Source organism: Turicibacter sp. H121 (assembly GCF_001543345.1).
Classification (GTDB): Bacteria; Bacillota_I; Bacilli_A; order MOL361; family Turicibacteraceae; genus Turicibacter; species Turicibacter bilis.
The window spans coordinates 1187672-1245342 of record NZ_CP013476.1 but is presented as its reverse complement, the minus strand read 5'-3'; the positions used below and the strand labels follow the sequence as shown (position 1 = coordinate 1245342).

Here is a 57671-nt window from a genome sequence, read left to right as displayed (position 1 = left end):
ACAGCAATGCAAATGAACTTACCGATGGTGACATTAAAAAAACAAGCATCTAAAATTTTAAAAGGTGACGTGTATCAAACAACAGTTCATTCTTTTACAAAAGCAACAGATTATGAACTAACATTATCTAAGAAATACATCTCAGAAGATGATCATATTTTAATTATTGATGATTTCTTAGCCAATGGTGAAGCAGCTTTAGGTGCGATTCGCTTAGTTGAAGAAGCGGGAGCAAAGGTAGCGGGAATTGGAATTGTTATTGAAAAATCATTCCAAGCAGGACGTCAATTATTAATCGATAAAGGATATGACGTGTATTCCTTAGCACGTGTAAGTAAATTAGGTGAAGGAATCATTGAATTTATAGAAGAATAAAAGCAAAAGCGAGACTCTTTGAGTTCTCGCTTTTCTTATTTATAAGATTACTTCTCATATAAGTAATCCCGTGTGAGTGGAAGATGATTATTTACTCCTTTAGTAAATACAATTTGGTGAAGATCAATGACACCATTATTAAATGAGGCAGCACAAGAACATAAGTACATTCGCCACATTCGAATAAAGCGTTCATCGAATTTTTTGCTAATTTCATCAATATGGTCTTCGAAGTTTTTGTACCAATGAAGAAGTGTCATGCGATAGTGAGGACGTAAGTTTTCAACATCTATGACATGGAAGTTATAGTCAGCAGACAAAGAGATGATTTCGCGTAAAGATGGAATGGTTCCACCAGGGAAGATATATTTTCGAATCCATGCATCTCCCTCACCTTCTTTAACCCCACTAATGTAGTGAAGAACGAAAATTCCTTCCGGTTTTAAAACAGCATTGACGTTTTTTAAGAATAGGTCGTAATTTGTACGTCCGACATGCTCAAGCATTCCGACACTAACGATTTTATCAAATTGTAAGTTAGAATGCTCAAGATCACGATAATCCATTAATTTGACTGTCAAGTAATCTTCTAGTTGTTCGTTTTTAATACGTTTAGAGAATTCATTGAATTGCTCTTGGCTCAGTGTAATTCCAACACCTTTAACTTTATATTTTTTGGCTGCTGTAATTAAAAGACATCCCCAACCGCAACCGATATCGAGTAGGGATTCACCTTCTTTTAATTGAAGCTTGGCAAGAAGATGATCGATTTTATTAAGTTGTGCTTGATGTAATGACTCATCTTCATGTTTGAAATAAGCACATGAATAACAAAGTGTATCATCGAGCCAAAGTTTATAAAAATCATTTCCAATATCATAGTGAGAGGAAACCTCTTCTTTTTGCTTAGCTTTTGCTGTACTATTATGAAATAATTTAGGAAGGGCCTTAAAATCTGTCGTGAAGTGATCAATATGCTTTAAGATGGCATCTAGCGCTGTATAAAGGTCACCTTCAATCTCAATTTTTTTATCCATATAGGCTTCACCAAGTGCTAAAGAGGTACTTGTTAATAGATCTTTTTGATTAATTGGTTCACGAATAAAAACTTTAAAGACCGGTGCTCCCTCACCAATTGTAAAAATCTCATCATCCCAAAATTGAACAGTGAAGGGAACGCTATTGAAATTTTTAAGTAAATTTTTAAGAATAATTTTATCGAATGCCATTAACTCCATCCTTTCGTTTATCATAAAATATTCAATTATTTTTATTATTTGCCACAAACTTAATTTTTATAATAAACCTGAATTATTCATGACCATTCAAAAAAAGCTGTGGACAAACTAAATTTTAGTCTAAACCACAGCTTTTTATCGTTTTAATCTTAAATTTGAGTTAATTCATACTCCAAATCTCTAAAAAAGGGTAGACTCCCCCCTTGGTGATGTGTTTCTCTAAAAAATATCTCATTTTCAAAGAACGACTTCAGTCACTTACTCTAACTGAATGGCCTGAATCGTTTTTAAACAGTGATGGAAAACTTCTTTGTAAGGATGGTGACTACAGAGTTTGAACATGATTCTTCGTGATTGTTTCACTCGCTTGGCAGCGATTTTAATGAGTTTGATCCGTAAGGTTTCAATCTGCATCTTAGAAAACTCATGAGGTAATGTTAATCGTCTGAATCCATTGATGAGATTGTAAGCTAACACCATGAGTTGAATTCGGTTAACATTTGTCATCCAGTGCTTATGACTGACTTTATCCATTCTAAATCCATTTTTACACTCTTTGATATAGTTTTCCATCGTCCCACGTTTAGCGTATAGACTGATAACCATCTCCGGTCTTGTTTCCATGTTCGTCACTAAAAATAAATAATCGGGAATAAGTTCGCCTGCTTTTCGTCTCACTTGAACGATGACACGTCTTGGCCGATCCCAACTTTTTGCTTGATACTCAAACTCCCCATAGAATTGTTGAGAATATTGAAGTGAACACTCTTCCAAAAAAACATCCATTACTTCTTTAGCTAAACGATAGAGAGTAGCATTTGCCTTTAAACGGATCACATAGTTTGTGTTTAACGTTTCGCATAACTTATACAGTTCCTTATGAGCAAATCCACTATCTCCGCGAACGATTCGATAGCTCGATGGAAACCTCTTTTGATAGTGTGATAATAAGGGACCGATAAAAGAAACGATATTTCGTGAGGTATAAACATTCCCCGCACGAAGCTCAACTTTTAAACAGTCTCCAGTCATTCCATCAAAAACCATGAGAGGATGAAAGCCTTGTGCTTGATAGTGGGCATTAAAGGCCTTCCCATATTGATGACCATAGGTTTGAAAATGAGTGGAATCCACATCAAAAATAAAATGATTAGGCGTTTCGACTTGATAAAATTGCGATAATAGTTTTTGATTGATGAGTTCAAATTGCTTGCTTGTTTCCTTCGTCAATCGATGAGTAAAACGAGATAAAGTCGGTTGAGAAGCTAACGAGGGCTTATCAAGCAAAGTAGTTAATAAAGGGTCAACTCGTAACTCATCCGCATCATCAGCACAGTGATAACCAGCAATGGTTTGATAAATTTGTTGGAGACAGAGGTCGTGATTCGTATGAGTTCGAATCGCCTGATCAGTCTCTAAATAAAAATACTGTTTTAAGAGTTCTGGAAACTTCATGTGATGCATAAATTCTTGGATTAACAACAGTCCTGCATCCGACGTTAAATCCCCACCCTTGAAATTAAATTTAATCTTTTTATTGAAACGAAGTTGTTCTTGATGTATCATAAAAATGTAATCTCTCCTTAGTTTTGGTTTGGCGATTAAAACGATATCAAAAGAGAGATTATTTTCATAGTAAAATGCTTCACTTAAAAGGTGAAATAAAAAATAAAGAAAAAGCGTTGATTCCACTAAGGACTCAACGCTTTTTACATTTTTATAGTGAATAATTTAGGATAAATATGGAATATTTATAAATAATTAACTTATATGTATGATAAAAAGAGTTAATAAAGGAAATAGACGTAAAGCTCATGTGACAATAGTTGCCTTTGATAAAAATGTAGGAGCTTATTTATAGTCAGATAAAGGAGTTATTCAATAAGTTAATACGCATCAAAATATGTATAACTATCCTAAAAATAAATTCGTGGCCAGCTTCATGGAGAGCCCACAAATGAACTTTCTGACTGAGATTGTGACAAAGGATAAATATCTAATATCTGTTGTTATTAGAAATGAACGAAATCGTTGATGTCGTTGCACTAATGGGAGCAGAAAGTTAGATCCATGTGAAACATGGAGAAGAAATAGTCGTTGTGCAATAGATAAGAAGATGGGAATGAAATCGAGATGTATATCAATCTTAATTAGACGCACCTCTTCGATATGGAAATAGAAGAACGTATTTAATAAGATTGGTTAGGGATGACTAAAATTCAATCTTTTTATCTCACCTAATGCGTCATATAGCCATCAAAAAAGAAGGACTTAATAAAAAGTCCTTTTTTTGATTTTTGACTATTTTTTTGACAAATTTAGATTAATATCTAGAGAATTAGCTACAAAAAACCACTTATCCACAGAACCAAAAAGTTCCATGTGGAACATTTTTAGGAAATGTGGATAAGTGATGCATAATAATTAAGAATTTTGATTATCAGTTGTGACATAAATATGAGGAATAATCCAGGAAATAAGAAGCTAATGGTTACGATGATAAGGTGTTTTTTGTTTATCACTCATCGTGCAATGGATTTCTAAATTATAGCATTAGGTAAGAAATAGTTTCTCATGTTAGACTCAATTTATTGTGCATTTAATCTGACTTGCCAATAAGGGTTGAATTTGTTTACTAATTATCCATTAGTCAAAATAAAGATAAAATGATGATTTAATTTTGACTTACGTTACTAAAATAAACAGGAAATACTTAAAAGTTAAAGAAAATAAAAAGTAACTCAACTAATTTTATTTAATAAGATATTGATACGCTCTAAAGTACGATATCATGGCGAATTTATCGCTAAATCACAGGAGATTAGCGTTTATTTTTCGTTCTTTCTTCATGATGATACCGACATTAATTAATAGGAGCATCACTCGCAGATACACATGGAATCAGAGAGCGAATATCCCCAAGATAGCTAGAATAATAAAGATAAGCATGAGTAAAATGCTGTTGCTAGCAAAGTTGATATACGTGAAACCAACGATTGATAAGAAGTAGTGATTTTATAAACGGTAGAATGATTGAGTGTTTCTATAGTGAGTCTGAGTTACAGATATGTGATTAATCAGTTACTATATATAAGCCCGGATAAGTTCTTCATATCGTAAAAACTTTTAAGACCCTACCAGCGTTAGATACATTTTCTTCAAAATGGTAGGTACGACAAGCCCTAGTAGTTGAGGAAAAGATTTCTTTCGGAAATCACTAGGTAGCCTCGAGACTATAGGATGTCTTCTTAGCAAAGTGTTTTAGAAATTAAGACTGATTCTGAAAATGGAAATACATTTCGCTATACAAATCTCTTCAGAAGAAGTTAATTGAAGTTAAACTGAGTGTAATCATTAGTTTTAATTAATATAGAGTGTTACTAGAATCAGTTGAAAATTTAATAATTAAATTAGTGCTAGTTCGTCATGTTGTAAGCATCGGAAATTAGAAAATAAATTTATAGGTTCGACAGATGTAGAGTTATCTGAAAATGGGTTAAGAGAGACTACAATGGTGACTAAATTTCTACGTGAAAATGGAATTGAGTTTGATGGTGAGCCCTCATATCTTAAATACGTCATTGGAACTCTAGGGATTATTCTTTATGAGATGGTTTTAATATGGATTCCTGTTCGTATGCCATGGAAGGTAAATGAGCGTTCTTATGGTGCGTTACAAGGTTTAAATAAGTAAAAAACAGCTGAGATTTATGTGGAAGAATAAGTTCATAAATGGTGTTATTATGTAGGGGGGCGCCCACGAGGTTTAACAAAAGAGGACCGACGTTATCCAGGATATGAATTTAAAGATTATGATTTAAACCAAGAGGAGTTCCCGTTAACGGATAATGTCTCTAACACTGAAAACATGTTTGAGAAGAATGGATGAATATATTGTGTCAGATTTAGGGAGGTCGAAAGAAAACTCGTGATTATTGTAGCTCATGGGAGTACGTTAAGCGTGTTATAAAGTATGTAGATAATATTTTAAGCGAGGGGATTGCTAAATTAAATACCCCAACACCGTTGGGGTATGAATTAAATAATGAGTTAAAACTAATCTGAAACTATTATTTATCTCTAGATGGAATGATTCCTGAAGGGGGGGATACCTAAGCAGTTAGAATCATCCACAGATTAAGAAAAAGAAGTGATGATTTTTATCCATATGGAAGTCGAGATAGGAGATTTAGGAAAGTGTGGATAAAAAATGAGTCCAATCGGTGCGAAAATTGTTGAAATATGAGTTTTTGTGAAGAAAAAGACGTAAAAAAACACCTCAAATGTTAACTGAGGTGTTTTTTTACTATTCAAATAAGTCATCAAACTCTTCATCTTCAAGATCTTTTAGACGTTTTATTTCATCAGATTTAGCTTTTTGTTGTGCCACTTTTTTTATTACATGATTAGTACCCATACCGATTCCAACAATGGCTCCTGTAATTAAAAGAGCAGTAAGACCACGTTTTTTTATTTTTTTGTTTTGTATCTCCATTTTTAAGCACCCCTATTAATTAAAGTGAAGTAATACTATGCCTACATTATAACCGATTTTGTTGAATTTTGATATTATATAGCACATTTTATTAAATATTTTTACACCTTAATTAAGATGATGCATGATGAAACAATAGGATAAGAAATAGGAGAAATTGTAATCGAATCTTTCAGATTATAATTTCATTTTTAAACTACTCTTTATCCTTCACCACTTAGTTTGTTCGATGTTATAGAAGGAGGAGAAAGGGATCAATTTTTTGACTGATTTTATAAAAATCGTTCTTTTTTATTGTGTCTTGTTTATTCTTATTTTCTATTATCCTCTTTCATCTCCTCTCTTTTTTTGTCCTCTTTTTTTCTCTACTGGGGCTATTTTTTTATCATATTCCCTATTATCCTCTATGATTCTATTAATTCTCCATTTTTAAATACTATTATAAAACTCAAGATTAAGTATTATTAAACTTTTTCAACCCGCTTTTTCCAGTCAATCCACCACATCACCGTAAAGCTATAAAGCTGATTAATAGATATATTCTATAAATTAAAATACACATGTACGTAACTTGTATTGTTGGTTTGGGAAATAATTTGGTTGAATTTTTGTAGTTCAAGCATACCTGATTAGGGGTAAAAAAATTGTTAAATTATAAAAGAGAAGTTCGACATCTTTTGATGAGCATTTATCTTACATAAATAGAAGATGATTATTAAATAATAATTATGAATGCATGAATAAGGCGGTGAAGTGATGAACGTATTTAGAAAATTATTGTTCACATTTATTTCAATCTTTCTTTTAACCTATTCTGTAAAGGCAGCTGATGGGCCAAATCTAAAAGAAAGCGACTACTTGAAGAAAATTGATTTAATCTATCTAGAACTAAAAGATAGCCTTGGTTCCACAGAAAAAACAGGCGATTTAAATACTGATTTTTTAAATCAGGTCTTACAATATCAAAGAGCATTAATTGCTTTATCTAAAAATGAACTTCAATATGGTGAACGAAAAGAATTAAAACAGCCGGTCGATCAATTCATTGATGGGTTAAAATTAAATTTAAAGAAAATTAGTAAAGTTCAAAAGAAGGTTAGTGAGAATCCTGTTTATGATGAAACCAAAGAAGCTACCTATTTATCTAGCTATGAAGAGATTTATCAACAAATTTTAACGAATCTTAAAGTTGAAGGTGAGCAACCTACTGTTTTAATTGGGAATAGTATTGATATGGACTTTTTAACACGATTGTCAAAACAATGTGAGGTGTGGACGATCTTTATGAATAGTATTTTGCAACAAACGGAAGATGATGGGGTCAAGGAGTTAGCAAATGACTTAATTCAGAGTTCAGATAGATTAAAAGGTGAGATACAAGCATTAATTAAACAAATTGAACAATAGAAAAGGAGACTAAGTTAATTTAGTCTCCTTTTTGTTTGAAAGAAATAATCGTTTTTAGTTGTTGATGCACACTAATATTTTTTCCATCACTTCGAATGACGATAGGTCCATCACTCGTCATGAGTGTTTGGACATGATGTTTTGCTAATAATTCAAGCACCTCTGTATCAGCATATTCTTCTTCTGAACAAGTAATAATTCCATAGGTTGGTGAAATAGCTGTTAATAATTCATCGAGTTTTTCACTATATCTACCATGATGAGGTAATTTTAATAATGTATAGTGTAGTGGACTTGTCGCTAAAAATTCGCTAAGGCGGATACTTTCAGCATCTCCTGCAAATAGGAAGCTTTGGTCTCCATATGAAACAGAAGTAATGAGTGAATAGTCATTAGATAGTTCATATTCTTCTTGTAATGGAGGAGAAATGATGAATGTTGCATCATTCAGTTTAAAGGTCATATCATTTGCTAGATAAATGGGATTTAGTTCATGGTCTTTTAGTGCTTCTGTATATTGTTTATATTGTTTTGTATCACGGGTATAGTTAGGCTGAATCACCTTTGAAACAGCTACTTCATCTAAAATAGTTTCGGCTCCACCAATATGATCTTTATCTAGATGAGAAATAATGAGGTAATCAATGACATCAATTTGTTCTTTTTCTAGAAAATCTGCGATTTTTTCACCATTTTGATCAAGACCTGTATCAATCATCACCGTTTTATCCTCAACTTTAATAACGATACAATCCGATTTTCCTGTTTCGAGAATATTGATTTCTAAGGGAGCATCGCTTAAATTAACAGAGGTGCTAAGTCGATTTTCTTTACTTAAATCACCTGAGTGACAAGCGGATAAGAGCGTGATATTAATGAGAAGAAGCAATGTAAAATGTAGTTTTGAGGAAGAGGTTTTTGTCATATATAAAAACTCCATTCTATAACATCATTGTGAACCGATATTATTTGAATTTAGCATAGCACAAAATCATAAAAATCTCGGTAGTATTAGTATATAAAAAAAGTAGAAATTCATTGAAAATGATTTATATTTTATTAGTTTATCAATCGTATTTTGGAAACATAGCCTCACAATTTGAAAAAAATAATAGATATTTCGCATATAAAAATATGCTAATTTTAGTTTATATATAGTATGTTTGTCGTTTATTAACTTTAAACAGTAAAAAAATGGGTTTTATAGTGAGAAAGTGATAAGTTTAATCATTTTATAAAATGGGCTATTTGATAGGAAATCAGTAATTTTACTTTTCATTAAATAAATAAAAAGTTCGGCATTTGCCGAACTTTCAATTTTATAAAGGTAACCATTCGATTACTTTTTCGATGTAGGTATCCCAGAATTTCCAATCATGGATTCCAGGAGACTCAATATAAGTAAAATTAATAGCTTCTTGTTTTAGAAAGTCACGATAATCACGATTTTGTTCAATTAAGAAATCTTCTGTTCCACATGCGAGATAAATTTGTGGAATATCCACAGCTTCATTTTTCAACTTTTGAATTAAGGCTTTGTAATCTTTATCACTTCCGATAAGTTCATCTAAGTTTCCAAAGATACTTTCAAAATAAGAGCGACGTTCAAGAAGTGATTCAGCATCTGGTTTTGAATTTAGAACGCGATCTAAGATAAAGGCTGATGATAAGCCAGCGATATGACTAAATGTTTCGTGATATTTTAATCCATTTCGGACAGCTCCATATCCGCCCATTGAAAGGCCGGCAATAAAGGTATCTTCACGTTTTGGTGAAAGATGGAACATTTGTCGTGTTTGTTCTACAAGCTCACGACCGATAAATTCACCATATAGATGACCACGTCGTTCATCATCGACATAAAAGCTATTTTCTCCTGCCGGCATGATAACTGCTAAACGAGATTGCTCGGCAAGTAGACCGATACGTGAGCCAATCATCCATTGAGTGTGATTATCTGTAAATCCGTGTAAAAGGTAAAGTGTTTTAAATGGTTCACCTTTTGTTAGATGCTCGGTTGGAATGATTGCTTTATAAGTGACCATTCGGTTGAGACATGTTGAATGAAAATTTACTTCTACTATTGCCATAAAAATTCCCCCTAGGATAGAAATGATAATCCTACCATATCATACATCACTTGTTAAATAAAAGCGTTTACTGACGCTAGAAATAAAGATTATGTCGAAAAAATGAGAGTGAAAATAGGGATGATTTGTTTCGATTGAATTGCTGTTGCATAGACTAATACTAGTAAAAGAACTCGTTGTAGGGAGGATGAATCATGAAATTAAAGTGGGGGTTAATAGGGATTTTAATTGGAATTTTATCAGCATGTCAGTCGAGTAATCAACCAATGGATATTACTTATCCACAACCTTCTATAAATATTCCAGCTGAAGGACAAAAGCCGCCTATTGACTCCGAGGTAGAAATTAAAACACCAGTTTTAAAATCAGATCAAATCGAAGAACCTATTAATCAAACAGACGAAAATGAGGAGCGTGTCGATTCTCTTGTGAGTGCGACGGTCAATCAGGCAGTGGAATTACTACAGTTACAGATGAGTGAGAAACAACTCGCTGCTATTATTCATGAACCAACAGAGCAACAATTAGCTATAGTAGACCATTTGGATGTGATTGAATATAATCAAGAACCAAGTGATGAACGACTGTTGGTTATTCCACAACATATTGGCTCAAAGATTACAATTTATCAAGTTAGATATGAAGATGATAAGTTAATTGAAGGTACTCCTTTATTAGAGACACAAATTGTCGAAGATGGTCAAATCTTAGATATAGAATGTTCATTACCGGAAGGCATTCCACATACTAAAATTGTGATTGAGTATAAAGAGAATCGAGTCGATTATTTAATAACTTATGATGGGGTAGGAACACGGCCTCAAGTTGAATTTTTAGAAGATGAAAACTGAAGCATAAAAGATTCGGTCCAGCAGGAAACTGAGGCTGAATCTTTTTTAATTGGAGGATAATGTCAGTGAAAAATACATAATTATTCTACTAAATTATGATATGATTAATTAAAATAATAAAATTCTCGATTTATTTAATGATTTTGCAACAGGATTTAACACGGGAGGGATTAAGATGAAATCGGAGAAAAAAGATGAATTTGATGGAAAAGTCACTTCATGGACACAGAAGCTTGGTGTTTCAATTATCGGGCTTTTAACAGCATTAGGTGCGGGATTAATTGTTTATACAGGTGTTATGGCTGCTACGTATGAGCAACCTAAATCTGAAAATGATTATTTAACTTATGATAAAGTTGAAGTGGAAACATCAGATGATTCAATAGATGTAAATCAAGATACAGCGGTCGATCAAAAGCCAGAAGAAGTGACACCACCAGCAACAGATTCATCAAATGAGCAGTCGTCAGATCAAACACATGAAACTGGGCAGCAACCATCTGAAAAACCAGCACAACAGGAACAAACTCTGGTTCAAACAAATAATAATGAGGCTTATTGTAATGTTGATGGAGTAAATGTTCGTGCGAAAGCGGCAACAGGAACAGATATCATCGGAAATTTAGATGCAGGAGACAAGGTTAAGGTATTAGATCGTTATTATAGTGATGAATGGATTCAAATTTCTTTTGAAGGAGAAATTGGATACGTTTATGCGGAATATTTAACATTTAAATAATGAAAAGGGGTTATCTCATTTTGAGACAGCCCCTTTAATGTTTTTATTCATAATGATAATAACTAGCATATCTTTTCGTTAAACTAATAGAAATCACGACAGTGATGAACTCAGCAAATGGGATGGTTAACCAAATACCGTTCACTCCGAGGAGGATTGGTAAGAGGATAACACCGATGATGACGAGAATTAAACTTCTTAAAACTGAAATTAGTGCTGATACTTTTCCGTTAGAAAAAGCAGTGAACATAGCGGAAGCAAAAATATTAATTCCAATCGGTAAGAAACTAAAGGAGAACAGATAAAAGCCACTTTTTGTGATATGATAGACCTCAGTTTCACCACCGGTAAATATCTTAATAATGGTTGACGCAAGAATTAAGGCAAGTACAAACGTTACAACTGAGGCAACGCTAATGAAGTGATAGCTATATTTGATTAATTGTTTTAATTGTGGATGATTGTTTTCACCATAACTGAAACTAATTAAAGGGGCTGCTCCTGATGAAAATCCTAAGTACACAGACATTAATAAGAATTGAGCATATAAAACAATGGTAATCGAAGCAACCCCATCTTCACCTAAATACTTAATCATCATTAGATTAAAAAGAAGTGTCGTGACAGCTGTGGATAAGTTTGTGACCATTTCTGATAATCCATTTGACATACTTTGAATGAGAACATCCCATTTTAATTTAGGCTTCGTGAAATGAAGATAATTTTTTTGGTTCATGAAATAGATTGAACCAATCATAGAAGGAATTAAAAGTCCAATCCCTGTTGCTAACGCAGCGCCTGAAATCCCTAAATTAAAAACAACGATAAAGACATAATCAAGAATCATATTCGTAAATCCACCAATTAACGTATTTATGAGTCCTAATTTAGGATTGTTTGCGGTCACCATGAAATAATCAAACAATGATTTTAGGATTGCAATTGGCGTAAATAAAGTGATAATAAATCCATACTCATAACAATAAGAATAAAGATTCTCTGTTGCACCAAGAAGCTTTAGTAGATTTGTAAGAAATGTAAGTTCTATAATCATTAAGAACATCCCAATAATCACACTGCATAAAACAATGAATGAGAAATTTTGTTTCCCTTCCAACGAATTGCCTTCCCCAAATTTTTTTGCTACAATGGCACTACCACCGGTTGCAAACATAAATGCAATCCCATACGTTAAGCTAATCAGTGGAAGCGTGATATTAATGGCTGATAATGCATTTTGTCCAACAAATCGTGAGACAAAAATTCCATCAATGATCGTGTAAAGTGATAAAAAAACAATCATAATCATCGTTGGCGTTGTAAAAGCCATAAATGATTTAAAGGTTAACTGTTTACTATCTGTATTCATTAGGTTAATCCCACCTTTCTTAATTATCATAAAGTATATGGTTACCGTATAGTCAAGAGGAGCATGAGGTATGAATCAGTATTTTACGACTGGAGAATTTGCAAAACTTTGGGGGGTTAAAAAGCAGACCCTTTTTCATTACGATGAGATTGGAATTTTTAAACCAGCGATTAAAAAGCCTAATGGTTACCGTTACTATAGTTATCAACAGTTTGAAGTTTTTGGGGTGATTTCGGTATTAAAGGAAATGGGAATGTCACTGCAAGAAATTAAAACTTATTTAGATAGTCGCAGTCCAGAACAACTGATCCACCTTTTTTCTCAGAAGATAGATCAAATTGATCGAGAAATTGAACATTTAAAGACTTTAAAACAAATCATGCATGAAAAAGTCGAAATGACAAAACGAGCGATCTTGTTAATAGGCGATGAAATTGAGTTAAAGCAGATGGAAGCAGAATATTTTATGATTAGTCCTGAATTAGATCAATTTAATCATCGAGAATTTTTTGATCATTTATCTGAGTTTATGAAGCGGGAAGATTTTAATTCATATACGACTTGGGATTCTGTAGGAGTCATGATTGATCCACAGCGGTTAGCTAAGAAAGAGTATCTAGACTATACTCATTTTTATTCTCGAATCGAAGATGTCACTCAAGCTCAGACGGTTTTTTTGAAACCAAAAGGATTATATTTGATTGCTTATCATCGTGGGTCATACGATACAACGTATCAAACCTATGATCGAATGATTGAATTTGCTAAACAAAATAACCTGGAATTCTCAGGTTATTCCTACGAAGAGTTTATTCTAGATGAAATTTCAGTTATTGGATACGATAATTATTTAACGCAAATTCAAATTCAAGTTCAACTAAAATAAAAGGGACTATCTCAAAATAGATAACCCCTTTTTCTTATCAACTTAATGAATCTGTTAATGTAAACGGATGACGCAATATTTACAATAAAATTAAGGAATATCAAAGTTATCCACAAGTGATGCAACGTTTAAAAAATATGATGTAATGAAAAAGACCTTGCTTTGCAAGGTCTTTAATGTTTAAGTTCTAAAATATTTTCTAAGATTGGGATGCAGCGTCCACAGACTGTCCCTGCTTCTGTAAGCTCTTGGATTTTTTCAACTGTATCTGCACCATTTTGAACAGCAATCGCTACTTCTTCAACTGATACCTTTTTGCAGCTACATGCAAGATATAGAACATCCTCAATTTCTTTCATTTTTTCAGGAGTATCAGCTTGAATGGACGTCATTTTTAAGATGTCATCAATCGTACGAGCTCCTTTAGCTTGAGCATGACGAATTTCAATATATTCTTCTCTTGGTAAAGACATCGGCAATGCCTCCTTTCTGTATAGATTATATTTTTAGAATGAGAGATTACCTCCGTTAATATACCTATTTATAATTCTTTAATAGGACTTTTGACGGTTAATAATTTTTTAGTGCCAATCATTTCTCCTACTATTGCGACAAGTAAAGATGGTAGAAGCCAGTTTAAACCTAAATTTGCTAAAGGTAGTTCATTCATAAATGAAACATTAGCGGCAGATAGAGCACTGATTAGTAATGTTGTGTATCCTGCAAAAACGAAGGATAAATTGTTACTAAAGAATTTTTTTAAGACACTTAAAATAACTAGGATAATGGATACTGGGTAAATAATAGTTAAGATAGGAACTGATAGCGCAATAATTTGATCGACTCCAATTGTTGAGGCAATTGTGCTAAAGGTACAAATACAAATAGCGATGTGTTCATATTTTAGTTTTTTGTTTGTCACGTCTTCGAAATATTTACTTGTAATAGAAGTTAGACCAATTGCTGTTGTTAGGCAAGCTAATGCGACAATAATACCTAAAATAATTGTTCCTGATTGTCCCATTAATTGATGAGTAATTGCAACTAATAAAGCAGTTTGAGAAACAGAGGCATCAAATTGATTAGAAACAGTTGCTCCTAAGTAAGTTAACCCACCGTATATTAAGGCTAACCCACAACAAGCAAGTATCGTTGCGTTAATCGTTAACTTAATACGTTCTTCCTGTGAGGTATATCCTTTCCCTATGAAAGAAGCTATCATGAATGCAGTGATTCCTCCAACTCCTAAAGCATCCATTGTTTGATATCCTTGCGTTAATCCAGTAACGAATAATTCATTTGAATTAATCTCATTATTTAATGTTCCAAGTGGAGATATCATTCCTTTTCCAATCAAGAAAGCTAGACAAATTAATAAAACAGGAGTTAGGAACTTCCCGATAATATCCATTACTTTTGTTGGACGAATCGTTAATATAAGGGTTAAGGCAAAGAAGATAATTGAGAAAAAGACTGAGTTTACTCCTGGAATTAATGGCGTAATACTTAACTCAAATGTAGTTGCGGCTGTTCTAGGAATAGCTAAAATTGGCCCTAAACAAAGCATCATAATAATTTCTAGGCTTAGTCCAAAATTTTTACCTGCACGTCCAACAATGGATTGATAATCACCACATTTAGCGATGGCATAAATTGAAAGTAAAATAATTCCGACATCCCCTAAAACAAACCCTAAAAAGCTTGTTAACCATTCACTTCCGGAAGTAACCCCGATAAATGGTGGGAAAATTAAATTACTTGCTCCGAAAAATACTGAAAATAATGCAAATCCTACAATAATGATATCTTTTTTTTGCTTCATCTTTTTTTCTCCTCTTTTCTATCGTATGAATAAAAAAACCACATAGTTTCAATAGACTATGTGGTAATTCGATAAGCTTTTAATAAAAGGGCCACATAGTTTTTTATCTATGTGGCATCTATTTTATATAAGAGATAGCCATCATAGAGACAAACGTCTAAAAGTTTGTACCTATGATGGGAATGACTCCAAGCATAAATACAAACTTAACAATAATAGCTATAATCATACAGATTAGTTAATGTTGAATTCATCTGGCGACATCCTTTCTTAATTATAAAATATGATTGAGCTTATTATACTAAAATTTCCAAATGAAAGCAATTAATAAGGATTAAATAGATTAATAAATCTTTCGACATTTAAAGTGAAATTAATTTAAAAATAGTATTTGTGATTTAAATTTAAGGGGAGTACAATATAATTTTGTAAAGATAACAAACGAGAGTATAGAGGATGAGCAGATGAAAGTATTTTTTAAGCGATTAGGGTATTTGATTTTATTTGGAATTTTAATCATACTTTATTCAACCTTTGTTGAACCAAAGTTGTTACGAGTGATTTCTCATGATGTGCCACTTAGTAAAATTCAAGGCGAAGCGATTAAAGTCGTGCAATTTTCAGATACACATCTAGGTGACTTTTTTACGATTGAAGACTTACAAGAAGTCGTTGATAAAATCAATGAACAGGAGGCAGATCTCGTTTTATTTACGGGTGATTTAATGGATAATGCGGCTAATTATGATGGAGCTATCGATGAAATAGCAATCGTTTTATCTAAAATCAAATCTAAATTTGGAAAATACGCTGTTTTTGGGAATCGAGATTATGGTGGGGGAGCTGAACGTTTTTATGAAGATTTAATGGAATCAGCTGGTTTTAACGTGTTACTCAATAATCATGAAACGTTGAATATTAAAGGAACGACGCTTAGTCTCTTTGGAGCTGATGATGCCTTGATTGGATATTATGATTCGGTTCAGACAATGAAAGGCATACAAGAAAATCACCTTAATCTTTTAATGTTACATGAGCCTGATTTAGCTGATGATTTTATCAATTATCCAGTCGATTTAGTGGTAGCGGGACATAGTCATGGAGGACAGGTATACATCCCGTTTGTTGGACCTTTAATGACAACAGCGTTAGCTGAAAAATATGTACGTGGGTTTTATGAGATTAATCGTGATATGAATTTATATGTTAATACGGGAATTGGAAATACAAAGGCACCTTTTCGATTGTTCAATGTGCCACAGATTACCGTTTTTTATTTAAAAACAAAATAAAAAAACTCCATCACTGATGGAGTTTTATTTTTTGGCAGCGACAACAGCTTCTAATAAATGAATACAACGTCCACAAGCTGTAGCAGTTCCTGTAATTTCTTTGATTTCTTCAACTGTTTTTCCTTCATTCGCTAAAGTAACCACTTGTTGTAATGAAGTTCCTTTACATCCACAGATACTTGCTAAGATAGCTTTAATGTCATTTTCGTATTCCACTGTATCAAGATCTGTCATGACTTTAACATCTTCAATGGTACGAGCCCCTGCAATCATTGCATGACGAACTTTTAAGTAATCTGGTTTTTGAATTTTTTCTAATTTCATTATTTTTCCCTCATTTCTCTATTTTGGTTAAGCTCTTCAATTATCCATTATAGAGAATAACTCACGTTAAGTCCAATCATCGACGTGTTGTTTCAAATTATTTATTTCAAACTAAACTCATGAAAACATTGATATCAAGACGTCCTATAGTCCCATTAAAATTTTTTTACGATATGAAAAAATTAATGGAACTGATATCATTTAATAGTGAGTTCTGAAGCAGTTCCTTTACATGTATCAATGCGACAGCTACCTTCCTGTTATTTCAGTGTATTGAAGTGTTAAATTTTTGAATCTTTTCTTGTTATCTATTACAATATATGTATAATATTTTTTAAAGGAGGAATGGAAATTATGACTAGTTTATCTAAAAAATTAGGATTAGTTAGTATTGTTATTGGATGCCTATTAAATATTTTAGTATTTGCTTATTTAACTTCTTCAATGATTGCTATGATTCTATTAGGAATTATCGGGATAGTCTTATCTATATTATCGCTATTTTTGAAATATGAGAAAAAGTGGATAAGTCTTTTAGGACTAGGATTAAACCTAATTCCTCTATTATATTTTGCATTATTATTTGTAGCTTCAGGTTAAGTTTTTTAGAGATTTATATGCTGAGTCAGTTTAAATACTAAATAGTTTCAGGTTTGGGATTGAAAAACTAAATTTACTTCAGTTTTTACAACAAAAAGCAGTCATTTTTATAATGGCTGCTTTTTTGTTATGATCAATGATTTTGAGACTTTTGTATTGAATTTTTGCATGATAATCACAACCTTATCAGTGAGATATAGAAACAGATAAGGTTTAACATCTTAAAAACTAAGGCCTTACCAGTTAATTATAAATACTTCGCATGGTAGGTGACTCATCCCTACTATAGTTGGCCTTTTTATCAAAAAGACTTGTGTACTAAGCCTGATGGTTAGAATATGAAATACATTTTGCTATGTATATAGATTATTATACTATGCATTTATGGACGTCGATACAATGAGCGCATCCAATCAATGATTTGTTTAAGATGCACCATTTCTTCTTCAATCACTTTTTCTTGGCGAAACTCTTCTTCTTTTAAGATCTCTTTTAGATGCTGGATTTCAACATAAATATCTTCCCAAGAATGCTTACGCTGAAGCGTTTCAATAATATCATAAAGATCGAGCTCACTTAATAATAAATCTCGTCCCCAAGTTAAATGTTCGTCATCTTGATGACAGGACTGATGAATATAGAATTGATATGTTTTTTTATCGAAGAAGAAGGCATAGAGATTCAGGTCAACTCGACAAAGCTGTTCAACGGCAGATTTTAGCTTTTCTTTTTTTAATAGTCGAATCGCCTCACGAAGATGAAGGATATTTTCTTGATGAGCTTCGTGTGGGAAAATATTTGCTCCATACCATGAAAGTCGTACAAAAGATTGCTGAATCATTAAGTAGAGATAGTGAAGCTGTTGATTAATATATTTCGCTTCAGAATCAGTAAAGTGATTACGTTGAGTAAACTCATAAAGATTTTTAGCGCACCATTTCGCATCATGGATGAGGAAATAGAGCTCTTTATAATGATGATAAGATTCAAAGTCGAGACTTTCTTCTAAGGCATGAAACAGTTTCTCAAAATTGAAGGGCTTAATCTTCATTTGATCAAATAAAATGATGATCGTTCCATATAGTTTATGACAATATTCAAAAGCTGATCGACTAAAGTGATTGTGAATTAGGTCATAGTTTGTCTGATAAGTCGTTAAATGGTTCTCGTTAATTGGGCGATAACTAATAATCGTAGGTACCCCACTTTGAGAGTAGGCAAAGTCATCACTTAAGATGGTGGTTGGTGCATCAATGAGACAACCTTGTTTATAAGGACAGCCCGTTACAATTTTTTGAATCGCATTAACCAATTCCTTATATTCATAAGCCGTACGGATATGATGATAATCGTATTCATCATGAGCGACAAAACCTTCTAAATTAATAGCAACGAATGCTTTTTCGGCCCATTCAGGATGATTTTTAGTAATCTGTTGATATCCACCAATGGACCAATTGAAAGAGGAATTTGTTAATCCCCATTCTTTCGCACTATGGGCAATGAAGATAATTGTTTTACTCGGAATATAATGACTATTAATTAAAGCACGGGCTAAGCTTAGTAGTAAACCACACCCACAAGCTCCGCTATGAAAATTGTGAAATAATCCATCATAATGAGACATAACTAAAATAATATCATTGGTATCTCTACCTGGAATCTCACCAATAATATTATATGAGGTACTATCAGGTGAAACTTTACTATAACAATTCAAGATAACCGAAATCTTAGAAGAAGGTGATTGAATTAATAATGTTTTAAGAATATAACCATCTTTTAAACTAATCGAAAAGGCTGGAATATCAGCGGGTGCCGTAAAGTTTTCATAAGTGAGCGCATCAGTTGGAAGTTTTTGATTTTCATTTATAGGAGCAGCAATGATTCCATAAGCTCCTTTTTGTCTGGCCTGTAAGGCGCAAATACCAATTTGACAACCAATATAAGAGTCTAAATCAATGAGTACTAATTTTCCTTTAACGTCGATGTTCTCGTAATCTTTTTTTGTTCCTTTCCCCACATAAACAAGGTCAAAGGTTTTATTCTCACGAATACAGTTGCTTGCATAGGCGCTTAAAGTGATTTTTTTGGGTGTATTCTTTTGATCTAGATAATAGAGCTCTCCATTCTTAAACTCCCATGAATCAACGATTACTTTTTCTTTTCGAACATTTTTTAAACCAATGCTGTTAAATTCTTGGTATAAAAAATGACCGGCTGCAAGTTCTGCTTCTGAACCAGCCATTCGAAATCCAAGAGTTTCATTTGATCCAAATTGAGAAAGAGTATTAGCCACATGGGCTGCATAATCAACATTAATAGAATCATAAAAGGCATCTAAATCTTTTTGGTAGTCCATACTGTCCTCCTCCTTATTTCTATCGCTTCTATATCATAGTAGAAAAGTAGTAAATAGGTTCCTGTCATGATGAGAAATGTATATCTATTATAGAAAATGAATACGATAGAAGTAAAAAGGGGGATAAGAGATGGAGTTTAACGAAAAACTACAATTATTAAGAAGAGCGAAAGGGATTTCCCAGGAAAAACTGGCAGAAGAAATTGGTGTTCCACAACAGTTAGTTGCAAAGTGGGAAGAAGGGGACGAAATACCAGATATGCATAGTTTAATGGCATTATCAGATTGGTTTAATGTAAGTTTAGATGAATTATTAAGAGATCGAATTAACCTCAGAACATTAGAGCGTTTAGGATTTTATGAACAAGAAGTTGAGACGTCTGAAGATGATTTAATAGAGAATAGTATTTTGATCATAGGGATGATTTTAATGATGATGGGATTTATTTTTAATCATCTAATGGTAGGGATAACTTGTGGTGGGATTGGAGTCGGATTTTATTACTTAATAAGATTAAAAAAACGCCGATGAATCGGCGTTTTAATTTTATACAAAAATTAGAGAGGTCCCTAATACCATCAAGAAAGTAACGAAGATTGGAATAACAACGGATGTCACAAAGATATCTTTATAAGCTTGTTTGTGTGTTAGGCCAAAAATCGCTAGTGTTGTAATGACGGCTCCGTTATGAGGAAGTGTATCTAACCCGCCAGATGATAAAGACGCAATACGATGTAGAATTTCTGGTGTAATTCCAAGAGGCTCACTCATTTGTAAAAATGTTGGTGCTAAAGCATTTAAGGTAATTCCAAGACCACCTGAGGCAGAGGCAGTTAGACCGCAAATGATATTAACTGAAAGGGCCTCAGCAATAATTGGATTCGGTGAAAGGTTTAAAATCATGGTTTGAATTCCAAGGAAAATAGGAAGTGTTTTAATGATACTTCCATAACCGACAATAGCACTTGAGTTTAAAAGGGGAATAAATGAATTTTTAACTCCGGTATCTAAAATAGATTGGAGGTTTTTAATTTTTTTGATATTCAATAAAAGGATAAATAAAATCGCAATTACGATTGAGATAATAACGCTCCATGTTCCAGACATACTATCGAGTGTTGTATTGAATGATTCTAGATAAGTCCCATCTACATTCGGATAGTAGACTTTTGAGAAGAAGAGGTTCAAGGTGAAGATGATTACAATCGGGGAGAGAGCTAACCAAATTGATGGTTTTTTAGAAGACGTTTTTGATTTCATTTCTTCATTAAACCCATAGCCCTCATGATTTTTATGGGCAGATTTTGCTCGAAAGTTTAGGTAGATCATTCCTAAAGTAAACATCAAGATGCTAGCAATGAGGCCAATAATTGGAGCAGCAAAAGTATCTGTTTTGAAGTAAGTCATAGGAATGACGTTTTGAATTTCAGGACTTCCTGGTAAAGCTGTCATCGTAAATGTAAAAGCACCAAGAGCAATTGTTCCAGGAATGAGTCGTTTTGGAATATCGGCTTCTTTAAAGAGTAATGTTGCAATGGGATAAAGAACAAAAGCAACGACAAAGAGAGAAACACCTCCATAAGTTAGGAGTGCACCGGAAAGGACAACGGCTAAAATCGCTCGCTTAGGTTGGATCCATTTGGTTATAAAGTGAGCAATTGCATGCGCATAACCAGTTTCCTCCATCAACTTAGCAAAAATTGCTCCTGTTAAAAATAGTGGAAAATAGTTTTTAACAAATCCCGCAAATCCGTCCATATAGACTAGAGTATAGTTAGCCATCAGATGACTATCTAATCCAAAAGTCAGAAATAAAGTTATGAGTGAAATAATGGGGGCGGTGATAATTGTCGAGTATCCTCGGTAAGCTAAAATCATAATCGTGCTAAGTGAAAGTATTAAAATGATGAGATGACTCAAGAATCATTACCTCCTTTCAATTTTTGAAATCAAATTTTATTATTTTTTTACAATTTATATTATTGAATGATATTAGTATAGATATATGTTGGTATTTTGACAAATAATATACAATGTTATGCCTAAAATTGTAGAAAAATAATGTATTTTTAACCATATGGAAAAAAATACAGTGGAAATTAGTCGAATTTTATAGGTATAATTAGATATGTTTAACCATATAAACTACCTCACCCAAATTATGGGAAAGGGATTGAAATCAAGGAGGTATTCTATGAGTGAGAAAGTGAAAAAGAAGAAATTAACTCTTCTAGACCGAGTAGAAAAAGTCGGTAATGCATTACCACACCCAGCAACAATTTTCTTAATTTTAAGTGCAGTAATTGTTGTTTTATCAGCTATTTTATCAGCTGCAGGTGTATCAGTAACTTATGAGGGGATCAATCGTACGACAAATACGGTTGAAGAAATGACAGTAACAGTTCAAAGCCTTTTATCAAGAGAAGGTGTTCAATATTTATTTAAATCAGCAGTAACAAACTTCACAGGGTTTGCCCCACTTGGAACAGTATTAGTTGCTTTACTTGGGGTTGGACTTGCTGAAGGAACAGGTTTAATTGGATCATTATTAAAGAAATTAGTAATGAGTACTCCAAAACGTTTAATTACAGTTGTAGTTGTACTTGCAGGGGTTTTATCAAGTATCGCATCTGATGCAGGATACGTTGTGTTAATCCCGTTAGGAGCTATTATTTTCTTAAGTATGGGACGTCACCCAATTGCAGGTCTTGCAGCTGCATTCGCCGGGGTATCTGGTGGATTCAGTGCTAACGTGATGGTTGGTCCTACTGATTCATTATTAGCAGGATTAACAACAGAAGGTGCTAAATTAGCCGATCCAAATTATGTAGTAGAGATGACAGGTAACTGGTGGTTCTTAATCGCTTCAACAGTATTAATTACAGTTATCGGTACAATTGTAACTGAAAAAATCGTTGAACCACGTTTAGGAAAATATACAGGTGATGCGACAGTTGAAGAAAGTGCAATGACAGTTTCTAAAGAAGAACGACGCGGGTTACGTTTCGCTGGAATCGCAACATTATTATCAGTTGCAGGTTTAGCAGCATTAGTCGTTCCAGCTAACGGATTCTTACGTGGAACTGATGCAGGGATTCAAGGAATCTTAAAATCACCATTCATGGATTCAATGGTTCTTATCATTGCTTTAGTATTTGCCATTGCAGGGATTGCATATGGAGTTGGAGCTAAAGTGGTTAAGAATGATAAAGATGTCATGAACTTAATGGGTAAAAGTATGGCTTCAATGGGATCATACATTGTGTTAGTATTCTTCGCATCTCAATTCGTTGCTTACTTCAATTATTCAAACTTAGGAACAATCATTGCAAACAAAGGTGCAGAGATGTTAAAAGCAATCGGATTACAAGGTATTCCATTAGTCATCTTATTCATCTTAGTTGTAGCGTTCATTAACATCTTCATGGGATCAGCTTCGGCTAAATGGGCAATCTTAGCTCCAGTATTCGTTCCGATGTTAATGGAAGTTGGATTCACACCAGAATTCACACAAATGGCTTACCGTATCGGAGATTCAACAACAAACTTAATCTCTCCATTAATGAGCTACTTCGCATTAATCGTAACATTTGCTGCTCGATACGATAAGAAATCAGGAATCGGAACTTTAATTTCAACAATGGTTCCTTACTCAGTATTCTTATTAATCGGATGGACATTATTATTAATTGTATGGTTCGTATGTAACTTACCATTAGGACCTGGTGCTTCAATCTTCTTACCAGGATTCTAATTTAATCATTAAGACTTAAGCTTTGGCTATCTAATAATCAATAAAAGGTACGAGGATAAACCTCGTACCTTATCTTTTTTGAAAGAGAATATAAAGTCCAATGATAATTAAGCAAATAGCAAGTAGTAGTGATGATGAAATGAAAAGTTGAACATAAAAAAGAAGTGAAATGAAGCAAAGAATCGTAATGGGAATTAAGAGTCCTTTGTCTTTATGATCATATAAATAAAGTTGTAACAATCCAAATGCTACAGCTAGTAAGTAAACAGGCCACGTATAACTAGAATAATGCCATTCTGTTAAAATTTCAAAACAAAATAATAATCCAATTACGGTTAAAATTCCTCCTGGGACTAGTTGCCCAGGATTTTTTTTCGTTTGAAAATAGTTCATCTCAAAGTAAAGACCTGGGATTAACACGCATAAAAACCATAGATGATGAATGAGCTCGTTATTTAAATGAAAGGTATATGTGATAAGTGAAAATCCACCTATTAAAATGAGTAAAAATCCGATTAAAAATTGAAGTGTTCTCATACTAACAATTCCCCCCTTTTGGTCTTAACATAACATGTTTAATTGAAAGAAAAAAGAGGAAAAGTTTAAAAAGCAAAGGCACTAGCCTTTGCTTTTTTACATATAAGGATGAGAGGATTTTGGCATATCGATAACAATAAAGTGTGACGTATGAGTTGCCTCAATATGAATATTATCTTCGATAATTTCAAGCGCATCTTTTTCTTTTAAAGCAATCTCATTGACCGTTGAGAAACCTTCGATTTGCATGAGATAAGCTTGGCGCCCAAAGGCTACATTAATATCGGCAATATTTCCTTCATCTAATAAAATAGTATAAATATTCACATCTTGATTAATAGTGATAGGAGCATCCTCGTGGATGTCAGAAACCATATGAAGCCATTGGTTATGACGTGCTTCCCAGTCAAAGTGATATTCGCCATATGTTGGTTGATGCCCTCTTTTATCCGGTACAATCCAAATTTGAAGTAAGCGTAAAGGAATGTCAGTATTGTTATACTCACTATGAGTAATACCTGTTCCCGCACTCATATATTGCATTTGTCCACGTTTTAAGACGCCGACATTCCCCATGCTATCTTTATGAGTGAGTTCTCCCTCAATGACATAAGTGATGATTTCCATGTCTTTATGGGGATGTGTCTCAAATCCGGTATGAGGAGCGATTATATCGTCATTTAGGACACGAAGAACTCCAAAGTTAATATTTGCTTCATTATAATAATCGGCAAATGAAAAATGATAGGTTGTTTCTAACCAATCATAAACAGCGCCACCCATATATCGATGATCGAGTTTTCTAAGCATGTGATTCACTCCATCTCTTAAAAAAATTCAGGCGTTCGCCTATTCATAGTATTGTTCAGTCGAAATAAACTATACTACATAATAGTCGTATCTTCGACAGGAAAAATGTCATCAAAAAGGATGTTTAAGGTTTTTCTAAGGTTTGTGTATTACAATCTCCTTAAATCAAAAGGGTTAAAAGAGAAAGGAGAACCGTATGAGAAGAAACCGAAAGAGGCGCTTAATGAAGCGTAATTTAATTTCATTATTCTTAATGGTAGCAATCATGGGCGGTCTTGCATTATCAATTTATTATTCAAAAACCTCGCAAACTATGATTGCACAATCTTATTATGAAACTGAACGCACCGTTACCACTACTCAGCCATTGATTATTATTGATGCGGGTCATGGTGGGATTGATCCGGGAAGTGATAGTCGTGGTATTTTAGAAAAAGATATTAATTTAGAAATTGCCTTAAAACTTCAAGAAGTATTACATGAAAATGGATATTCTGTTTTAATGACTCGTGAAGATGATAACTCTCTCTCTCTAAGAGAACGTTCAGATTTCGCCAATGAAAAAGAGGCAGACTTATTTATTAGTCTTCACCAAAATTGCTATGCTCAAGATGCAAGTGTTCATGGAATAGAAGTATATTACAATAGTGACAAAACAACAAACGATCAACAATTAGCGCAAATGATTCAAGAGTCACTAATTAATGAAACAGGGGCAAAAAATCGCGGAATTCACTCAGATAATGGTTTAGTCGTGACACGTGAAACAATAATGCCCGCTGTGTTAGTCGAGACAGCATTTATTTCTAATGATGATGAACTTGATTTGATTATGTCGGATGATTATCAAAATAAAGTAGTGAAAGGAATAGTAGTAGGAATTGAAGAATTCTTAAATGAATTAGACCGAAATCCAGAATGATGATATGAACATTCTGGTTTTTCTTTTATCGTATGTTTTGGAGAGAATTAACTATACTACATAATAGTTTTATATTCGACAAAATAGGTAGCCATTAGACGAAAGGAAGATAAAATTTGATCAATCACTTAAAATCTAAACAGGTTGCTACATTTATCATGGTTTTTCTTATGATAGGCCTTTTATTTAGTCCATTTCAATTAAGTTTAGCTGCCTCGATACAAAAAACACAGTGGTTTGATCGATTCTTTAGTCCCCCTAAAAAAATTATTATTATTGATGCGGGTCATGGTGGAACGGACCCAGGGAGTGTTAAACAAGGAATTCAGGAAAAAGATATTAACCTTCAAATTGCACTCCAATTACAAAAACGATTAGAAGCAAAAGGCTATAAAGTTGTGATGACACGTGATGATGATACAGCAATTAGCTTAAAGAATCGTGCAAAATTAGCTAATCAAGCAAAAGGTGATTTACTGATTAGTATTCATCAAAATAGTTTTAGAGATGCAAGTGTTCATGGAATAGAAGTTTTTTATACCCCTGGTAAAGGAACATATGATGATCGATTAGCGAACTGTATTCAAGAAGCGTTGATTAGTTATACACAAGCTAAAGATCGTCACGTTAGAGAGATAACTAATTTATTAATTATTCGGGAGTCTAATATGTCAGCCTGTTTAATTGAAAGTGCCTATCTCTCAAATGATACTGAACGTGAGCTTATTCAAACTAAGGACTATCAAGATAAAGTGGTGACTGGGATTATAGAAGGAATTGAAAACTTTTTAAACGAACAAGCAAAAAGTAGCTAATTTGTAGCTGCTTTTTGAATAAGGAGTAAATTTTTATTTAAAATATTTCGTTCAGATTGTTTGAGTAGAGCAACTAAAAGGCCAAAGGGAACAAATCGTAGGATATTTAGAGTAACTCGTTTTAATGTATTGATAATAGGAAAGATAGTTGGAGAAGTGTGAAAGTCAGAAAAATTACGTAAGTAAATGTTAAATATCCCTGTTACGCGTAAAAGATTAACGAAGTAACAATAAAAAATAAATTCAATGAGGCAGATGGGAGTTTCCAATCTGTTCTTTTTTTAATAGTTTTAAACTTAAAGTATAAAGCAGATAAATGTGAGTAGCGAAAATTAGCGTAAATAAAAGCAGGTGAATCAAGCGTTATTCCTCCTTATTTAACGTAATATATTTGTCATTGATTTAAATCTTTTGAACTGTGGATAACTCTAATAGACTAGGAAATAGCATTTTTATAACAAATTCTGAGTTATCCACAGGATTACTTGTTACTTGGCTACTTAATTCAGATTCAAGAATGTCACCATTATGAAATACTTCCCTTGTCATTGTAATTCATCTGCTGTTACCAAGGTTTCATTTAATGACCTCGCTTGCATCATCTCACTCTCCTTTCAAATCCTACTCTTAAAACGGATTAATCGTATCTTTTGTGACCATTTTACCTAAAATTGTTTAAAAAATAAAATTTTATTCAATAATAAGGCAATGAAGTGGTGAAGACTTGTGGTATTAAGTCAAGTATATGATTGAAAAAAATAGATAAAGATTTTTAAAAGTTGGACGCACTGAACTAGACCCTCGGCTAATTTTTTAAAAATTTAGCCTAGCGCCAGACAGAAAGGATTCAAAAGCAATCAGTTAGCTTTTGAGTGATACGCTCCTTTCCGGCGTGTAGAGTTGGTGGTTACGTAACAGCGTATCCACCAAACGCACTAATTTTCTAGCGGTTAGGACGAGGGCTCGTTTGTGTTTAAATTTCGGAACTTCATCGTATTTTTTTTGGTAATACAAGCGGTAAGTATCTTCGTGTCGTCTGATAGAGTTGGCAGCTTCAACCATATAATACCGAAGATATTGGTTGCCTGTTCGTGTCAGTGGTGTACGTTCCGATTCAAAGTTTCCAGACTGATTTTTTTTCCAGTAGAGACCGCAATATTTGGCTAATTGGGCTTCATTTTCAAAACGTTCAATTTGACCGATTTCAGCGACAATACCGGCGGCATAAACAATACCGATACCTGGAATACTTTTTAAACATTGGGCTTCTGTTACAATTTCAAAGAGCGCCACAATGCTTTTTTCTAAATCTTTAATCTGTTTTTTCAACGTTTGGATTAATCGTGCATAAGTCGCTAAAACCATGTCTACTGATTCTTGAACGACTTTACCCAATCGATAAGAATCACGAATAGCTTTTTTAATGGTTTTAGCTAATTTCTGTGGATCACTAAAACGACCTCGACCTTTTTCTTGTAGAAGGTTAGCTAAATCTTCTAACTCCATTTCGGCCATTTCATCGAGGGTTAGTGCATCAGAAAGAAGATCGAGCATGGTCGCACCAAAAACAGAGGTATCGAGCTCTTTAGAGAGGGTATTACACTTGTAGTAAAGGTTCTCAAGAAAGTGCTGTTTACATTCGGTGAGTTGATGAACCATTTGATATCTCGAACGAGTCAGACGTTGAAGAGCGACATAGCGTTCCTCTTTTAAAACTGTCTTATTAAATCGTTCAATACGTAAGAAGTCGGCAATACGAAAGGCATCAATTCGATCGTTTTTATCTTCTTCAAAAAGCCCTTTATAACGATGAATGGACTTAGGGTTTTGGATAACGACTTCAACGAGACCTAAGGATTTTAGTTCAAGATCTTCAGATAAAAAAGTTGCAGGATGAAAACTGTAAATCGAAGTAGACTCCATTCCAATCACGATTTTTTCATAGTTAAATGATTGGTGAAACTGGAGAACATCATCTTTGATAGAAGAGGCACCGTTAATGTTATTAGGAAGGGTAACTTCTTTTAACGTCGTGTCTGAACTATCAAGAAAACAAACATCAAGTTTTTCAGAGCTAACATCAATACCGACAAATAATTTCATGGAAGGGACCTCCTTTCTTTTGAATGAATTTGGAATAAACTCGGATACGGCTGGACATCCCTAGGGTCCCAAACGTGGCGACAACCTCGCGTATAAGTATTCTAAAGACCCCAACTATGAGTGCTGCCCTCAACCCTGTTAAGAAGAGGAACATAGAAGGAGTTGATACAGCTTGTGCGTATGCCGAACAGTTTGGGTCTGGGTCACAGTCTTCAAATGTAGTCGAACTACAGGAGGGAAAAGTATATTCCTGATGGATCCAATTCCATTACCTATATGATGGAATGTCCGAGGGTATCTGAGACAAAAAGAGATCAACCAACAGAAGTATTTAGGGAAAGAAAAATCAATGAATGATTCAGTTTTCAAAGAGCAATACCTGCCCTCAATGAAGGGCTTAAACTTATTATACGAGGAGGATGCTAGATGAGTAGAATAAAGATTTTAATGATGGTAGTGAGTGGTTTATTCATGATGATTGGAATCATAACGATGATTTCAGCGGGAGCAGAAGCTGTCTCATTAAATGATGATAGTGTACCTGCCTTTTATCAGGATATTATACAAGTCGAAAATCCTGATAGTTTAAGTGTTTTAGTAAACAAAAATTATAGTTTGCCAGAAGATTATGAACCAGATGATTTAGTCTTTTTAGAAGTTCCTCTCTATAATAATGATAAGAATAACGAAGCGAATTATTTAAGAAAAGAGGCCGCTGATGCTTTAAAAGAATTATTCACAGCTGCCAAAAAAGAAGGTTATGAATTAATCGCTAGAAGTGGTTATCGCTCTTATGCGACACAAGCTTCTTTATATGGACGATATGTGGAACAAGATGGGGTTGAAGCAGCTGATACATATAGTGCACGACCAGGGCATAGTGAACATCAGACAGGGTTAACTATTGATATTACATCAGATGGTGTTCACGGTGGTTTAACTGAATCATTTGGAGAAACAGAAGAAGGGAAGTGGGTTGCTGAAAATGCGTATCGCTTTGGTTTCATTGTAAGATATCCACAAGATCGAACACAGGAAACAGGTTATCAATATGAGCCATGGCATCTTCGTTATGTAGGGGTACAAGCTGCTACCGAGATTTATCAGGATCAATTAATTTTAGAAGATTATGTTTTAAGTGTGATGAATCGAACGAGCTTTTTATGGGATTAAATTAAAAGACTGTCAGGATGAATGACAGTCTTTTCTAAATATAAAAGTTTAAATGAATTTATATAGGATACTAATTTAAAAGGGTAAGATATATTTCTATTTTTATATCGAATGAATCAGATAAGTGGATGACTAATTGACCGTACTTAATTTTAGCCAGTTTCTAAATCCATAAATTCCATTGATTAGATAAGCTGAGAACATAATAATCATTGTGACGCTACCTTCCGGTGTTCCGAGTAATAGCGACCACATCGTAATCGAGAACACATTGATAATCATCCATAAAATCCATTGTTCCATAAAACGACCAATCTGCAGTAAGAAGGCAACAATCGAAAGAACGGTTGTAATTGAGTCAATTAATTGAAGATTTCCTCCAAGTGCAACAAGAACACGCCAGTAAGCTGTAATAGCGATTAATAATCCAATAATTAATAAGATGATTTGTTTAGCTGTTAAACGACGTGCAATAACTGTTCCTTCATCATCTTTTTGTTTACGCCACATATAAAAACCAACGATATTCATTGGTAAATAGTAAAATCCATTTAACATGACTTCACCAAATAGTCGATTTTGATAAGCAATAATCGCATAAAGTCCAACGTTAACACAGGCAAATGCATAGGTTGAAATTTTACCTTTGGCACAAAGAACAACTGAAATAATACCTGTTACTCCACTAATCAGTGCCATAGGTGAATCTCCCCAAACGATACTTAACGTTAACATGGTTAAGGTGGAAATGATTAACCATGAAATTTCGAATAATGTCCAATCGCTAAAATAGTTTTTTGTTTTCATCACTAATGTTGACATAAAAGAAAGTCCCCCTTATTAAAATTTTCTTTTTCTAATTTACTGCTTTCTAAACTCACAACTTTTGCTGCTACTTTATTAGCAACTTCACAACACGTTAAAGTGTCATATCCAAGTGCACGCATTGCTAAGATTGCTCCTAAATGACTATCCCCTGCTCTGATGGTATTTACAACAGTTGCTGGTACCGATGGAATGAAGTTAGCCATTTCATGATAATGAAGAACGCCCTTTTCCCCTAGTGTAATAAAGACTTCATTTTGTGTTCGTTCAACTAAAGATTGAGCTGCTTCTAATAATTCAGTTGTTTGAGTAAATGATAAAGCTTCTGATTGATTAAGATGTAAAATAGGTTTTAAATTTAAAAGTTTATTCATTGTCTCCTCTTCAATAAAGGTAATGCGTGGACCTGGAGCAAAGTAAATGTTTGGAATGGATTGTTCACTTAACCACTGACTAATGATTTCTCCACTTTTTCCTTCCATGTCATAACCTGATAAATAAACCGCATCATAATTAGAGGCATCTAATTGAGATAGCCATTCTAATTTATAGTCTTTCTCAATACCTGGAACGGTGATAAAAGTCCGCTCTCCCCCATCTTCTACTAAACAAAGACAATAACCGTTATCAGCACGGTCATCTTGAATATGAAGCTGATAGCCTTCATGAATAAGTTCTTGTTTAATCATGGTTGCATATGAACCTTCGCCAATCGGAACGACAAGATCATGATTCACATTAAAGTGTTTTAAAATAGTTGCAACATTATATGCACATCCCCCAATATTGACGGCTTGTTTTTCACAGTAAATATCATCTCCTGTTTGAGGTAAATGTTTAATATTGAGTATGACATCAACAATGGCGTTACCCAAAACTAATATTTTCATGTCAAAGTCCCCCTTGCCTCGTTTAAGTGGTTCGCATATCTTATAAAATTAACTGAATTGGATTGATTAATTTCTACAATGAGTTCGGAACGAATGGAAGAATAACCTTCATATGCTCCACGAATGGCACAAGCCATCGCTCCAATTGTATCGGTATCGCCCCCTAAATTAGCACAAAGTAAGCTACAATGTTCGACATCTTTAGCATAATAAGCAATAGACAAGGCGGCAGGAACAGATTCACTCATTAAAACACCACATCCAATGGTTTGATAGATAGACTCTAGAAAGTTTTCATCATCTCCTGCATGTTGTTTAGCTAATTCAATGCCTAAACGGGTACGCGTACTTAATGAAGGGTTAATGGTTTCGAATCCTAATTCTCTTGCAGGTGCCTCTGTTGGATAGACAAATTCTAAGATTTGATCAAAAGTGTCATAAGCCATAGCTCCACTGACAGCAGCGGCAATCATACAAGCACCAGCAAGGGTCACATCGCTACTATGAGTGACTTTAGAAATTTGACTAACGAATTTAATTAATTCAGCTTTTTGTTTAGGGTGAAATAAACACCCAATTGGTGCAATACGCATCGCTGACCCGTTTGTTTGTGCTTGGTTCGTAATTTTTGTGACATCATCGCCTGCTTGAATACCGAGTAAAGCTGCTTTAGAACTTGGACCTAAGATATTTTTTTCAAAAGCTTTTTCCTCTTTAGCCCAATTTAATAACCGTTCAACAAAATCATCAGGCTCGAAGTGGAAGTTTTTTGCGATAAGTGAATCTAGTACGAGAAGAGCTTGGGCCGTATCATCCGTAAACTGCCCTTTTTTTATATTGGTAAGCGACCTCGTTTTCACTAGGTCCATCTAGGAAAGTATGGATATTACCAAAAAAAATTTTAACTTTTTGACGACTCCAGAGTTCAGATGGCATTCCCATGGCATCTCCGATTGCCATTCCATACAGTGTCCCAAGAATTTGATTGATCATATGAATCTCCCCTTAAGTTTACAGGTGACAAGACACCTAATGGTTAAGATTTTAGAACAAATGATGGAAATAGTCAATGCAAAGTGTCCAATTAAAAAAACATTTGGTAAAAACATACAAAACTTAAGAGGATATAGTATAATAGCGGTAATACCTTAATTATCTAAGATGTGGGGAAACAAATTAGAATGAGTTATTTTAGATAGTGCAAATTATAAGGTAAATGGAATCTATGTTAGGAGTGAGATAAATGAAATTTTCTGAGTTTAAATACGAACGACCAAACTTTGATCAATATAAAGCGACCATGACGTCATTAATTGATCAATTTAAGGTGGCATCAAGTGCCTCAGAACAACTCAACATCGTGACTGAAATTAATGAGACACGCAATCATATTGAGACGATGGCTACATTAGCATCAATTCGTCACAGCATTGATACACGTGATGAATTTTATGATGCGGAGCAAAATTATTGGGATGAATATGGACCGCTTTATGAAGAAATTAATTCATTATTTTATGATGCCGTCGTTTCATCACCTTATCGAAATGAATTAGAAGAAAAGTTAAGTAAACAATTCTTTACCATTTTAGATTATCGTTTAAAAGCTTTTTCTCCTGAAATTATTGCAGATTTACAAGAGGAAAATAAATTATCGAGCCAATATACGAAATTATTAGCGTCAGCTAAAATTCCATTTGATGGTGAAGAACGTACCCTACCTGGAATGGGGAAATATTTATTAAGTGAAGATCGTAATGTTCGTGAAGCTGCTTCAAAAGCTAAATATGCCTTCTTCGAGGAGCATGAAGCAGAAATTGATGAGATTTATGATCAATTAGTTAAAGTTCGTACACGTATCGCAAAAAAATTAGGATTCAATAATTTCGTTGAACTAGGATATGTTCGTATGACACGTAGTGATTATAATCCTGAAATGGTTGAAAACTTCCGTAAGCAAGTTTTAGATTATATTGTGCCAGTGGCAACCTCATTATATAATCGCCAAGAGGCACGTTTAGGATATGGAACCCTCCGTTATTTCGATGAAAAATTCGAATTTAAAACAGGAAATGCCACACCTAAAGGAGAACCAGAATGGATTTTAGAAAATGGTGTGAAAATGTATCATGAATTGTCGCCACAAACAAAAGAATTCTTTGATTTTATGGTGGACAGTGAGTTATTAGATTTAGTGAATAAACCAGGGAAAGCAGGTGGTGGATATTGTACTTATATCCCAGAATATAAAGCGCCATTTATTTTCTCAAACTTTAATGGAACAGCAGGAGATATTGACGTTCTAACGCATGAAGCGGGACATGCTTTCCAAGTTTACTCGTCACGTTGGATTGAGACACCTGAATTAAACTTCCCAACTTATGAAAGCTGTGAAATTCACTCAATGAGTATGGAGTTTTTCACTTGGCCTTGGATGAACTTATTCTTTAAAGAAGATACTGAAAAATATAAATTTACTCATTTAGGATCAGCGATTAAATTTATTCCTTATGGAATTGTTGTCGATGCGTTCCAACATTTTGTTTACTATAACCCAGATGCAACGCCAGCCCAACGTAAATCGGCTTGGCGTGAACTTGAAAAACAATACTTACCACACAAAAACTATGAAGGATGTGACTTCTTAGAGCGCGGTGGTTGGTGGTTCCAACAATCGCACATTTTTGGTAGTCCATTCTACTACATTGATTACACATTAGCGCAAATCTGTGCGTTACAGTTCTGGAAACGTATGCATGATAATCGCGAGGAAGCATGGAATGACTACGTACGTTTATGTGAAGTTGGAGGAACAAAATCATTCTTAGGATTAGTTGAGTATGCCAATTTAAAATCTCCATTTGAAGATGGATGCGTTAGCTCTATCATCACAGATATTAAAGCGTGGTTAGACGCTGTGGAAGATCAACAGTTATAATATTTAAATCGTTCCATCTATTTTGTAGGACATCCATATAGCACATCACTACCTTACCGAGCCAAAAAAGCGGGTGCATTTATGCACCCGCTTTTAATGTGATTTCAATTAAATGTGGACGATTAAAGAGCTGTTGGGGAATAATGCTGTTTCCAAGGCCTCGGCTAATAATCATCGTTGTTTGATTTTTTGTATGAGTTCCCTCTGAAAACTCAGGGAAGAGTCCTTGATTTGGGGCAACTAGTCCTCCGATGAAAGGAAGTCTAAATTGTCCACCATGAGCATGTCCAGATAAGACAAGATCAATGTTTGATTTAACGTAAATTTCAAATGCTTCAGGACGATGGGACAATAAAAGTTTAAATTTATCTGACTCACTCTCTTGTAATGCAACACGTAAATTGTTATCCACAGATGAACCAAAATCAGGATCATCAATTCCGATTAATTCAATCGACTGTCCATTAATTTCTAATGTTTCTTGTTTATTCTGTAAGACGTGGACCCCTACTTGAGTCAGAAGATTTTCTAATGCTTCAAAATGGTTTCCCCATGCTTCATGATTTCCCGTCACAAAATAAACGGGATAATCACTTAGCTGTTCGATTAAGCTAAAACTTGCTTCATCATCATAAGATGAATCGAAAAGGTCCCCCGTAATAGCGATTAAATCTGGTTTAAAGGTATTAATTTTTTTAAGTAAATCATTCTGATTTTTTCCAAAGTATTGTCCATGTAAATCAGATAGATGCATGATTTTAAATCCATCAAAATTTTTTGGAAGTCGTGTCGATTGTACGGTGATTTGCTCTAGACTAATCCATTTATTTTGTGAATACAAGAAAATACTTAGTATCATGAAACTAATGAGTGTGATAAGAAATATTTTTAATTTTTTCATTCGTTATTCCCCCCTTTTTTAATGATTATAACGGATATTACGATGAAATTTTATGCAATTTTAGTATTTTCTTAACAAGTAATCCGTAGTATCATAAAGAGGTTATAGAAATCAATGCTTATTGGGGATTGATTAAAGATTAGAATTTAGGAGGGTTAGTTGTGGATTTTATTGAGATTTTAAAGGTAATCTTCTTAGGAATTGTTGAGGGGATTACGGAGTGGCTACCTGTAAGTAGTACAGGACATATGATTTTAGTCGATGAGTTTATTAAATTAAATATGACGCCTGAGTTTATGGAAATGTTCTTCGTTGTCATTCAGCTTGGAGCGATTATGGCGGTTGTTTGTTTATTTTGGGATAAGTTATTCCCATTTGAGTTTAAAGGTGGATTTAAAGTTAAAAACGATACGATGAATTTATGGTTCAAGATTGTTGTCGCTTGTTTACCAGCTGCTGTTATTGGTTTATTATTTGATGATTGGTTAGACGAGCATTTTTATAATTATCAAACAGTTGCGTTAATGTTAATTATTTATGGGGTTCTATTTATTATTATTGAAAATTATAATAAAGGGCGCCGTTCAGTGATTAATGATTTATCGCAAATTACGTATAAGTTTGCTTTAATGGTTGGAGTATTTCAGTTATTAGCGTTAATTCCGGGAACATCTCGTTCAGGAGCGACAATTATTGGAGCTATTTTAATTGGTGCCTCACGTTATGTGGCTTCAGAGTTCACGTTCTTCTTAGCGATTCCCGTGATGTTGGGAGCAAGTTTATTAAAAATATTAAAGTTTGGATTTGTTTTTACATCGGCAGAAGCTATCATATTAGGAACAGGAACGTTAGTGGCATTCTTCGTTTCAATCTTAGCGATTAAGTTCTTAATGGGATACATTAAGAAACATGACTTTAAAGTATTCGGTTGGTATCGCATTGTATTAGGAATTATCGTTCTTGCGTATTTCTGGTTCATGGCTGCTTAATTTCATTATTTAAATCATAGGCTTTATGCCTATGATTTTTTTGTTAAAAACAATAATTTTGAGGTAATCCATTTAAAAAAATAAATTGTGGATAACTTTTTACGAAGATCAAATTGAAATTTTAAGAAAATCTTCATAAGTTCTTACGTTTTCCTTAAAAACTTATTGCTAAACTAGCAGTAAAGTGTAAGAAGGAGGATAGGATAATGGAGATTTTTGATTATTTAGTCACAGGCTCATTGTTAATGATCATGGCAGGAATTTTTTATTTACCTGTTTATTTTATTTTGAGAAAAAAGAAGATTCCTATTTTAAAACAATTAAGTTGGGTGTTGCTCGGGGGTGTTATTTTTGTTATTTTAGTGGCGACGATTTTACTTGATGTGATTGCAGGTGGTCTTACTTTTAATCCACCGATTCATCATTTGAATTTGGTTCCTTTTAGTTGGCTCTTTGAAACATGGGAGATGGGACCACTAAAAATGATATCTCAAGTCATTGGGAATATTTTGATGTTTATTCCATTAGGATGCTTATTACCTATTGTATTTAAACGATTTACGTCATTTAAAAAGACATTCCAATTTATTGTTTTATTCTCATTTTTTATTTATAGTGAAGCTAAATTTATATTATTTCTCCAAATCATTACGTATTGAATAGCGCGTATTAAATTATATATCTATTTATTTACGTCTTAATATTGACGTGATAATCTTTTTATTTTAATATATAGAATGTTAAGAATAATAGAAAGAGTGATATAAATGTTACAAAATGAAATTAAGGTACATGTAATGGAAAGCAGACAAGTTGGGTTTGCTACTCCATCAATTATGGTACCTGCGATTGCTTATTATAGTGGAGGGAGAATATGGTATGCCATGACTATTCCTTTTAGCCAATTAAGAGGAGGATTAATCAAGACCTCTACTATTAAGAAAAAAGGACAAGAAATAATTAAATCAGAAATTAAGAATCGTTTTTTAGATAAAGCGCATAAGGATGATATTAAAAAATATATGGAGGAAGAGAAAAGATATACAATCCCCCCTGTAACCCTAGTATCATTGGAACGTTTACCATTTGAACCTATTTTATTTGGTGGAACAGGAAATGAGATTAATTCAATTGAAGAATTATATGAGACTTTAAAAGTGGTAGGCTCAATGGGAGGCGTTATACAATTACCTCTTGACTATCAATTTGAATGTTTAGATGGAAACCATCGAAGTGTTGCAATTCGTGAGTTAGCAGAAGAAAATCCAGAAATAACACAAGGAAGTAATTTATTATTAAATATTGTTTGTGAGGATGATATTCTTAAAATTAGACAAGATTTTGTTGATGTAAATAAAAATGTTAAGCAAACAACTCCGTCTATTAATACTTTATTTAATACAAGAGATCCATTACCACATTTAGTGTCAGTTACATTAAATCAATTTAAATATCTAGAGACAATCACTGATTTATTAAATACGAGTGTTTCTAAAAATAGTTATGATTTATATACATTAAATAATCTTAAAAATGCATTGATTGAGTTATGTGGTTTTGACTCTCAAGTAGGAAAAAGCGCTGAAGCTAAAGCTAATAAATATTTATCCGATGAAATTAATAAGCATAATGTTAAAGTAAAAGCAGATTTATTTTTTACGTATTTGCAACGAAATTATTTTATTAAACAATGCTTAGAAAATAAATCGTTAGTAATGATGAATCGCTCAAGTTCTATTATTACTACAGGAATTGGATTATCTATTATGTCTTATTTAGCAAATTGTATTTTTGATCTATATCAAGATTCTAACTTACGTGAGGATCAATTAATTAAATTGATGAATTACGATTGGAGTAGGAATAATCCTATATTCTTAAAATCAGGAATTGTTACAAATAGCTATTCTATTGTAAATAGTAGAACCACAATTTCACAAACGAAACAGCTATTAAAAGAGGATCTTGGAATATAGATTATAAGTATAGGAAAGTATTATTAGCCGAATATATTGTTACTTTAATAAGATTAACGTACTTAAACCAGAAAAAATCCCTATGCCCGAAGGTCATAGGGATTTTTTCTGGCTCTTTGTCAACTGGTGTGGGTGAAGAAATATTATACCTGTAATCGTGAGGGATTAAGCTGCTCATTGAGCAGTTTGATTCCTTTTATTTTTTTGTTCAAAGGTGTACTTATGGATAATCAAAATTCTAGCTTTGAAATGATAGAAACTACGGTATCCAAAGGCCATGCGTTTAATCACTTTAATCTTGTTATTAATCCCTTCAAGCACTCCATTGGTATAAGATGTTTCAATCGTATTTTTGATATAATCTTGGTAGTTAGTTAATGTTTTTAAAGCTGTTTTCATTTCAGGTGAAAGTAAGTCAGAGGGGTTTTGAATGGCATGATGAAAAGCATCAAAGTTGCGAAGTTTGATGGCCTGTTTGATGGTTTGATAGAAGTCATAAGTGGCTTTTAATTCCGGATCTAAAGCGAGTAAAAAGTCGATGATTTCTTGTTGAGAAATCTGCTTTTTGAAACAGTTAGAATAGAAGTAGTGGGTAGAATGGATATCCTCTTGGGCTTTTAATAAAAGGCGCCAATAATGTTTGAATTTATTGTAGAATTCTTTGTTTTGGTTCATGAAGCGAATACGAGTTTTATTGAGGGCACGAGATAAAAGTTGAACGACGTGGAACTTATCTAAAACAATTTTAGCGTTGGGAAACACCTCTTTAATGAGTGTCATATACGGAGCATACATATCAATAACAACGTGAGTTACACCTTCACGGGCCTCCTTAGAAAATCGCATGAAATAAGGTTTTAAAGTGCTTAGACGACGGTCTTCAACGATATCAATTAACTTCCCATTAGAAGCATCACAAAAAATGAATGACATAGCCCCTTCCGCTGATTTGACCGACTTAAACTCATCAAAACAAAGCACCTTTGGAAGAGAGTTAAAATGAAGGGATTGTTCCTCGTACGATGTATGAATGATCCGATTGACCGTTGAATGGGATACGTTGAGTTCACGGGCAATATCTGACTCGGATTTTTTATGGCTAGCCTCTAGGAAAATGGCTTGTTTAAGGGGATTAGAAAGGTAACAATTAGATTCCACAAGAGAGGTTTTAAGCGTAAAGGTACGATCACAATGACGGCATTTATAGCGTTGCTTTTTTAAATCGAGATAGGTATCAAAGCCAGAGAGTTTCATCATCTTAATACGAGAGGTTTTGAAGCCGTGTTTAATGATTTGTGAGTCAAAGAGATGACCACAGTTGTAACAATGGGTCGGTTGAAAAGAGAGGATACCAGAAATCACCTTAGAGCGGATCCCGTTAATCTGAACATCTTTCATCCAATTTTCTGAAAAAGTAATATTTTTATCTTTTAAATCGAGTAAAGTTAAGATACAATTATTGTGAGACATAAACCCAATCCTTTCGTGTTTTTTTTGGTCAATTACATGGTATAGAATTTGGGACGTGATGTCTCTTTTTTTATACTTATTTTTTATTCCAAATAAAAGAAGTGTGGGAATCACCCACACCAAATATTATAGAACCTTTTTTCTTTATAGTGAAGCTAATTTGAGGAGAGTCCCATCTGGACTCATCTTATAGTATTTGATAGTTTTGATTTTTTATACTATTTTAATCATTAAAGAGCCCCTTCTAAGATTTTGCGACTAATTTCTAGTGTGATTTCTCCTCTTTCTCCTAATGCCGTCATATGGTGGGATTCAAGTGCTGCGAGAATTGAGTCGATTTGATCCGCGCCAATTCCATAGTCACTCAATCTTGTTTTGATTCCTAAGCTTTCGAAGAATTGACGAGTTGTTTCAATGATTTGGTCAATACGGTTCTCTTCGCTACCAGTCGTAATATTTAGGACACGTTCACCATATTGTAAAAGTTTTTCTCGTTTTGTCTCACGCATGATATTCCATAAAGATGGCATAATGATTGCTAATGTTTTGGCATGATCGATTCCGAAAAGGGCTGTTAATTCATGACCAATTCGATGAGTTGCCCAGTCCTGAGGAACGCCAGCTCCAATTAAACCGTTTAATCCCATTGTTGCACACCAAACAAGATTAGCGCGTAAATCATAATCTGTTGGGTTATCGATTGTAGCACGTCCGATTTCAATTAAAGTTTGTAAAATTCCTTCAGACGTACGATCTTGGAAACGTCCTTCCGCTGGATATGTCATGTATTGTTCCATCACATGAACAAATGTATCGACGACTCCATTTGCGACTTGTGTTTCTGGTAAAGTAAATGTTAAGCTTGGGTCTACTAATGAGAATTTAGGGAAGACTAAATCATTTCCAAATCCTAATTTTCCAATCGGTGAACTAACAACGCCTCCGCGATTCATCTCAGAACCTGTTGCAGCTAATGTTAAGACTGCCGCTAATGGTAAAGCTTGTTTTAAGTTAGCTGTGATGCTTCGATCACGTAATAAATCAAGTCCATCTCCCTCATAGTAACTTGCTAAGGCGATGAATTTTGTTCCATCGATGACTGATCCACCACCGACTGCTAATAAGAAATCAATCTTTTCTGCACGTACCACATCCACAGCCTTCATTAATGTTTCGTAACGAGGGTTAGCTTCAATTCCACCGAATTCTAAAATCTCACGATTAGGTAAAGCTGCTAAAACACGATCAAGTGTTCCAAATTTTTTAACACTTCCACCTCCATATAAGACAAGGATTTTAGCATCCTGTGGCACTAACTGATCTAACTCATTAAATCGATCACGGCCAAAAATAATTTTTGTTGGATTATAAAAATTAAACTGATTCATGTGATATCCCCCCTATTGCTTTTGAGCTTATTATAAGCACTCTAGTATGCTATAAGCAAGCTAAAGGCTTTGATTAGTTGAATTCTTGCTTTAAATTTGTGTCACATGGAATCAGAAACTTAGGATCAGGTGTTAAAATCAATCCCATATGATTAAAAAAGTCGATATTTGAAAGAAAAATGACACATTAAAAAGAAGAATCTATCCAAACTAAGAGTAATTGTAATATTAGGAAGGGTTGATACGATGGCAACACATAATATGTATGTGCAAATTATTTTTGATGAAAAAACGAAGAAATTTAATTGTTATGCTGATTTAGGAGAAGTTTTAACGACCTTAAATGATGGAGATGTTTTTACCATTAGTCAACAAGATACAACGAATGTCTTAGGAACGATTAAATACTCAGAAGATTGTAAGCCTTATGGATATTATTTTGTTTCGAATGATGGTCAGCTAACCATTGAATTAAATGATGGAATGTATGGATTTATTGAACGTCAACGAGAGGATGAAAATGATTGATGAAAAAAGGTCTCACCGATTGGTGAGACCTTTTAAATTTTAAAGAGGTAAATCGCGCTTAGTAAAGAGATAGGCACCAAGTGAATAAAGGAGAGTAGCGATTAGCAGTAGAATCCCAGCTTGGAAAAGACCATTCGTTTCATGGCTAGCAATCTCTTGGGCTGGGAATAAGGTTAATAAAGTGACATATTTAAGTGAGTCGAGTTTATCACTAATGTTTGAGAGTATTTGAATGAGAATAAAAAGAATTGGGATTCCAGCCCCGATTAGATAAGAGTTTTTCATTTCATTACTAATACAAGAACCAAAGAAACAGATACCACTTATCGCTAAATGAAGACAATATAATCCAATATTCATGTAAATCAGACGAGAAACATCTAAATCACCTGGGAACATCAAGTGAGAAACAATGATTTGAGCAAGCGTCATCAAGCAAATTAAAGCAGCTAAAGTTATCCACAGAACCGAAATTTGTGTCATAATAATGGTTTTTCGACTCACGGGTGTGGATAATAAGTAGGCCATTGATCCGCGATCGACGTAGCGGGCAACCAACTTATTCGCAACAATGATTTCAAAAATGAGTGGGAAGACGAGATAAATAAAGCCGTATAAATAAGATGATAAAAATTCAATAAGCGTTGAACCGGGACTCGTCATCCCAAAAGCACTCATCAGTTCAGGCATTGTTTGAGAAAATTGTTCTAGAATCGACCCAAGATTAGGGTCAAATAAACTAGTAACTACACTGGTATACATTAAAAGGACAGCAAAAATAATAATAAACACTTTATAGTTTGATTTGATTTCACGCTTAAATAACGCTAAATTCATGACTCATCCCCTCCGTAAAAATGTAAGAATAATTCTTCAAGTGTTGGTTTGGTTATATCTAAATCGATAATATCATAGCGACTTAAGGTAGCTAATAAATAGTTTAGATTATTTCGGGGTACAACTTTGATGACGTTTGATTCTACTTGTTTACATTCAAAGCCCTCATCCATAAATTGTTCCACTAGTTCTTGTGTGGCAAATGTGATTTGATAAGTTTTATGTTTAGAAGCCTTTAACGTTTGAAGTTCTTCAATTGAAATGAGACGTCCATCTTTAATCATCGCTGTTCGGTCACAGGTGCGTTCAATTTCTTCAAAAATATGAGAGGACATAAAAATCGTTTTTCCACGTTGCTTTTCTTCTAACACTAATTCAATAAAACGATTTTGCATCAGTGGATCTAACCCGCTGCTTGGCTCATCTAAAATTAACAGTTCAGGGTCATGCATAAAGGCACAAATAATCCCGATTTTTTGCTTCATTCCTTTAGACATTTTTTTATTTTCCCCTGTGGATTGAGCTCGAAGCGCTCCATTAATTCATACGCTTTGGTTAAATCAGTCATTCCTTTCATTTTTGCCATAAATTTAATAAATTCAAGGCCTGTCATATCATCCATGAAGGCTATTTCACCTGGAAGATAGCCAAGTGCTTGTTGAATACGGGCATGATCTCTTAAACAATCAAGTCCATTGATTTGGCAACTTCCTTGATCGGCTTGAATAAACCCCATTAAATGTCGAATCGTTGTAGATTTACCTGCTCCATTAGGGCCTAAAAATCCAAACACTTCGCCTTTCTTAACTGATAATGAGACATCAAAAATTCCGCGATTATTACCATAATCTTTCGTTAATTGTCTAATTTCGATGACATTTGTAGTCATAAAATTTCCCCCTGATAAATTCCTTATTTTTCAATATATCAGTATTATAGGAGGATTAGTCCTATCGGTCAACTATCTGCTGATAAAGAATACTAAAGATTAAAAAAGAAGGGATGTCCCTTTTTTTATGAGGTTGCAAATTTGACAATGGCTTTAGAAACTTTATCTTTTTCTTCAAAAAATGCAGCGTGTCCACTTTCAGTGAGCGAGATGAGTTTTGAATTTTGATATTGGATAGGTCATTAAATAATTGTTCATCGCGTAAAGCCATTAAAGATTTAGCAGTAGACCATCCCGCTGCTCTCAGACATAAATTAGTGAATCAGACAACTGTTTCACAGGTTGTGTATTGATAGAAGAAAAGATTACGAACTAATTGAATAAATTTAGGTCGGTTGTTCAAGTGTTGAGCAATGAATTCTTCGTATAGTCATAATTCTACTCGGTAGTTTTAATCCAAGCTAGAATAGCAGCGCCTAAAAGAACAAGTTTTGAAACACTATGAGCATTATATTTTAAAACATAGTACGTCGCAATGGCTCCTCCCATAGAATGCCCCACTATCCCGCTGCCTTGATAGGTAAAACATATCAGTCTTTTTTATTTTCTACTTGAGAGGTAGAATACTTATCTGTTTATAATAGAAATTAAAAAAACAGCTTCTAATTAGAAGCTGTTTTAGAACATTATTTAAAATAAGTGATTAAGCTTGTAGACGTTCATTCACTAATTGTTGAATGATTTGTTTTAATTCATTGCTTGATTCGATATTTTCTAGTTGAGATTGAAGCTCGCCTTCTTCATCATCAAAATGATTCATTTCATTATAAGTTTCAGCAATTTCTCTAACCTTATTAATATCTTCATTATGCTTAGTCGCTAACTCTTTTAATTCTTTATCTAATGACTTGATATCTTCAATACATTTGAATGATAAAACCATATCAATTGGCATAATTCCATTACTTTTAGTTCCATCTGGGTATTTCATAGTGACACTGATTTCTTCTAAATGCCCATCAACCATAAAGCTATATAAGTCTGTAAAGCTTTTGAACTTCTTATGTTTCGTTTTAATTTCCATTTGGTAAACTTCCTTTCAGTAGAGAAAATAATAAATAGCGTAAATACGTACTTTATTGTTATTATCATCCTTCATCTGATGAGATATGAGGAGATTTTTCTATCCTCTTAATTTTAAAATAAAAATACCACGTACTACGTACGTGGTACAGAGAAGACTAGAGTAGGAAAAAGTGCCCCAATCTAGCTTCGAGTTACCTGCAACTTTTTAGAATATCTAATTCGTTAGAATTTAGATATTGTTATCCTTTAGGGCAACCTTTTATTCTTCTTCTGGTAATTCTACGTTGTGGTGTACTTGTTGTACATCGTCTAAGTCTTCTAAAACGTCTAATAATTTTAAGAATTTAGCTAATGCGTCACCTTCTAATTCTACTGTTGATGTTGGTAACATTGTTAACTCAGCAACTTCGAATTCAGTGATTCCCATTTCATTTAATGCTGTTTGTACGGCATGGAATTGATCTTGATCAGCGTATACTGTGATTTCTCCATCTTCTTCTTCAACGTCACGAACGTCTACGTCTGCTTCCATTAATCCTTCTAAAATTTCATCAGCAGAGTTTCCATTGAATCCGAATAATGCAGTTGCTTCGAACATGAAGGCTACGGCACCACTTACACCGATTTTCCCACCATTTTTATTGAAAGCTGAACGAACTTCAGCAACTGTACGGTTTACGTTGTCTGTTAATGTATCAACAATAACGGCAGAACCATTTGGTCCATATCCTTCATAACGGATGAAATCGTAGTTCTCATCTGAACCACCTTTTGCTTTATTGATTGCGCGGTCAATGATTTCACGGTTAACCCCTGCAACTTTAGCACGGTCAATAACAGAAGCTAAGTTACGGTTTAAGGCTGGATCTGGATCACCATTTTTAGCTGCCATGTAAATTTCTTTTCCGAAACGAGCTAAAACTTTTGAACGAGCGGCATCTTTTGCAGCTTTACCGTATTTAATGTTATTCCACTTACGACCCATTGGGTATCACTCCTAATTGTAATTTTTATTAAATGACGATTGTCAGAATACTAACTATACATTTATTTATTATACTCCTCTCACTCCTATCTTTTCAAGTTTTATCCGAATTATGGACTTCTCATCCCTGAAAAATGCAATATTAGACATAAATTAACATCTTAGTGAATTAAAATATGATAATCTGAAGTTAGACTTTATAGATACGTCTATGAAAGAAAACTATTCTTTTATAAAAGTTTTTATCTAGATTAATATAAATTGTTCTGTGTATCTAAAAGAAATAATCATCATATTCAAGTTCTTTTTTTTCATATAATGTATAACTAATATTGATAATGAGTAGATTATTTTTTACTAAATGAGGTGAGGTTATGAAGATTGAAAAGTATGTTTGTCCCAAATGTGAAAATAACAGTTATGAAGTAGATGAATTTTGTGCCACAGGTAGTGGACTTTCTAAATTGTTTGATGTACAAAATCGCAGATTTACGACTATTACTTGTACGAAATGTAAGTATACAGAAATGTATAAAGGAACAACAAGTGATTTAGAAAATATCTTCGATTTCTTAATTGGAGGATAATAGGAAATAAAGATATGAAGTTTATTACTTATAGGTGATATGCTTGAATAGTTTGTATTCCCTGAGCTAGTTAAAGTGAGTAATTATCTAGGCTATTTAACATTTTTTAATATGAGAAAGAGGAGGTCTAAATTTAGACCTCCTCTAATCTTATACGATTAAGCTTTTTCTGCTAATAAAGCATCAATTGTTTCTTGTAGACGTTTAACGCATCCTTTACAAGCCGTTCCTGCTTTTGTTTCTGATTGAATTTCTTGTAATGTTGTTGAACCTGATTCAATTTCTTTTTTAATATCTCCAACTGTTACATTGAAGCAGTAGCAAATTTTTTGATTTAAATCCATTATACTTCCTCCTTTTTTCTTTATGTTTCCATTTTATCTGAAGTCATGGTTTCAAACAAGCTGATTGCTTTTTAAGGTTGGATATAAAAATATAATAGAAGTTTTTTTATCTAATCAGGAGCAATGACTTAATAAGGTGATGGATTTCGTGATTTAGTTATCCACAGGTTCTATTAAAATCAAAGGAAGCTTGATTGAGAATAACTATCCATTTTGAATTCTAGAAGGGATGGATTTTTATTAGACATAAGTAGAATAAATTCGTCATATACTTTAACAGATAGCGGAGGGAGGAATCAAAATGTTGATTGTGACAACAGATTCAATTCCAGGGAAAGAGATTGTTGAAGTTAAGGGACTAGTCAAAGGAAGTACGGTACGTTCTAAGCATATTGGAAAGGACATCAGTGCTTCACTTAAAACAATTGTTGGTGGAGAACTCAACGGCTATAATGAGATGCTCATAGAAGCTCGTCAAATTGCATTTGGACGAATGGCAGATGAGGCACAAAGCATGGGAGCAAATGCGATTGTAGGGGTTCGATTAATGTCATCTGCTGTGATGGCTGGAGCAGCAGAGATGGTGGCCTATGGAACAGCTGTGGTGGTGAAATAAGATGACAGCGATATGGGTAAACATGATTATTGGTGGGATATTACTTTTTTATCTGAGTGGAATTCTAGTTGTAATTGGCTTACTCATCGCAAAGGTTACAGAACGACAACGAGAACGAAAAACTGAAAAAGAAAAATTCAAAGATTATAAGGACTATTAAATGAAAACTAGAGAAGCTCTCTAGTTTTTATTTTGGAGGGAAGGGAGATGAATTTGAAATTGGAATTACAACCTAAAGAAGTATTTAGTCGAATCGGATTTTCATTGGCGATTAGTTTTCTAGTAGTAAATGGGATTCAACTGGCTATAATCGCGATTTTAAAAACCATGGATTCTCCTTGTTTGCAATCACAATGGCTCACTTGGATATTAATAGTGATTAGTTTTTACTTAATTGGATTTCCTTTATTTTGTTGGATGGTTAAAGATTTACCTAGTGTTTCAATGGACGGTGTACAGAAACTAAAACTTTTTAATCTCATTGAATATGGATGTATAGCTTACACATTGGCGTACGTCTTTAATTTATTCACCCTATTATTAATGGCAGCCATTGAATCTTTAAAAGGAAATTTCATTACAAATGTTGGAGAAAATCTCGTTGTTGGGACGTCTTCAATCGGATTATTTATTTGTGGCGTCATTTTATCCCCTATTATTGAAGAAATCCTATTTAGGAAAATTCTAATCGATAAAATCAAATTATATGGTGATAAAGTGGCTATTTTAGTTTCAGCAGTTACCTTTGGAGTGTATCACGGAAATTTATCTCAAGTTTTTTATGCCACAGCTTTAGGAGCTATTTTTGCCTATGTCACATTAAAAACTAATCGAGTTCAGTATGCTATCATTTTACATATCTTTATTAATGGGATGAGCGCCGTTATTATGCCAGCTATATTAGGTGATGGTACAGAAGTGATACGAATTGCGTTAGCCATAGGAGTCGTTTTTACGATTCTTGTTGTAGGAATTGTTGGGTTAATTAAACTGATGAAAAAAATCAATCTGAATTCAGGAACCTATTATATTCATCGCCATCGATTAGTTCAAACCATTTTTGGTAATGGAGGGATGATTGGTTACCTCGTCATTAGCTTTGTCGTAATTATTCTGACTATTATAACAACATAAAAAGGCAAAACGGAATTTCCATTTTGCCTTTTTATAATTTAGTTAATCACGAGTATCGTCTGATTGGGGGTCTGAATTTGATAATGATAAATCATCATTTGAGTGTTCCCAGTCTGCTTCGTCCTCTTCTTTAGAATTATCTGGTTGGTTTATCGCAGGGAGCGGAGGTAAGTTTTCTTCTTCGTCAACCGGAGGTTGTGGATCTTCAGAATCGCCTTTATCATCCTCTACAGGAGGAACTGGTTTATCTTCAGGTTTATCTTCAGGTTTTGATTCAGGTTTTGATTCAGGTTTTGATTCAGGTTTTGATTCAGGTTTTGATTCAGGTTTATCTTCAGGTTTTGATTCAGGTTTTGATTCAGGTTTTGATTCAGGTTTTGATTCAGGTTTTGATTCAGGTTTTGATTCAGGTTTTGATTCAGGTTTTGATTCAGGTTTTGATTCAGGTTTTGATTCAGGTTTTGATTCAGGTTGAATAGGAGTTTGAGTAGGTTCATCACTCGGTTGCTTATCTTCTGTTTGTATAGGAGGGGTTGGTTTTTGTTCGATTTGATTAGGTTTTGATGTATTTAATGGTTTCGGTATTTCTTGCTCATCTTCAGGATTGACTTCTCGGATAAGTTCTTCTTCGTCAGATTCCTCTTCTTCAACAACGGTTTCTTTGACTTGAACGGTAAAGGCATGGTCTGTATAAGTTGCATCCAATACTCGCTCGATATATTGAATAGGAACATAAATTTCATCATCAATGAGCTGAGGTGTTACCCATTTAATCGTCATTAAATTTGTTTCTTTGTCAATTTCTATGAATAAAGCCTCATTTTCGCCATTCACCTCGCTATATCCGTAGTTAAGATTTAGTTTAATTTCTTGACCTTGAATTCTGTATGTATAAGTATCTGTTTCTTCATCTAAAGTCACACTTCCTTCTAAAGTAGCCATGATGTCATCTAATGATGCAAAATCTTCATGAATATCGACAGGAATATTAATTGGCTTTAATGTTTCTTGGTTACTTGTTAAGAAAGCTGGTAAAAGCGAAAATAAAAAAATGATTGGATATTTCATAACTGAGTTCCCCCTTAACCGATTAAACGTGTTTTATAAATTAAATAATTTGGCTGCTCAGATAAATAGTAATAAGTTTCTGTATCACTAATTTCTGATTGAATCGTGGCCGAAGCTTTTTCGGTATTTTTAAAATTGTAACGAATCATTTCATCGGCTAACTCATTTAATAGTGATGTCACTTCTTCTGGTGATAATGTTTTCGGTAAGATGGCACTGAAAGTGAGTTCATTTTTAGATAGCTGTGAATCTTTAATCTCCCATTCAGTTGAGAATAATAAATCGTTAGTTAAATTCGCTGTATGGAGTGGCTCGTATTGATAAATGTAAGAACCATTTGTTTCAATGGTATAGCGATATGCTTGATCGGTGAAATCAACTGAATCTTTTGTCGTTTTTGTTGTTTTTTGTTGATAAACGTTCATGTTTAACTTCACGGCATTTGTTTGATCATATTGTTCAAGTTCTTTTAATAATTTATTGGCTAATAAAATATTATCAGCATACGAGAGCTCAGCTTGAATATCAACCTCATAGGTTTTTTCTTTTTTATGACGACGAACATCTAAGACTTCATAAGATGTGTCGATTAATTGTTCGAGTTTTAGTTCTTTATTTTTAGCTGATGAAATACCATAAATGATGGTAACCACTATTAATAGAGTCAATAAACTACCTAAAATAATAATTGGCTTCTTTGAAATATTACACTGCATAAAACTCCTCCATTTTCATCATTTTAAAAATTCCCCAAAATAAGTGATTCAGTAATCATTTCAGATGAAAAAAAAGGAAAATACAATGAAGATAACAAAATAAGGAAACAACTTCATCGCTGTTTCCCTATTTTATTGAAGTTTATTAATTCATTCAGCCGTGATGAGATGATGTTTTAAATGCTAAGTTAGTCAAATAGTACTTTATAGTAGGATAGGAAGATGAATTTAATGAAGAGACAGATTGTTAAATAAGATTAGAAATGAAGATAATTAGTAATTTAGTACCATCACATGTTCTTGACCAAAAATTTGTCCATTAAATTCGAATCCTACTTGTTTATAGAGATGGATTGCAGATTCACTTTCAATATGAACACCTAAAAAGATTTGGTGACGAGTTTTATCATTTTTGATGAGTTCAATCACTTGGTGGAGAGCTTCAGTACCAAATCCTTGATTTTGATAGTGTTGATCAATCATCAGGCGATAAATCCAATATTCATCATCGTCAGTATCCAGGCAATACATGACGAATCCTACCATCACATCCTCATGATAGATGGCTAGTGGGATACATTCTGGTTGTATTTTAGACTGGGCAATTGAAATAGCATTTGAAGTGACAAAGCTTTGTTGTTCGGGATGGACCGCTAAATCTATGCAGTCCCAGAAATTATCTTTTGAAATAGGTCTTAGTGTAATCATTTTTGCTCCCCCTTATAAACGATTATCCTTGGTATATTCATTATAATCAGGAGCGTAGGCATTTATACGGCATCGCAAAACTAGTGATAAACTTTGAGTATTTGACTCTATCTGTCATCAAAATGATGAAAAAATAAAAAACCACGTACAAAAATGTACGTGGTTAAGTATATAAAAGCTTAGAAATGAGCGTCATGCCCGAATCTAGCTTCGAGGCGCAACTGCTCTATAAAGTCTCCTACCGAACGATAGGCAATATCACCCCATCAGTGGTGGAAACCTAACTTTTAGTTAGAATGGGGGCTCCACTTTTACGCCGAGTTAAGCGCATCTCTCAGCTTTTTATGCTAAAGCTAAATATTCATCGTATGTTGTTTGTTTGTCAACGATTGAACCGTCTTCTTTGATGTCGATAATACGGTTAGCAATTGTTTGGATGAATTGGTGGTCATGTGATGCGAATAAGACGTTGCTTGTGAAGTCTTTTAATCCGTTATTAAGTGCTGTGATTGACTCAAGGTCTAAGTGGTTAGTTGGTTGATCAAGCATTAAAACGTTGGCATTTGCTAACATCATGCGTGATAACATACAACGTACTTTTTCTCCCCCTGATAAAACTGAAGCTTTTTTAAGGGCTTCTTCACCAGAGAATAACATGCGTCCTAAGAATCCACGAACGTAGCTTTCTGTTTGGTCATCAGAATATTGACGTAACCAGTCAACTAGTGATAATTCAGAACCGTTAAAGAATTCTGAGTTATCTTTTGGGAAGTAAGCAGTTTTGATTGTAACACCGAACTTGAATGTTCCACTATCTGCTTCCATTTCTCCATTTAAGATTTTGAATAAGGTTGTAACAGCAATTTCGTCTCCGATGAATGCAATTTTATCGTCTTTACGAACCATGAAGCTAACGTTATCTAACACTTTAACTCCATCCACTGTTTTTGTTAACCCTTCAACCATTAAGATATCATTTCCAACTTCACGTTCAGGTTTGAATCCAACGTATGGATAGCGACGACTTGATGGCTCTAAGTCTTCTAATTTGATTTTATCTAATAATTTTTTACGAGATGTCGCTTGTTTAGATTTAGAGGCATTAGCCGAGAAACGAGCGATGAAATCTTGTAATTCTTTAATTTGTTCTTCTTTTTTCTTGTTAGCTTCTTTAGCCATACGGTTTAATAATTGACTTGATTCGTACCAGAAGTCGTAGTTACCAACGAATAATTTGATTTTTCCAAAGTCAACATCACAGATGTGTGTACACACTTTGTTTAAGAAGTGACGGTCATGGGATACAACGATAACTGTCCCTTCAAAGTTGATTAAGAACTCTTCTAACCAGTTGATTGATTGGATATCTAAGTGGTTGGTAGGCTCATCAAGAACTAAAATATCAGGATTTCCGAATAAAGCTTGAGCTAATAAAACTTTAACCTTTTCGGCCCCTGTTAAATCTTTCATTAATTTATCGTGTAATTCAGTTGGGATTCCTAATCCTTGTAATAAAGCAGCTGCATCAGATTCTGCTTCCCATCCGTTTAATTCAGCGAATTCACCTTCAAGTTCAGCTGCACGAATTCCATCTTCCTCATTGAAGTCAGGCTTCATGTATAATGCATTTTTCTCTTCAGTGATTTGGAATAAACGTTCATTTCCGCGGATAACAGTTTCTAAAACTGGTAATTCATCATATTGATAATGATCCTGTTTTAAAACTGACATACGTAAATCTTTTGGATAACTTACGTGTCCTGTATTAGGTTCAATTTCACCTGCTAAGATTTTTAAAAAAGTAGATTTTCCAGCTCCATTTGCTCCGATAACACCGTAGCAGTTTCCAGGAGTGAATTTTAAGTTAACTTCTTCGAATAACTTTTTATCACCATATCGTAAACCGACATTAGAGACTGTAAGCATGTAACAACACCTCCGTGTAATTTATCTTGAAACATTATATCATATTTTTCATCTTTATTACATGAATGATTAGCCATGCCCATTCATTAACAGCAGTTGAGATGATCACTTGAATCTAAATGGGAAAAAATAACTCATTTTTCTTTTTTATCAATGAAAATTAAGAGATAAATTCGTTCATAATAAAGTTGATAAAAATGTTTAAATTGGGACACAGAAATAACGTAGGGGCTCGAACCAGACAATAAGAATTAATGGTTGGCTAAAAGTTAACAAATCATCCGTTAAGACGAGCAGAACTGGATGCTAATAAAGCTAATTTGGCTTGAATTAGAGCACATCCATCTATAGAATTCACATTGGGTATACATTTGTGTAGACTTAAATAGAATAGGCGTAGCGGAAGCGATAACATCATCTGACTCGTATTGCAAATGAAAAAAAATTATTGTATAATAAGTGGACACTTCGTAAAAACATACACTATCGTAAGTGATCGTTGGTTCATTTACGTTTTTTTGTGTTTAAATAGAAAGGAAGCAAAGAATGACTGAAATTACATTTAAAGATCTTGCTTTATCGCCTGCAATTTTAAAGGCAATTGAAGAAATTGGTTACGTTAAACCATCACCAATCCAAGCAGAGGCAATCCCAGTTGTATTATCTGGAAAAGATATTATCGGACAAGCACAAACAGGAACAGGAAAAACTGCTGCATTCATGTTACCAATCCTTGAGAAAATCGATCCTAAGAATCGCAACGTTCAAGCATTAGTATTATGTCCAACTCGTGAATTAGCTGTCCAAGTTCATGAAGAATCTAAAAAGTTCGCTCGCAATATGCGTGACGTGCACATTTTATCAATCTATGGAGGACAATCATACGATCCTCAAATCCGCGCGCTTAAAAAAGGTGTTCAAATCGTTGTTGGTACGCCAGGGCGTGTTATGGACCACATGCGCCGTGGAACTTTAAAATTAGAAAACTTAAAAATGTTAGTTTTAGATGAAGCTGATGAAATGTTAAACATGGGATTCAAAGATGATATCGAAGAAATCTTAGAAAAAACTCCTGAATCTCGTCAAACAGTTATGTTCTCAGCGACAATGGCACGTGAAATCATGAACATCGCTAAAACTTATCAAAAATCTCCTGAAATCGTTAAAGTTGTTTCAGAAGAATTATCAAACAAAAAAATCGATCAATACTTCGTTGAAGTAAAACGTCAAGACCGCGTTCATGCAATGATCCGTTGCATCGATATGATGGGATTAACTTCATCAATCGTGTTCACAAACACTAAACGTGAAGTTGATGAATTAGTTTCTAAATTACAAGAAGAGGGATACGTAACTGAAGGGTTACACGGAGATTTAAAACAAGCTCAACGTGACCGCGTTATGAATAGCTTCCGTCGTAAAAATGTTAATATCTTAGTAGCAACTGATATCGCGGCTCGTGGAATCGACGTAAGCAACGTTGAAGCAGTATTCAACTACGATATTCCTTTAAATGAAGAAAACTATGTACACCGTATCGGACGTACAGGTCGTGCCGGTATGACTGGATTATCAATTACATTCGTATTCGGAAAAGATATGTTCCGTATCCGTCGTATTGAAGACTATACAAAAACAAAAATGTCTAAAATGCCTATCCCAACAGTTGAGCAAATCCAAGAAAAACGTTCAAGTAACGTTATTGAAGATGTGATTGCTAACTTAGAAGGACAAGACTTTACAAAAGAAAACGAATTAATTGCTGCAATCTTAGAAAAAGGATACAGCTTAGAACAAGTTGCTGCAGGATTATTACGTATGAACATTGGTCAAAGTACGAAAGAGTACGCACATATCGAAGAAGTGACATCAAACAATAAATCTAAAGGTATGCGTAAAAACGAAGTTCGTTTATTCGTAAACGTTGGATCTAAACAAAAAGTTAAAGCAAAAGACTTCGTTGGAATGTTAACGAAAAAATCAGATATCCCAGCTCGTGCAATCGGAGATATCGATGTTTATAAAAAATTCTCATTCATTAATGTAGATAAGGCACATGCAAATGCAATTATCCGTAAATTAAACTCTAAATTAATTAACGGTAAACCAGTTCGTGCTGAAAAAACTGCACCAGGTGCAACAGCTCCAAAAGGTAGATAATTGTAAGAATAATGTGTAAAAAAAGCCTTCATAACGTGTTATGGAGGCTTTTTCCTGTGGTATAATATTAATCGTTGTTTTAAATTGCTAAATATTAGAAAATTTAATGTCTGAAGCAACTAATTCGAAAGGGAGTATGAAAGGTGTCGACAAGGTTAAAGCCTAAGTTACTATCAGTTATGAAAACTTATAATAAGGAGCAATTCGTCAAAGATGTTATTGCTGGATTGATTGTCGCAATTATCGCATTGCCACTATCAATCGCGTTAGCTATTTCTTCAGGTGTTTCCCCTGAACAGGGGCTATATACCGCTATTATTGCAGGTTTCTTTATTTCTTTACTTGGTGGAAGTCGTGTTCAAATTGGTGGACCGAGTGCAACATTCATGGTGGTTGTTTATAGTGTTGTAGCTGCTCATGGAACGGAAGGATTATTAATTACAACGATCCTAGCCGGAATTATTTTAATTCTATTTGGATTATTGAAATTAGGAAGTGTCATCAAGTATATCCCCTATCCAATTACTGTTGGATTTACGAGCGGGATTGCATTAACCATTTTTAGTTCGCAAATTAAAGACTTCTTTGGGATGAATCTTGGTGCGGTTCCAACAGGATTTATCGATAAGTGGAAACTTTATTTTGCATCATTTGATCAAATACAATGGATGCCATTTATGATTGGAGCCATTGCATTAGCCATTTTAATTATTTGGCCAAAAATTAATAAGAAAATTCCCGCTTCATTAATTTCAATCATTGTGACAACAGCTTTAGTTGCCTTTTTAAAATTAGATGTTCAAACGATTGGGACCCAATACACGAATTTATCATCGTCATTCCCAATGCCGTCAATTCCACATATAACATGGAGTAAAATTGAAACTTTGTTGTCACCAGCTTTCACTATCGCTTTCTTATGTTCACTTGAATCATTACTTTCAGCCGTTGTTTCAGACGGAATGATTGGAAGTAAGCATCGTTCAAATATGGAGTTAGTTGCTGAGGGTGTTGCCAATATTGCCTCTGGTTTATTTGGGGGAATGCCTGCAACAGGTGCGATTGCGCGAACAGTGGCGAATATTAAAAATGGGGGGGCGTACTCCAATTGCAGGAGTTGTTCATGCCATTACGTTACTATTTATTTTATTATTCTTAATGCCACTTGTAAAAATGATCCCGCTAGCGACATTAGCTGCTGTCTTAATCATGGTTTCTTATAATATGAGCGAATGGCGTATGTTTAAAAAGTTATTAAGTGCGCCAAAAAGTGATGTCGTTGTCTTATTATCAACGTTCTTCTTAACTGTTTTATTTGATTTAACATTAGCTATCAGTGTTGGAATGGTATTAACAGCTTTCTTATTTATGAAGCGTATGACGGATGTCACAGATATCCAAGGAATTGAAATGAATGATGACGATGAGGATTTAGAATTATTAGATGAAGAATTAAAAGAAGCTTTATCAGATGAAATTTTAATTTATGAAATTAATGGGCCATTCTTCTTTGGAGCTGCGGATAAATTCTTAGATTCTATTCAATCGTTACAAGGACCATCAAAAGTGTTAATTATTCGCCTTCGTAATGTTCCAGTTATTGATGCGACAGCTGTTCATGCTTTAAATTTATTACATGATAACTGTCAGCGTTCAAACACGACATTAATTTTAAGTGAAGTTAATGACAGTCCTTATAAAGTCATTAAGCGTGTTGGATTGGTACGTGAAATTGGACGAGCGCAAGTTTGTCGTCAATTTGATCAAGCGATTGATCGTGCAAAACAATTAATTCAAACTGTTTAAAATAAAAAAAGTCTTTGCAAAATAATCATTGCAAAGACTTTTTTTATGAAATAAAGCTCAAAAGAGAGCTTTTATCAATTATTGTTCATCATTCATAAAAAAGTAACGATCGCTATTAAAATGATTTTGAACGTCCATTAATGTTTCACCGAAACGTTGGAAGTGAACAATTTCACGTTCACGTAAATAAGCTAAAACACGTTTAACATCGTCATCTGTTGCTAAATCAAGTAGATGTTCATAACTTGCACGTGCCTTTTGCTCAGCAGACATATCTGCTGTTAAGTCAGCAACAGGATCTGCTTTTAATGAAACATAAGCCGCAGTCCAAGGGACTCCATTTGGATCTTGAGGGAAAACTCCAAGACCGCGACCGGCATAACTAGTATCTAATCCAGCAGCTTTAATTTCTTCAATGGTTGCTCCATCTGTTAATTGATAAATCATAGAAGCAACAATTTCAAGATGTGCTAACTCTTCTGTTCCAATATCATTTAATGTCGCAATCGATTGACCAGTTGGCATCGTATAACGTTGGTGTAAATATTGCATTGAGGCATTTAATTCACCGTCTGATCCACCTAAAGCATCATAAATATCTTTTGCCATTTTTAAATCTCGTTTTTTAATATCTACAGGGATTTGTAATCTTTTTTCATAAACCCACATTTAACAATCTCCTCCTTACTTATTTTGCCAAGGCCATGGTTTGCTAACCCATTCATTATGATTAGTAATTGATTGATGTCCAAAGCTTACAAGAGGTCCATATTGTTTTTCATATTGATCTTTTAATGTTTGAAATTGTTTTGATACTTTTTCATAATCTTGTAAAGCTTTTGTATCATTTGGATGAGTATCAAGGAAAAGATGTAAATCAATAGCGATTAAACTAACTGCTTGGATTTGGGTTAAAAGTTGTTTTTCATTCATTAGCGT

The 57671-nt window shown here is 33.9% G+C and carries 60 protein-coding genes (2 of these 60 running past the window's edge); 25 read left to right on the top strand and 35 right to left on the bottom strand.

Annotated elements, in window-relative coordinates:
- Nucleotides 1-375 carry the 3' portion of a xanthine phosphoribosyltransferase gene (locus tag AT726_RS06045; protein ID WP_068759240.1) on the top strand. It extends 201 nt beyond the left edge of the window, so the window shows 375 of its 576 coding nt (coding positions 202-576); its start codon lies beyond the left edge, outside the window; its stop codon occupies nucleotides 373-375.
- Nucleotides 376-422: 47 nt separating this feature from the next.
- Here the strand turns inward: AT726_RS06045 and AT726_RS06040 are convergent, their stop codons facing one another.
- Together AT726_RS06040 and AT726_RS06035 are read right to left on the bottom strand one after the other, a co-directional pair.
- The gene (locus AT726_RS06040) at nucleotides 423-1604 is read right to left on the bottom strand and encodes an SAM-dependent methyltransferase (RefSeq protein ID WP_055276602.1); all 1182 of its coding nucleotides are present in this window, start codon (nucleotides 1602-1604) and stop codon (nucleotides 423-425) included.
- 267 nt (nucleotides 1605-1871) lie between these two features.
- Nucleotides 1872-3179 (bottom strand): IS1380 family transposase, encoded by a 1308-nt coding sequence (locus AT726_RS06035; protein WP_055275552.1) that lies wholly within the window; start codon nucleotides 3177-3179, stop codon nucleotides 1872-1874.
- A gap of 1945 nt (nucleotides 3180-5124) precedes the next feature.
- Here AT726_RS06035 and AT726_RS13175 point away from each other — a divergent pair.
- Entirely contained in the window at nucleotides 5125-5307 is a 183-nt protein-coding gene (locus AT726_RS13175) for a hypothetical protein (RefSeq protein WP_335338323.1), read from the top strand.
- Nucleotides 5308-5919: 612 nt separating this feature from the next.
- Here the strand turns inward: AT726_RS13175 and AT726_RS06025 are convergent.
- Nucleotides 5920-6108 carry a hypothetical protein gene (locus AT726_RS06025; RefSeq protein ID WP_055244884.1) on the bottom strand — a complete coding sequence of 63 codons (189 nt, stop codon included), beginning with the start codon at nucleotides 6106-6108 and terminating at the stop codon, nucleotides 5920-5922.
- A 756-nt stretch (nucleotides 6109-6864) separates the two neighbouring features.
- Here AT726_RS06025 and AT726_RS06020 point away from each other — a divergent pair.
- A complete protein-coding gene (locus tag AT726_RS06020) occupies nucleotides 6865-7515 on the top strand; it encodes a hypothetical protein (protein WP_055304551.1) in 651 nt (216 codons plus the stop codon).
- A gap of 19 nt (nucleotides 7516-7534) precedes the next feature.
- Here AT726_RS06020 and AT726_RS06015 read toward each other — a convergent pair whose 3' ends face one another.
- Nucleotides 7535-8440, bottom strand: a complete 906-nt coding sequence (locus AT726_RS06015; protein ID WP_237252586.1) for a ComEC/Rec2 family competence protein — start codon at nucleotides 8438-8440, stop codon at nucleotides 7535-7537.
- A 394-nt stretch (nucleotides 8441-8834) separates the two neighbouring features.
- Nucleotides 8835-9605: an alpha/beta hydrolase gene (locus AT726_RS06010; protein ID WP_068759238.1), complete on the bottom strand. Its 771-nt coding sequence runs from the start codon at nucleotides 9603-9605 to the stop codon at nucleotides 8835-8837.
- A 194-nt stretch (nucleotides 9606-9799) separates the two neighbouring features.
- Between AT726_RS06010 and AT726_RS06005 the strand changes: the two genes are divergently transcribed.
- Together AT726_RS06005 and AT726_RS06000 are read left to right on the top strand one after the other, a co-directional pair.
- Nucleotides 9800-10456, top strand: coding sequence for a hypothetical protein (locus tag AT726_RS06005; protein ID WP_068759237.1), 657 nt, complete (start codon nucleotides 9800-9802; stop codon nucleotides 10454-10456).
- Nucleotides 10457-10631: 175 nt separating this feature from the next.
- Nucleotides 10632-11195, top strand: coding sequence for an SH3 domain-containing protein (locus tag AT726_RS06000; protein ID WP_068759236.1), 564 nt, complete (start codon nucleotides 10632-10634; stop codon nucleotides 11193-11195).
- A gap of 43 nt (nucleotides 11196-11238) precedes the next feature.
- Here the strand turns inward: AT726_RS06000 and AT726_RS05995 are convergent, their stop codons facing one another.
- The gene (locus tag AT726_RS05995; protein ID WP_237252588.1) at nucleotides 11239-12564 is read right to left on the bottom strand and encodes an MATE family efflux transporter; all 1326 of its coding nucleotides are present in this window, start codon (nucleotides 12562-12564) and stop codon (nucleotides 11239-11241) included.
- Nucleotides 12565-12634: 70 nt separating this feature from the next.
- On the opposite strand from AT726_RS05995, the gene AT726_RS05990 reads away from it, so the two are divergent.
- Nucleotides 12635-13450 (top strand): MerR family transcriptional regulator, encoded by an 816-nt coding sequence (locus tag AT726_RS05990; protein WP_055244895.1) that lies wholly within the window; start codon nucleotides 12635-12637, stop codon nucleotides 13448-13450.
- A 173-nt stretch (nucleotides 13451-13623) separates the two neighbouring features.
- Here AT726_RS05990 and AT726_RS05985 read toward each other — a convergent pair whose 3' ends face one another.
- Both AT726_RS05985 and brnQ read right to left on the bottom strand, forming a co-directional pair.
- A complete protein-coding gene (locus AT726_RS05985) occupies nucleotides 13624-13923 on the bottom strand; it encodes a (2Fe-2S)-binding protein (RefSeq protein WP_055244897.1) in 300 nt (99 codons plus the stop codon).
- A gap of 68 nt (nucleotides 13924-13991) precedes the next feature.
- Nucleotides 13992-15272 (bottom strand): branched-chain amino acid transport system II carrier protein, encoded by a 1281-nt coding sequence (gene brnQ, locus AT726_RS05980; protein ID WP_068759235.1) that lies wholly within the window; start codon nucleotides 15270-15272, stop codon nucleotides 13992-13994.
- A gap of 464 nt (nucleotides 15273-15736) precedes the next feature.
- Between brnQ and AT726_RS05975 the strand changes: the two genes are divergently transcribed.
- Nucleotides 15737-16564 carry a metallophosphoesterase gene (locus AT726_RS05975; protein ID WP_055244900.1) on the top strand — a complete coding sequence of 276 codons (828 nt, stop codon included), beginning with the start codon at nucleotides 15737-15739 and terminating at the stop codon, nucleotides 16562-16564.
- A 24-nt stretch (nucleotides 16565-16588) separates the two neighbouring features.
- On the opposite strand, the gene AT726_RS05970 is transcribed toward AT726_RS05975, so the two are convergent.
- Nucleotides 16589-16888, bottom strand: coding sequence for a (2Fe-2S)-binding protein (locus tag AT726_RS05970; RefSeq protein ID WP_055276585.1), 300 nt, complete (start codon nucleotides 16886-16888; stop codon nucleotides 16589-16591).
- Nucleotides 16889-17233: 345 nt separating this feature from the next.
- Between AT726_RS05970 and AT726_RS05965 the strand changes: the two genes are divergently transcribed.
- Nucleotides 17234-17488, top strand: a complete 255-nt coding sequence (locus tag AT726_RS05965) for a hypothetical protein (RefSeq protein WP_237297222.1) — start codon at nucleotides 17234-17236, stop codon at nucleotides 17486-17488.
- A gap of 382 nt (nucleotides 17489-17870) precedes the next feature.
- Here AT726_RS05965 and AT726_RS05960 read toward each other — a convergent pair whose 3' ends face one another.
- Nucleotides 17871-19850 (bottom strand): M28 family peptidase, encoded by a 1980-nt coding sequence (locus tag AT726_RS05960; protein WP_068759233.1) that lies wholly within the window; start codon nucleotides 19848-19850, stop codon nucleotides 17871-17873.
- A 130-nt stretch (nucleotides 19851-19980) separates the two neighbouring features.
- On the opposite strand from AT726_RS05960, the gene AT726_RS05955 reads away from it, so the two are divergent.
- A complete protein-coding gene (locus tag AT726_RS05955) occupies nucleotides 19981-20382 on the top strand; it encodes a helix-turn-helix domain-containing protein (protein ID WP_068759232.1) in 402 nt (133 codons plus the stop codon).
- Between the two features lie 15 nt (nucleotides 20383-20397).
- On the opposite strand, the gene AT726_RS05950 is transcribed toward AT726_RS05955, so the two are convergent.
- Nucleotides 20398-21729: a GntP family permease gene (locus tag AT726_RS05950; protein WP_237297238.1), complete on the bottom strand. Its 1332-nt coding sequence runs from the start codon at nucleotides 21727-21729 to the stop codon at nucleotides 20398-20400.
- Nucleotides 21730-22045: 316 nt separating this feature from the next.
- On the opposite strand from AT726_RS05950, the gene AT726_RS05945 reads away from it, so the two are divergent.
- Nucleotides 22046-23605 (top strand): AbgT family transporter, encoded by a 1560-nt coding sequence (locus tag AT726_RS05945; protein WP_055277631.1) that lies wholly within the window; start codon nucleotides 22046-22048, stop codon nucleotides 23603-23605.
- Nucleotides 23606-23674: 69 nt separating this feature from the next.
- On the opposite strand, the gene AT726_RS05940 is transcribed toward AT726_RS05945, so the two are convergent.
- Complete coding sequence (locus AT726_RS05940; RefSeq protein ID WP_055277633.1) at nucleotides 23675-24142, bottom strand: hypothetical protein; 468 nt, start codon at nucleotides 24140-24142, stop codon at nucleotides 23675-23677.
- Nucleotides 24143-24238: 96 nt separating this feature from the next.
- A complete protein-coding gene (locus AT726_RS05935) occupies nucleotides 24239-24952 on the bottom strand; it encodes a pirin family protein (protein WP_055277635.1) in 714 nt (237 codons plus the stop codon).
- A 223-nt stretch (nucleotides 24953-25175) separates the two neighbouring features.
- On the opposite strand from AT726_RS05935, the gene AT726_RS05930 reads away from it, so the two are divergent.
- Both AT726_RS05930 and AT726_RS05925 read left to right on the top strand, forming a co-directional pair.
- Nucleotides 25176-25874, top strand: coding sequence for an N-acetylmuramoyl-L-alanine amidase family protein (locus AT726_RS05930; protein ID WP_068759230.1), 699 nt, complete (start codon nucleotides 25176-25178; stop codon nucleotides 25872-25874).
- 170 nt (nucleotides 25875-26044) lie between these two features.
- Nucleotides 26045-26689: an N-acetylmuramoyl-L-alanine amidase family protein gene (locus AT726_RS05925; protein WP_206778812.1), complete on the top strand. Its 645-nt coding sequence runs from the start codon at nucleotides 26045-26047 to the stop codon at nucleotides 26687-26689.
- 861 nt (nucleotides 26690-27550) lie between these two features.
- On the opposite strand, the gene AT726_RS05920 is transcribed toward AT726_RS05925, so the two are convergent.
- A complete protein-coding gene (locus tag AT726_RS05920) occupies nucleotides 27551-28792 on the bottom strand; it encodes an IS110 family transposase (protein ID WP_068759229.1) in 1242 nt (413 codons plus the stop codon).
- A 426-nt stretch (nucleotides 28793-29218) separates the two neighbouring features.
- Between AT726_RS05920 and AT726_RS05915 the strand changes: the two genes are divergently transcribed.
- Entirely contained in the window at nucleotides 29219-29965 is a 747-nt protein-coding gene (locus AT726_RS05915; protein ID WP_068759228.1) for a M15 family metallopeptidase, read from the top strand.
- A gap of 132 nt (nucleotides 29966-30097) precedes the next feature.
- On the opposite strand, the gene pnuC is transcribed toward AT726_RS05915, so the two are convergent.
- From pnuC to AT726_RS13370, 4 genes are read right to left on the bottom strand one after another with little or no spacing between them, the layout of a single operon-like run.
- Complete coding sequence (gene pnuC / locus AT726_RS05910) at nucleotides 30098-30787, bottom strand: nicotinamide riboside transporter PnuC (protein ID WP_068759227.1); 690 nt, start codon at nucleotides 30785-30787, stop codon at nucleotides 30098-30100.
- On the bottom strand, nucleotides 30775-31680 hold the full coding sequence (locus AT726_RS05905; protein WP_068759226.1) for a PfkB family carbohydrate kinase: 906 nt from the start codon (nucleotides 31678-31680) through the stop codon (nucleotides 30775-30777). Before AT726_RS05905 ends, pnuC begins: the two co-directional genes overlap by 13 nt.
- Nucleotides 31677-32540 carry an ADP-ribosylglycohydrolase family protein gene (locus AT726_RS05900; protein ID WP_250636725.1) on the bottom strand — a complete coding sequence of 288 codons (864 nt, stop codon included), beginning with the start codon at nucleotides 32538-32540 and terminating at the stop codon, nucleotides 31677-31679. Before AT726_RS05900 ends, AT726_RS05905 begins: the two co-directional genes overlap by 4 nt.
- On the bottom strand, nucleotides 32491-32673 hold the full coding sequence (locus tag AT726_RS13370; protein WP_250636724.1) for an ADP-ribosylglycohydrolase family protein: 183 nt from the start codon (nucleotides 32671-32673) through the stop codon (nucleotides 32491-32493). Before AT726_RS13370 ends, AT726_RS05900 begins: the two co-directional genes overlap by 50 nt.
- 250 nt (nucleotides 32674-32923) lie before the next feature.
- Between AT726_RS13370 and AT726_RS05895 the strand changes: the two genes are divergently transcribed.
- The gene (locus tag AT726_RS05895) at nucleotides 32924-34618 is read left to right on the top strand and encodes a M3 family oligoendopeptidase (RefSeq protein ID WP_068759225.1); all 1695 of its coding nucleotides are present in this window, start codon (nucleotides 32924-32926) and stop codon (nucleotides 34616-34618) included.
- A gap of 79 nt (nucleotides 34619-34697) precedes the next feature.
- Here the strand turns inward: AT726_RS05895 and AT726_RS05890 are convergent, their stop codons facing one another.
- Complete coding sequence (locus tag AT726_RS05890) at nucleotides 34698-35519, bottom strand: metallophosphoesterase (protein WP_068759224.1); 822 nt, start codon at nucleotides 35517-35519, stop codon at nucleotides 34698-34700.
- Between the two features lie 161 nt (nucleotides 35520-35680).
- On the opposite strand from AT726_RS05890, the gene AT726_RS05885 reads away from it, so the two are divergent.
- The 3 genes from AT726_RS05885 to AT726_RS05875 all read left to right on the top strand — a co-directional run bounded on the left by AT726_RS05885 (nucleotide 35681) and on the right by AT726_RS05875 (nucleotide 38484).
- Entirely contained in the window at nucleotides 35681-36508 is an 828-nt protein-coding gene (locus tag AT726_RS05885; protein ID WP_068759223.1) for an undecaprenyl-diphosphate phosphatase, read from the top strand.
- Between the two features lie 206 nt (nucleotides 36509-36714).
- Complete coding sequence (locus AT726_RS05880; protein WP_068759222.1) at nucleotides 36715-37167, top strand: VanZ family protein; 453 nt, start codon at nucleotides 36715-36717, stop codon at nucleotides 37165-37167.
- A 108-nt stretch (nucleotides 37168-37275) separates the two neighbouring features.
- On the top strand, nucleotides 37276-38484 hold the full coding sequence (locus AT726_RS05875) for a DNA sulfur modification protein DndB (protein ID WP_082704886.1): 1209 nt from the start codon (nucleotides 37276-37278) through the stop codon (nucleotides 38482-38484).
- Between the two features lie 174 nt (nucleotides 38485-38658).
- Here the strand turns inward: AT726_RS05875 and AT726_RS05870 are convergent, their stop codons facing one another.
- A complete protein-coding gene (locus AT726_RS05870; RefSeq protein ID WP_068758944.1) occupies nucleotides 38659-39954 on the bottom strand; it encodes an ISL3 family transposase in 1296 nt (431 codons plus the stop codon).
- A gap of 230 nt (nucleotides 39955-40184) precedes the next feature.
- Nucleotides 40185-41342, bottom strand: a complete 1158-nt coding sequence (locus AT726_RS05865) for an iron-containing alcohol dehydrogenase (RefSeq protein ID WP_068759221.1) — start codon at nucleotides 41340-41342, stop codon at nucleotides 40185-40187.
- Nucleotides 41343-41588: 246 nt separating this feature from the next.
- Here AT726_RS05865 and AT726_RS05860 point away from each other — a divergent pair, with 246 nt between their 5' ends.
- Nucleotides 41589-41870 (top strand): hypothetical protein, encoded by a 282-nt coding sequence (locus AT726_RS05860; RefSeq protein ID WP_055277623.1) that lies wholly within the window; start codon nucleotides 41589-41591, stop codon nucleotides 41868-41870.
- A 39-nt stretch (nucleotides 41871-41909) separates the two neighbouring features.
- On the opposite strand, the gene AT726_RS05855 is transcribed toward AT726_RS05860, so the two are convergent.
- The 6 genes from AT726_RS05855 to AT726_RS05840 all read right to left on the bottom strand — a co-directional run bounded on the left by AT726_RS05855 (nucleotide 41910) and on the right by AT726_RS05840 (nucleotide 45667).
- Nucleotides 41910-42707 (bottom strand): ABC transporter permease, encoded by a 798-nt coding sequence (locus AT726_RS05855; RefSeq protein ID WP_068759220.1) that lies wholly within the window; start codon nucleotides 42705-42707, stop codon nucleotides 41910-41912.
- Entirely contained in the window at nucleotides 42704-43204 is a 501-nt protein-coding gene (locus tag AT726_RS13590; RefSeq protein ID WP_443079960.1) for an AAA family ATPase, read from the bottom strand. Before AT726_RS13590 ends, AT726_RS05855 begins: the two co-directional genes overlap by 4 nt.
- Complete coding sequence (locus AT726_RS13585) at nucleotides 43189-43596, bottom strand: ATP-binding cassette domain-containing protein (RefSeq protein WP_443079959.1); 408 nt, start codon at nucleotides 43594-43596, stop codon at nucleotides 43189-43191. Before AT726_RS13585 ends, AT726_RS13590 begins: the two co-directional genes overlap by 16 nt.
- 438 nt (nucleotides 43597-44034) lie before the next feature.
- Nucleotides 44035-44145 (bottom strand): hypothetical protein, encoded by a 111-nt coding sequence (locus AT726_RS13580; RefSeq protein WP_082411258.1) that lies wholly within the window; start codon nucleotides 44143-44145, stop codon nucleotides 44035-44037.
- A 154-nt stretch (nucleotides 44146-44299) separates the two neighbouring features.
- On the bottom strand, nucleotides 44300-44680 hold the full coding sequence (locus tag AT726_RS05845; RefSeq protein ID WP_055244589.1) for a hypothetical protein: 381 nt from the start codon (nucleotides 44678-44680) through the stop codon (nucleotides 44300-44302).
- Nucleotides 44681-44941: 261 nt separating this feature from the next.
- Nucleotides 44942-45667, bottom strand: a complete 726-nt coding sequence (locus AT726_RS05840; RefSeq protein WP_055277606.1) for a YebC/PmpR family DNA-binding transcriptional regulator — start codon at nucleotides 45665-45667, stop codon at nucleotides 44942-44944.
- A 374-nt stretch (nucleotides 45668-46041) separates the two neighbouring features.
- Here AT726_RS05840 and AT726_RS05835 point away from each other — a divergent pair, with 374 nt between their 5' ends.
- Nucleotides 46042-46254, top strand: a complete 213-nt coding sequence (locus tag AT726_RS05835) for a zinc ribbon domain-containing protein (RefSeq protein ID WP_055304493.1) — start codon at nucleotides 46042-46044, stop codon at nucleotides 46252-46254.
- 158 nt (nucleotides 46255-46412) lie between these two features.
- Here the strand turns inward: AT726_RS05835 and AT726_RS05830 are convergent, their stop codons facing one another.
- The gene (locus AT726_RS05830) at nucleotides 46413-46598 is read right to left on the bottom strand and encodes a (2Fe-2S)-binding protein (RefSeq protein WP_055244583.1); all 186 of its coding nucleotides are present in this window, start codon (nucleotides 46596-46598) and stop codon (nucleotides 46413-46415) included.
- 301 nt (nucleotides 46599-46899) lie between these two features.
- Here AT726_RS05830 and AT726_RS05825 point away from each other — a divergent pair, with 301 nt between their 5' ends.
- Genes AT726_RS05825 through AT726_RS05820 form a run of 3 tightly spaced genes read left to right on the top strand, consistent with a single transcriptional unit; the run spans nucleotide 46900 to nucleotide 48348 of the window.
- The gene (locus AT726_RS05825) at nucleotides 46900-47214 is read left to right on the top strand and encodes a YbjQ family protein (protein ID WP_055277604.1); all 315 of its coding nucleotides are present in this window, start codon (nucleotides 46900-46902) and stop codon (nucleotides 47212-47214) included.
- Between the two features lies 1 nt (nucleotide 47215).
- Entirely contained in the window at nucleotides 47216-47374 is a 159-nt protein-coding gene (locus AT726_RS12825; RefSeq protein ID WP_156344101.1) for a hypothetical protein, read from the top strand.
- Nucleotides 47375-47421: 47 nt separating this feature from the next.
- Nucleotides 47422-48348: a CPBP family intramembrane glutamic endopeptidase gene (locus AT726_RS05820; protein ID WP_055277602.1), complete on the top strand. Its 927-nt coding sequence runs from the start codon at nucleotides 47422-47424 to the stop codon at nucleotides 48346-48348.
- 42 nt (nucleotides 48349-48390) lie between these two features.
- Here AT726_RS05820 and AT726_RS05815 read toward each other — a convergent pair whose 3' ends face one another.
- The 4 genes from AT726_RS05815 to AT726_RS05800 all read right to left on the bottom strand — a co-directional run bounded on the left by AT726_RS05815 (nucleotide 48391) and on the right by AT726_RS05800 (nucleotide 52766).
- On the bottom strand, nucleotides 48391-49416 hold the full coding sequence (locus AT726_RS05815) for a stalk domain-containing protein (protein WP_068759219.1): 1026 nt from the start codon (nucleotides 49414-49416) through the stop codon (nucleotides 48391-48393).
- Between the two features lie 14 nt (nucleotides 49417-49430).
- Nucleotides 49431-50132 carry a hypothetical protein gene (locus tag AT726_RS05810; RefSeq protein WP_068759218.1) on the bottom strand — a complete coding sequence of 234 codons (702 nt, stop codon included), beginning with the start codon at nucleotides 50130-50132 and terminating at the stop codon, nucleotides 49431-49433.
- A 273-nt stretch (nucleotides 50133-50405) separates the two neighbouring features.
- A complete protein-coding gene (locus AT726_RS05805) occupies nucleotides 50406-50840 on the bottom strand; it encodes a GNAT family N-acetyltransferase (protein ID WP_055244574.1) in 435 nt (144 codons plus the stop codon).
- A 342-nt stretch (nucleotides 50841-51182) separates the two neighbouring features.
- Nucleotides 51183-52766 carry an ABC-F family ATP-binding cassette domain-containing protein gene (locus AT726_RS05800; protein ID WP_055244572.1) on the bottom strand — a complete coding sequence of 528 codons (1584 nt, stop codon included), beginning with the start codon at nucleotides 52764-52766 and terminating at the stop codon, nucleotides 51183-51185.
- Nucleotides 52767-53312: 546 nt separating this feature from the next.
- Between AT726_RS05800 and AT726_RS05795 the strand changes: the two genes are divergently transcribed.
- The 3 genes from AT726_RS05795 (at nucleotide 53313) to AT726_RS13165 (ending at nucleotide 56732) form a co-directional block, all read left to right on the top strand.
- Entirely contained in the window at nucleotides 53313-54926 is a 1614-nt protein-coding gene (locus AT726_RS05795; RefSeq protein ID WP_055244570.1) for a DEAD/DEAH box helicase, read from the top strand.
- Nucleotides 54927-55069: 143 nt separating this feature from the next.
- A complete protein-coding gene (locus tag AT726_RS13170; protein WP_237297221.1) occupies nucleotides 55070-56149 on the top strand; it encodes a SulP family inorganic anion transporter in 1080 nt (359 codons plus the stop codon).
- Nucleotides 56085-56732 carry a SulP family inorganic anion transporter gene (locus AT726_RS13165; protein ID WP_411039921.1) on the top strand — a complete coding sequence of 216 codons (648 nt, stop codon included), beginning with the start codon at nucleotides 56085-56087 and terminating at the stop codon, nucleotides 56730-56732. Before AT726_RS13170 ends, AT726_RS13165 begins: the two co-directional genes overlap by 65 nt.
- 78 nt (nucleotides 56733-56810) lie before the next feature.
- Here AT726_RS13165 and AT726_RS05785 read toward each other — a convergent pair whose 3' ends face one another.
- The 3 genes in view from AT726_RS05785 to AT726_RS05775 are tightly spaced (at most 15 nt apart) and all read right to left on the bottom strand, a layout consistent with a single transcriptional unit that may run on beyond the window.
- Nucleotides 56811-57401 carry a manganese catalase family protein gene (locus AT726_RS05785; protein WP_055276644.1) on the bottom strand — a complete coding sequence of 197 codons (591 nt, stop codon included), beginning with the start codon at nucleotides 57399-57401 and terminating at the stop codon, nucleotides 56811-56813.
- Between the two features lie 15 nt (nucleotides 57402-57416).
- Entirely contained in the window at nucleotides 57417-57665 is a 249-nt protein-coding gene (locus AT726_RS05780; RefSeq protein ID WP_055276646.1) for a spore coat protein CotJB, read from the bottom strand.
- Nucleotides 57665-57671 carry the 3' portion of a hypothetical protein gene (locus tag AT726_RS05775; protein WP_068759217.1) on the bottom strand. The gene runs 830 nt beyond the window's last position, so 7 of the gene's 837 nt are visible here — the last part of the coding sequence; the start codon falls outside the window, past its right edge — the gene reads right to left on this strand; it ends in the stop codon at nucleotides 57665-57667. Before AT726_RS05775 ends, AT726_RS05780 begins: the two co-directional genes overlap by 1 nt.

Coding starts and splice junctions, on each gene's coding strand:
- AT726_RS05945 (WP_055277631.1), top strand. CDS start 22,046: ATGAGTGAGAAAGTGAAAAAGAAGAAATTAACTCTTCTAGACCGAGTA.
- AT726_RS06020 (WP_055304551.1), top strand. CDS start 6,865: ATGAACGTATTTAGAAAATTATTGTTCACATTTATTTCAATCTTTCTT.
- AT726_RS05840 (WP_055277606.1), bottom strand. CDS start 45,667: ATGGGTCGTAAGTGGAATAACATTAAATACGGTAAAGCTGCAAAAGAT.
- AT726_RS05875 (WP_082704886.1), top strand. CDS start 37,276: ATGTTACAAAATGAAATTAAGGTACATGTAATGGAAAGCAGACAAGTT.
- AT726_RS05845 (WP_055244589.1), bottom strand. CDS start 44,680: ATGGAAATTAAAACGAAACATAAGAAGTTCAAAAGCTTTACAGACTTA.
- AT726_RS05920 (WP_068759229.1), bottom strand. CDS start 28,792: ATGAAATTATTTGTCGGTATTGATGTTAGCTCTGAAAAACTTGATGTT.
- AT726_RS06015 (WP_237252586.1), bottom strand. CDS start 8,440: ATGACAAAAACCTCTTCCTCAAAACTACATTTTACATTGCTTCTTCTC.
- AT726_RS05905 (WP_068759226.1), bottom strand. CDS start 31,680: ATGAAAATATTAGTTTTGGGTAACGCCATTGTTGATGTCATACTCAAT.
- AT726_RS05815 (WP_068759219.1), bottom strand. CDS start 49,416: ATGAAATATCCAATCATTTTTTTATTTTCGCTTTTACCAGCTTTCTTA.
- AT726_RS06025 (WP_055244884.1), bottom strand. CDS start 6,108: ATGGAGATACAAAACAAAAAAATAAAAAAACGTGGTCTTACTGCTCTT.
- AT726_RS05810 (WP_068759218.1), bottom strand. CDS start 50,132: ATGCAGTGTAATATTTCAAAGAAGCCAATTATTATTTTAGGTAGTTTA.
- AT726_RS05975 (WP_055244900.1), top strand. CDS start 15,737: ATGAAAGTATTTTTTAAGCGATTAGGGTATTTGATTTTATTTGGAATT.
- AT726_RS05955 (WP_068759232.1), top strand. CDS start 19,981: ATGGAGTTTAACGAAAAACTACAATTATTAAGAAGAGCGAAAGGGATT.
- AT726_RS05890 (WP_068759224.1), bottom strand. CDS start 35,519: ATGAAAAAATTAAAAATATTTCTTATCACACTCATTAGTTTCATGATA.
- AT726_RS05935 (WP_055277635.1), bottom strand. CDS start 24,952: ATGCTTAGAAAACTCGATCATCGATATATGGGTGGCGCTGTTTATGAT.
- AT726_RS05940 (WP_055277633.1), bottom strand. CDS start 24,142: ATGAGAACACTTCAATTTTTAATCGGATTTTTACTCATTTTAATAGGT.
- AT726_RS13165 (WP_411039921.1), top strand. CDS start 56,085: ATGCCACTTGTAAAAATGATCCCGCTAGCGACATTAGCTGCTGTCTTA.
- AT726_RS12825 (WP_156344101.1), top strand. CDS start 47,216: ATGACAGCGATATGGGTAAACATGATTATTGGTGGGATATTACTTTTT.
- AT726_RS05915 (WP_068759228.1), top strand. CDS start 29,219: ATGAGTAGAATAAAGATTTTAATGATGGTAGTGAGTGGTTTATTCATG.
- AT726_RS13590 (WP_443079960.1), bottom strand. CDS start 43,204: ATGTCTAAAGGAATGAAGCAAAAAATCGGGATTATTTGTGCCTTTATG.
- AT726_RS05795 (WP_055244570.1), top strand. CDS start 53,313: ATGACTGAAATTACATTTAAAGATCTTGCTTTATCGCCTGCAATTTTA.
- AT726_RS05855 (WP_068759220.1), bottom strand. CDS start 42,707: ATGAATTTAGCGTTATTTAAGCGTGAAATCAAATCAAACTATAAAGTG.
- pnuC (WP_068759227.1), bottom strand. CDS start 30,787: ATGTCAACATTAGTGATGAAAACAAAAAACTATTTTAGCGATTGGACA.
- AT726_RS05785 (WP_055276644.1), bottom strand. CDS start 57,401: ATGTGGGTTTATGAAAAAAGATTACAAATCCCTGTAGATATTAAAAAA.
- AT726_RS05930 (WP_068759230.1), top strand. CDS start 25,176: ATGAAGCGTAATTTAATTTCATTATTCTTAATGGTAGCAATCATGGGC.
- AT726_RS05970 (WP_055276585.1), bottom strand. CDS start 16,888: ATGAAATTAGAAAAAATTCAAAAACCAGATTACTTAAAAGTTCGTCAT.
- AT726_RS05965 (WP_237297222.1), top strand. CDS start 17,234: ATGGAAATTATGACTAGTTTATCTAAAAAATTAGGATTAGTTAGTATT.
- brnQ (WP_068759235.1), bottom strand. CDS start 15,272: ATGAAGCAAAAAAAAGATATCATTATTGTAGGATTTGCATTATTTTCA.
- AT726_RS05995 (WP_237252588.1), bottom strand. CDS start 12,564: ATGAATACAGATAGTAAACAGTTAACCTTTAAATCATTTATGGCTTTT.
- AT726_RS06040 (WP_055276602.1), bottom strand. CDS start 1,604: ATGGCATTCGATAAAATTATTCTTAAAAATTTACTTAAAAATTTCAAT.
- AT726_RS05780 (WP_055276646.1), bottom strand. CDS start 57,665: ATGAATGAAAAACAACTTTTAACCCAAATCCAAGCAGTTAGTTTAATC.
- AT726_RS05835 (WP_055304493.1), top strand. CDS start 46,042: ATGAAGATTGAAAAGTATGTTTGTCCCAAATGTGAAAATAACAGTTAT.
- AT726_RS06005 (WP_068759237.1), top strand. CDS start 9,800: ATGAAATTAAAGTGGGGGTTAATAGGGATTTTAATTGGAATTTTATCA.
- AT726_RS05925 (WP_206778812.1), top strand. CDS start 26,045: ATGATAGGCCTTTTATTTAGTCCATTTCAATTAAGTTTAGCTGCCTCG.
- AT726_RS05895 (WP_068759225.1), top strand. CDS start 32,924: ATGAAATTTTCTGAGTTTAAATACGAACGACCAAACTTTGATCAATAT.
- AT726_RS05805 (WP_055244574.1), bottom strand. CDS start 50,840: ATGATTACACTAAGACCTATTTCAAAAGATAATTTCTGGGACTGCATA.
- AT726_RS05865 (WP_068759221.1), bottom strand. CDS start 41,342: ATGAATCAGTTTAATTTTTATAATCCAACAAAAATTATTTTTGGCCGT.
- AT726_RS06000 (WP_068759236.1), top strand. CDS start 10,632: ATGAAATCGGAGAAAAAAGATGAATTTGATGGAAAAGTCACTTCATGG.
- AT726_RS13580 (WP_082411258.1), bottom strand. CDS start 44,145: ATGGGAGGAGCCATTGCGACGTACTATGTTTTAAAATATAATGCTCAT.
- AT726_RS05985 (WP_055244897.1), bottom strand. CDS start 13,923: ATGTCTTTACCAAGAGAAGAATATATTGAAATTCGTCATGCTCAAGCT.
- AT726_RS05880 (WP_068759222.1), top strand. CDS start 36,715: ATGGAGATTTTTGATTATTTAGTCACAGGCTCATTGTTAATGATCATG.
- AT726_RS05860 (WP_055277623.1), top strand. CDS start 41,589: ATGGCAACACATAATATGTATGTGCAAATTATTTTTGATGAAAAAACG.
- AT726_RS05825 (WP_055277604.1), top strand. CDS start 46,900: ATGTTGATTGTGACAACAGATTCAATTCCAGGGAAAGAGATTGTTGAA.
- AT726_RS05830 (WP_055244583.1), bottom strand. CDS start 46,598: ATGGATTTAAATCAAAAAATTTGCTACTGCTTCAATGTAACAGTTGGA.
- AT726_RS06010 (WP_068759238.1), bottom strand. CDS start 9,605: ATGGCAATAGTAGAAGTAAATTTTCATTCAACATGTCTCAACCGAATG.
- AT726_RS05960 (WP_068759233.1), bottom strand. CDS start 19,850: ATGGACTACCAAAAAGATTTAGATGCCTTTTATGATTCTATTAATGTT.
- AT726_RS05990 (WP_055244895.1), top strand. CDS start 12,635: ATGAATCAGTATTTTACGACTGGAGAATTTGCAAAACTTTGGGGGGTT.
- AT726_RS13370 (WP_250636724.1), bottom strand. CDS start 32,673: ATGATCAATCAAATTCTTGGGACACTGTATGGAATGGCAATCGGAGAT.
- AT726_RS13175 (WP_335338323.1), top strand. CDS start 5,125: ATGGTGACTAAATTTCTACGTGAAAATGGAATTGAGTTTGATGGTGAG.
- AT726_RS05800 (WP_055244572.1), bottom strand. CDS start 52,766: ATGCTTACAGTCTCTAATGTCGGTTTACGATATGGTGATAAAAAGTTA.
- AT726_RS05820 (WP_055277602.1), top strand. CDS start 47,422: ATGAATTTGAAATTGGAATTACAACCTAAAGAAGTATTTAGTCGAATC.
- AT726_RS05950 (WP_237297238.1), bottom strand. CDS start 21,729: ATGATTTTAGCTTACCGAGGATACTCGACAATTATCACCGCCCCCATT.
- AT726_RS05870 (WP_068758944.1), bottom strand. CDS start 39,954: ATGTCTCACAATAATTGTATCTTAACTTTACTCGATTTAAAAGATAAA.
- AT726_RS06035 (WP_055275552.1), bottom strand. CDS start 3,179: ATGATACATCAAGAACAACTTCGTTTCAATAAAAAGATTAAATTTAAT.
- AT726_RS13585 (WP_443079959.1), bottom strand. CDS start 43,596: ATGACTACAAATGTCATCGAAATTAGACAATTAACGAAAGATTATGGT.